This is a genomic window from Streptomyces parvulus, from assembly GCF_014648855.1.
Lineage (GTDB): Bacteria > Actinomycetota > Actinomycetes > Streptomycetales > Streptomycetaceae > Streptomyces > Streptomyces parvulus.
In genome coordinates this window covers 1-50,218 of record NZ_BMRX01000025.1, presented here as the reverse complement: position 1 = coordinate 50,218, position 50,218 = coordinate 1, and the positions used below count along the sequence as shown (strand labels likewise).

General features: G+C 72.8%; 40 protein-coding genes and 1 pseudogene. 21 read left to right on the top strand and 20 right to left on the bottom strand.

Annotation, left to right across the window (positions count from 1 at the left end):
• The first annotated feature begins 247 nt into the window (after positions 1 to 247).
• From IE108_RS33345 to IE108_RS33335, 3 genes are all read left to right on the top strand, one after another.
• The gene (locus tag IE108_RS33345) at positions 248 to 2,347 is read left to right on the top strand and encodes a PP2C family protein-serine/threonine phosphatase (RefSeq protein ID WP_355277199.1); all 2,100 of its coding nucleotides are present in this window, start codon (positions 248 to 250) and stop codon (positions 2,345 to 2,347) included.
• 92 nt (positions 2,348 to 2,439) lie between these two features.
• Positions 2,440 to 3,090 (top strand): CBS domain-containing protein, encoded by a 651-nt coding sequence (locus tag IE108_RS33340; protein WP_064726071.1) that lies wholly within the window; start codon positions 2,440 to 2,442, stop codon positions 3,088 to 3,090.
• A 193-nt stretch (positions 3,091 to 3,283) separates the two neighbouring features.
• A complete protein-coding gene (locus IE108_RS33335; protein WP_064726072.1) occupies positions 3,284 to 4,030 on the top strand; it encodes a TetR/AcrR family transcriptional regulator in 747 nt (248 codons plus the stop codon).
• A 14-nt stretch (positions 4,031 to 4,044) separates the two neighbouring features.
• Here the strand turns inward: IE108_RS33335 and IE108_RS33330 are convergent, their stop codons facing one another.
• Positions 4,045 to 4,992 (bottom strand): LysR family transcriptional regulator, encoded by a 948-nt coding sequence (locus IE108_RS33330; RefSeq protein WP_064726073.1) that lies wholly within the window; start codon positions 4,990 to 4,992, stop codon positions 4,045 to 4,047.
• Positions 4,993 to 5,076: 84 nt separating this feature from the next.
• Between IE108_RS33330 and IE108_RS33325 the strand changes: the two genes are divergently transcribed.
• Positions 5,077 to 6,390 carry an aspartate aminotransferase family protein gene (locus tag IE108_RS33325; protein ID WP_064726074.1) on the top strand — a complete coding sequence of 438 codons (1,314 nt, stop codon included), beginning with the start codon at positions 5,077 to 5,079 and terminating at the stop codon, positions 6,388 to 6,390.
• 66 nt (positions 6,391 to 6,456) lie between these two features.
• Here IE108_RS33325 and IE108_RS33320 read toward each other — a convergent pair whose 3' ends face one another.
• The 7 genes from IE108_RS33320 to IE108_RS33295 form a co-directional block, all read right to left on the bottom strand.
• On the bottom strand, positions 6,457 to 8,676 hold the full coding sequence (locus IE108_RS33320) for an MMPL family transporter (RefSeq protein ID WP_064726075.1): 2,220 nt from the start codon (positions 8,674 to 8,676) through the stop codon (positions 6,457 to 6,459).
• Positions 8,677 to 8,936: 260 nt separating this feature from the next.
• Positions 8,937 to 10,040 carry a winged helix DNA-binding domain-containing protein gene (locus IE108_RS33315; RefSeq protein WP_064726076.1) on the bottom strand — a complete coding sequence of 368 codons (1,104 nt, stop codon included), beginning with the start codon at positions 10,038 to 10,040 and terminating at the stop codon, positions 8,937 to 8,939.
• Positions 10,037 to 10,171, bottom strand: coding sequence for a hypothetical protein (locus IE108_RS35180; RefSeq protein WP_257784783.1), 135 nt, complete (start codon positions 10,169 to 10,171; stop codon positions 10,037 to 10,039). Before IE108_RS35180 ends, IE108_RS33315 begins: the two co-directional genes overlap by 4 nt.
• A 175-nt stretch (positions 10,172 to 10,346) precedes the next feature.
• Positions 10,347 to 11,558: a Cmx/CmrA family chloramphenicol efflux MFS transporter gene (locus IE108_RS33310; RefSeq protein WP_064726077.1), complete on the bottom strand. Its 1,212-nt coding sequence runs from the start codon at positions 11,556 to 11,558 to the stop codon at positions 10,347 to 10,349.
• A gap of 99 nt (positions 11,559 to 11,657) precedes the next feature.
• Positions 11,658 to 13,961, bottom strand: coding sequence for an FdhF/YdeP family oxidoreductase (locus IE108_RS33305; RefSeq protein ID WP_064726078.1), 2,304 nt, complete (start codon positions 13,959 to 13,961; stop codon positions 11,658 to 11,660).
• 46 nt (positions 13,962 to 14,007) lie between these two features.
• Positions 14,008 to 14,526, bottom strand: a complete 519-nt coding sequence (locus tag IE108_RS33300; protein WP_064726079.1) for an SRPBCC family protein — start codon at positions 14,524 to 14,526, stop codon at positions 14,008 to 14,010.
• Positions 14,523 to 17,039, bottom strand: coding sequence for an ATP-dependent Clp protease ATP-binding subunit (locus IE108_RS33295; RefSeq protein ID WP_064726080.1), 2,517 nt, complete (start codon positions 17,037 to 17,039; stop codon positions 14,523 to 14,525). Before IE108_RS33295 ends, IE108_RS33300 begins: the two co-directional genes overlap by 4 nt.
• Positions 17,040 to 17,158: 119 nt before the next feature.
• On the opposite strand from IE108_RS33295, the gene IE108_RS33290 reads away from it, so the two are divergent.
• Complete coding sequence (locus IE108_RS33290) at positions 17,159 to 17,653, top strand: DinB family protein (RefSeq protein WP_064726081.1); 495 nt, start codon at positions 17,159 to 17,161, stop codon at positions 17,651 to 17,653.
• A 48-nt stretch (positions 17,654 to 17,701) separates the two neighbouring features.
• Here IE108_RS33290 and IE108_RS33285 read toward each other — a convergent pair whose 3' ends face one another.
• The gene (locus IE108_RS33285) at positions 17,702 to 18,352 is read right to left on the bottom strand and encodes a CatB-related O-acetyltransferase (protein WP_064726082.1); all 651 of its coding nucleotides are present in this window, start codon (positions 18,350 to 18,352) and stop codon (positions 17,702 to 17,704) included.
• A gap of 182 nt (positions 18,353 to 18,534) precedes the next feature.
• Here IE108_RS33285 and IE108_RS33280 point away from each other — a divergent pair, with 182 nt between their 5' ends.
• The 3 genes from IE108_RS33280 to IE108_RS33270 all read left to right on the top strand — a co-directional run bounded on the left by IE108_RS33280 (position 18,535) and on the right by IE108_RS33270 (position 20,987).
• Positions 18,535 to 19,758, top strand: a complete 1,224-nt coding sequence (locus IE108_RS33280) for an MFS transporter (protein WP_064726083.1) — start codon at positions 18,535 to 18,537, stop codon at positions 19,756 to 19,758.
• A 79-nt stretch (positions 19,759 to 19,837) separates the two neighbouring features.
• The gene (locus IE108_RS33275) at positions 19,838 to 20,419 is read left to right on the top strand and encodes a sugar O-acetyltransferase (RefSeq protein ID WP_064726084.1); all 582 of its coding nucleotides are present in this window, start codon (positions 19,838 to 19,840) and stop codon (positions 20,417 to 20,419) included.
• 10 nt (positions 20,420 to 20,429) lie between these two features.
• Positions 20,430 to 20,987 (top strand): TetR/AcrR family transcriptional regulator, encoded by a 558-nt coding sequence (locus IE108_RS33270; RefSeq protein WP_064726085.1) that lies wholly within the window; start codon positions 20,430 to 20,432, stop codon positions 20,985 to 20,987.
• A 47-nt stretch (positions 20,988 to 21,034) separates the two neighbouring features.
• Here the strand turns inward: IE108_RS33270 and IE108_RS33265 are convergent, their stop codons facing one another.
• Together IE108_RS33265 and htpG are read right to left on the bottom strand one after the other, a co-directional pair.
• The gene (locus tag IE108_RS33265; protein WP_064726086.1) at positions 21,035 to 22,333 is read right to left on the bottom strand and encodes a YeeE/YedE family protein; all 1,299 of its coding nucleotides are present in this window, start codon (positions 22,331 to 22,333) and stop codon (positions 21,035 to 21,037) included.
• 267 nt (positions 22,334 to 22,600) lie between these two features.
• Positions 22,601 to 24,502, bottom strand: coding sequence for a molecular chaperone HtpG (htpG, locus tag IE108_RS33260; RefSeq protein WP_064726087.1), 1,902 nt, complete (start codon positions 24,500 to 24,502; stop codon positions 22,601 to 22,603).
• 279 nt (positions 24,503 to 24,781) lie between these two features.
• On the opposite strand from htpG, the gene IE108_RS33255 reads away from it, so the two are divergent.
• From IE108_RS33255 to IE108_RS33225, 7 genes are all read left to right on the top strand, one after another.
• Positions 24,782 to 25,654 carry an SGNH/GDSL hydrolase family protein gene (locus IE108_RS33255; RefSeq protein WP_064726088.1) on the top strand — a complete coding sequence of 291 codons (873 nt, stop codon included), beginning with the start codon at positions 24,782 to 24,784 and terminating at the stop codon, positions 25,652 to 25,654.
• A 30-nt stretch (positions 25,655 to 25,684) separates the two neighbouring features.
• Complete coding sequence (locus IE108_RS33250; protein ID WP_064726089.1) at positions 25,685 to 26,641, top strand: GlxA family transcriptional regulator; 957 nt, start codon at positions 25,685 to 25,687, stop codon at positions 26,639 to 26,641.
• A gap of 126 nt (positions 26,642 to 26,767) precedes the next feature.
• Complete coding sequence (gene gap, locus IE108_RS33245; protein ID WP_064726090.1) at positions 26,768 to 27,766, top strand: type I glyceraldehyde-3-phosphate dehydrogenase; 999 nt, start codon at positions 26,768 to 26,770, stop codon at positions 27,764 to 27,766.
• 49 nt (positions 27,767 to 27,815) lie between these two features.
• A complete protein-coding gene (locus IE108_RS33240) occupies positions 27,816 to 28,313 on the top strand; it encodes a peptidylprolyl isomerase (RefSeq protein WP_064726091.1) in 498 nt (165 codons plus the stop codon).
• A 141-nt stretch (positions 28,314 to 28,454) separates the two neighbouring features.
• Positions 28,455 to 29,933: a glutamate-cysteine ligase family protein gene (locus tag IE108_RS33235; RefSeq protein ID WP_064726092.1), complete on the top strand. Its 1,479-nt coding sequence runs from the start codon at positions 28,455 to 28,457 to the stop codon at positions 29,931 to 29,933.
• 24 nt (positions 29,934 to 29,957) lie between these two features.
• Positions 29,958 to 30,800 carry a class II glutamine amidotransferase gene (locus IE108_RS33230; RefSeq protein ID WP_064726093.1) on the top strand — a complete coding sequence of 281 codons (843 nt, stop codon included), beginning with the start codon at positions 29,958 to 29,960 and terminating at the stop codon, positions 30,798 to 30,800.
• Positions 30,801 to 31,091: 291 nt separating this feature from the next.
• Positions 31,092 to 32,030 carry a TauD/TfdA dioxygenase family protein gene (locus IE108_RS33225; protein WP_064726094.1) on the top strand — a complete coding sequence of 313 codons (939 nt, stop codon included), beginning with the start codon at positions 31,092 to 31,094 and terminating at the stop codon, positions 32,028 to 32,030.
• 51 nt (positions 32,031 to 32,081) lie between these two features.
• Here the strand turns inward: IE108_RS33225 and IE108_RS33220 are convergent, their stop codons facing one another.
• The 4 genes from IE108_RS33220 to IE108_RS33205 form a co-directional block, all read right to left on the bottom strand.
• The gene (locus tag IE108_RS33220; protein ID WP_064726095.1) at positions 32,082 to 33,908 is read right to left on the bottom strand and encodes a glycoside hydrolase family 2 protein; all 1,827 of its coding nucleotides are present in this window, start codon (positions 33,906 to 33,908) and stop codon (positions 32,082 to 32,084) included.
• A gap of 79 nt (positions 33,909 to 33,987) precedes the next feature.
• Entirely contained in the window at positions 33,988 to 34,887 is a 900-nt protein-coding gene (locus IE108_RS33215) for a carbohydrate ABC transporter permease (protein WP_064726096.1), read from the bottom strand.
• A gap of 2 nt (positions 34,888 to 34,889) precedes the next feature.
• The gene (locus tag IE108_RS33210) at positions 34,890 to 35,831 is read right to left on the bottom strand and encodes a carbohydrate ABC transporter permease (RefSeq protein ID WP_064726097.1); all 942 of its coding nucleotides are present in this window, start codon (positions 35,829 to 35,831) and stop codon (positions 34,890 to 34,892) included.
• Positions 35,832 to 35,853: 22 nt separating this feature from the next.
• Complete coding sequence (locus IE108_RS33205; protein ID WP_064726098.1) at positions 35,854 to 37,218, bottom strand: extracellular solute-binding protein; 1,365 nt, start codon at positions 37,216 to 37,218, stop codon at positions 35,854 to 35,856.
• A gap of 189 nt (positions 37,219 to 37,407) precedes the next feature.
• Here IE108_RS33205 and IE108_RS33200 point away from each other — a divergent pair, with 189 nt between their 5' ends.
• Positions 37,408 to 38,463 carry a LacI family DNA-binding transcriptional regulator gene (locus IE108_RS33200; RefSeq protein ID WP_064726099.1) on the top strand — a complete coding sequence of 352 codons (1,056 nt, stop codon included), beginning with the start codon at positions 37,408 to 37,410 and terminating at the stop codon, positions 38,461 to 38,463.
• A gap of 16 nt (positions 38,464 to 38,479) precedes the next feature.
• Here IE108_RS33200 and IE108_RS33195 read toward each other — a convergent pair whose 3' ends face one another.
• Positions 38,480 to 39,961 carry a family 43 glycosylhydrolase gene (locus tag IE108_RS33195; RefSeq protein WP_064726100.1) on the bottom strand — a complete coding sequence of 494 codons (1,482 nt, stop codon included), beginning with the start codon at positions 39,959 to 39,961 and terminating at the stop codon, positions 38,480 to 38,482.
• A 216-nt stretch (positions 39,962 to 40,177) separates the two neighbouring features.
• On the opposite strand from IE108_RS33195, the gene IE108_RS33190 reads away from it, so the two are divergent.
• The 3 genes from IE108_RS33190 to IE108_RS33180 all read left to right on the top strand — a co-directional run bounded on the left by IE108_RS33190 (position 40,178) and on the right by IE108_RS33180 (position 43,302).
• Entirely contained in the window at positions 40,178 to 41,665 is a 1,488-nt protein-coding gene (locus IE108_RS33190) for an NCS1 family nucleobase:cation symporter-1 (RefSeq protein WP_064726101.1), read from the top strand.
• A gap of 108 nt (positions 41,666 to 41,773) precedes the next feature.
• A complete protein-coding gene (locus tag IE108_RS33185) occupies positions 41,774 to 42,499 on the top strand; it encodes an aspartate/glutamate racemase family protein (RefSeq protein ID WP_064726102.1) in 726 nt (241 codons plus the stop codon).
• 128 nt (positions 42,500 to 42,627) lie between these two features.
• Positions 42,628 to 43,302: a GntR family transcriptional regulator gene (locus tag IE108_RS33180; RefSeq protein ID WP_064726103.1), complete on the top strand. Its 675-nt coding sequence runs from the start codon at positions 42,628 to 42,630 to the stop codon at positions 43,300 to 43,302.
• A 27-nt stretch (positions 43,303 to 43,329) separates the two neighbouring features.
• Here IE108_RS33180 and IE108_RS33175 read toward each other — a convergent pair whose 3' ends face one another.
• Positions 43,330 to 44,259, bottom strand: coding sequence for a GNAT family N-acetyltransferase (locus IE108_RS33175; protein WP_064726104.1), 930 nt, complete (start codon positions 44,257 to 44,259; stop codon positions 43,330 to 43,332).
• A gap of 176 nt (positions 44,260 to 44,435) precedes the next feature.
• Between IE108_RS33175 and IE108_RS33170 the strand changes: the two genes are divergently transcribed.
• Positions 44,436 to 44,870 carry a hypothetical protein gene (locus tag IE108_RS33170; RefSeq protein WP_064726105.1) on the top strand — a complete coding sequence of 145 codons (435 nt, stop codon included), beginning with the start codon at positions 44,436 to 44,438 and terminating at the stop codon, positions 44,868 to 44,870.
• 111 nt (positions 44,871 to 44,981) lie between these two features.
• Here IE108_RS33170 and IE108_RS33165 read toward each other — a convergent pair whose 3' ends face one another.
• Both IE108_RS33165 and IE108_RS33160 read right to left on the bottom strand, forming a co-directional pair.
• Entirely contained in the window at positions 44,982 to 46,802 is a 1,821-nt protein-coding gene (locus IE108_RS33165; RefSeq protein WP_079163393.1) for an RICIN domain-containing protein, read from the bottom strand.
• Between the two features lie 93 nt (positions 46,803 to 46,895).
• A complete protein-coding gene (locus IE108_RS33160; protein ID WP_064726106.1) occupies positions 46,896 to 48,695 on the bottom strand; it encodes a glycoside hydrolase family 35 protein in 1,800 nt (599 codons plus the stop codon).
• 202 nt (positions 48,696 to 48,897) lie between these two features.
• Here IE108_RS33160 and IE108_RS33155 point away from each other — a divergent pair, with 202 nt between their 5' ends.
• Complete coding sequence (locus IE108_RS33155) at positions 48,898 to 49,938, top strand: LacI family DNA-binding transcriptional regulator (protein ID WP_064726107.1); 1,041 nt, start codon at positions 48,898 to 48,900, stop codon at positions 49,936 to 49,938.
• Here the strand turns inward: IE108_RS33155 and IE108_RS33150 are convergent.
• Positions 49,928 to 50,218: pseudogene (locus IE108_RS33150) on the bottom strand (glycogen debranching N-terminal domain-containing protein); the annotation flags it as partial. The gene IE108_RS33155 and the pseudogene IE108_RS33150 overlap by 11 nt on opposite strands.

The window sequence follows — 50,218 nt, the reverse complement described above, 5'->3', positions numbered from 1 at the left end:
ACCATGACCAACCTCGGCGTCGACGGCATCATCACCGACTACCCCCAAACCCTCACCCAGCCCTGAGCGGCGCCGCGGCCCGGGAGGGGGCGCGGCAGGAGGGGTGGGTCGCGGTGATCAGGACCGCGAAGGCCGCCGGCCGGCTCCGGCCGACGAGGGAGGGCCGGGGGCATCGGCCGGCCCGCTCGCATGCCGTCACGGCGGTACGGGCGTAGTGTCCTCATATGGGTGAAGTGCGGTCCGGCCGATGCCGGGCGGTCCCGCGACGGGCCCGGGCGCGCCGGTGATGGACTCCGCGATGGCCGCCGTGGTGCGGGAGAGCGGCGCCTTCGGGGGACTGCTGTACGTACTGCCCCCGGGGGACGACGCGCTGTGGCAGGTCCTGGTGGCCGGGGTGCCGCAGGAGATGGCCGCGCCGTGGCGGCGCGTCGGGCTGACCGACCCGATGCCCGTCGCGGACGCCGTCCGCGAGCGGCGCCTGGTGTGGCGCGGCGGCCGCGAGGACATGGCCCGCCGGTACCCGCGCGTGGCGCTCGTCCTGCCGTACGACTTCGCGCTCGCCGCCGCCCCGCTCGTCTCGGACACCGCCGTCCGGGGCGGTCTGGTGCTGCTGTGGCCCGGGGACCATCCGGAGCGGCTCGGCGCGGCGGAGCGCGCGGTGATCGAGGAGGGCTGCCGACGGCTGGGCGGCATCGTGGAGGCGATGCTGGACCGCGACGGGCGGCTGCCGACCGCGGATCGCCCCCGGACACTCCCGCCGCCCAGGCCGCGCACCCCCTCCCCGTTCGAGGCGGCGGCGCTGTCGGCGTTCGTGGACCGCCTGCCGGGCGGCTCCTGCGCCCTGGACCTGAACGGCCGGATCACCTTCGTCACGGCGGGCGCGGCCGCACTGCTCGGCGCCGGCCGGACGGACCTGTTGGGCGCCCTGCCGTGGGAGGCGCTGCCCTGGATGGACGTACCGCACGTGGAGGACCGCTACCGGGCCGCGCTGGTCAGCCGGCGCCGGCAGGCCTTCACGGTGCTGCGGCCGCCGGACACCTGGCTGTCCTTCGAGCTGTACCCGGACGCCAGCGGGCTCAGCGTGCGCATCACGCCGGGCGCCCGGGGCGAGGAGGACCCCTCGCGTTCCGCACCGGCCTCCGGGCCCAGCCGCGCCACCGTGCTGTACCACCTGATGCACCTGGCCTCCACGCTGACCGAGGCGGTGGGCGTGCAGGACGTGGTCGAACAGACCGCCGACCAGCTGCTGCCCGCGCTGGGCGCCCAGGGCATGGTGGTGATGGCCCCGGAGGACGGCCGGCTGAGGATCGTCGGCCACCGTGGGTACCAGGCCGATCTGCTGGACCGGTACGACGCGAGCCCGCTCGACCCGGCCGTCCCCGGTGTCGACGTCATGTCCACGGGGGTCCCGGGGTTCTGGACGACCTTCGAGGAACTGCGCGCGGCGTACCCGGCCATCCCGCACGAGGACGGGATGGCCGCCTGGGCCGTGCTCCCGCTGATCGCGTCCGGCCGCCCCATCGGGTCGCTGCTCCTCGCCTACGCGCGGCCGCACGTCTTCCCGCCCGGCGAGCGGGCCGCGCTCACGTCGCTGGCGGGGCTCGTCGGGCAGGCGCTGGACCGCGCCCGTCTCTACGACGCCAAGCACCACCTCTCCCACCGGCTCCAGTCCGCGCTGCTGCCCCACACCCTGCCCCGCATCCCCAGGCTGAGCGTCGCCGCCCGCTACCTCCCGGCCGCCAGCGGTGTCAGCGTCGGCGGCGACTTCTACGACCTCATCCGCCTCGACGAGCACACGGCGGCGGCCGCCATCGGAGACGTGCAGGGGCACAACGTGGACGCCGCCGCGCTCATGGGGCAGGTCCGCACCGCCGTGCACGCCCACGCGACCGCCGGCGCGCCGCCCGACGACGTGCTGGCCCGCACCAACCGGCTGGTCAACGACCTGGACCCGGGCCTGTTCACCAGCTGTGCCTACGTCCACCTCGACCTCGCCACGCACCGCGCGTGCGTGGCGCTGGCCGGGCATCCGCCGCCGCTGGTGCGCCATGCCGACGGGCGGATGGAGGTCCTGCGGGTGCCACCGGGGCTGCTGCTGGGCATCGAGCCGGACGCCCGGTACGCGTCGCTGGAGTTCCGGCTCCCGCCGGGCAGCGTGCTGGCCCTGTACACGGACGGGCTCGTGGAGGCTCCCGGTGTGGATCTCGACGACGCGATCGCCGCCCTCGCCGGGCTGCTGGAGGCCGGCGACCCCGCCGACCTCGACGGGATGGCCGACACCCTGATCCGGCACGCTCCCGCCCCCGGCGACGACATCGCCCTGCTCCTGATCAGCCCCCTCGCGTGAAGGGGGGCACTCCGGGGGCGGGCGGCGCGTTCGCACGGGTAAGAAGGACGGACGCCGGTCGCACGGGCCGGCAGCGGAGGAGAAGACCGTTCATGAAACACCAGAAGGTGCGCGATCTGATGAGCGACGCCGTGATCCGCGTGCAGCACGGCACACCGTTCAAGGAGATCGCCCACCTGCTGCTGGAGTACGACATCACGGCCGTCCCGGTGGTCGACGACGAGAACCGCCCGGTGGGGGTGGTGTCCGAGGCGGACCTCCTCCAGAAGATGTGGGGCGCGGAACCCGACGGCTCCGCGGAGTACGAGGAATGGTCCCGGTCGGCGGGGCGCAAGGCGTCCGCCACCGACGCGGCGGGGCTCATGACCTCTCCCCCGCTGTGCGCCGGGGAGGACTGGAGCGTCGTCGACGCCGCGCGGGTGCTGGCGCGGCACGGCATCAAGCGGCTGCTGGTCGTGGACGCCGACGGGCGCCTGATCGGTGTGGTCAGCAGGAGCGACCTGCTGCGGGTCTTCCTGCGGGCGGACCGGGCCATCCGCACCGAGATCATCGAGGAGGCCCTGGTGAAGTCCCTCGGTCTGGCCCCATCGTCGGTCCAGGTGGACGTGACGCACGGGCACGTCGTGCTCAGCGGCCTGCTGCCGGGTCACGTCTCCGTCCCGGCGCTGGAGGAGCACTGCCGCAGTGTGGACGGTGTGGTGGCCGTGGAGTTCCGGCCGGCCGGGGAGCGGCCCGCAGGGTGAGGGCGGTGGCGGGGCGACGCGGGTCCGAGTGACAGGGCCTCGCGGAGCCCGGCGGTGGGGTGTCTCGCGCCCCGGCGGTGGGGTGGCGTGGGGCCGGGCGGTGGGGGGACGTGGACCCGGGCGGTGTGAGATCTGCCTGACAGTGTTCGGATTCCCGGTGCGGCGCCGGTCGCGGGCGCCGTAGGGTCCGCCCATGCCGGCCGAGAGACCCACGTCCACCCCGCCGTCCCTGCGCGAGCGGCGCCGGGCCGCGGCCGTCCGGGAGATCCTGGACGCCGCCGAGGAGCACATCGCCCTGAACGGGCCCGCCGCCCTGTCCCTGCGGGCGGTGGCCCGCAGCCTCGGTATGACGGTGCAGGCGCTCTACCACTACTTCCCGAACCGGGACGCCCTAGTGACGGCCCTCATCGCCAAGGCCTACGACGATCTGGCCGACGCGTTGCAGGTCACGGCCGACGCGGTGGCCGAGGACGCGGTGGACGGGCCGCCCTCGTCCGCCCGGCTGCTGGTGGTGGCCGGGGCGTACCGGGACTGGGGCATCACCCACCCCGAACGGTTCCAGCTGCTCTACGGGACGCCGCTGCGGTACTACGCGGCCCCCGTGGAGGGCCCGACGACCCGGGCGGTCCGCCGGATGGGCGCGATCTTCCAGCGGGAGCTGTTCGGCGGCTTCACCGCGGCCCAGCTCGCCGCCGCCGACGTCCCGCCGCTCTCCGCCTCGTTCCGTGAGCATCTGGCGCTGCTCCCCGCCAACGCCCAGGGAGACCTGCCGTCCGCCGCCGCGTCCCTCTTCTTCGGCGCCTGGGGCCATCTGCACGGCCTGGTGGTCCTGGAGGTGTTCGGCCACACCGGCTTCCTCGGCGAGCACCAGGCGGAGGTCTTCGCCTCCTCGGTGCGGATGATGGCCGAGGACATCCACCGGCGGATCCCCGCCGCCTGAGCGCGGGAGCGCCCTCACGGATGCGGACCGCCGCCGCGGCCCTCGCGTGCGGCGTCCGGCGCGGCGAGGGCGGGGATCTCCGGGTGGGCGCGGAGGGCGGCGATGACCGCGCCGACGGCGGCGCGTCTGGGGGTGCCGCGTCGCACCGCGACGACGACGTTGCGGTGCACCGCCGGGCTGAGGCGGCGGGTGAGGACGGCGTGTTCCGGTGTGACGGCCAGGGCGGGCAGCAGGGCGATCGAACCGGTCGTCTCGACGTGCCGCAGCAGCATCAGGTAGTTGCCGAAGCGGCAGGCCACCCGGGGTTCGAACCCGGACTCGCGGCACAGCCGCACGGTGAGGTCGGCCATGTACGTCTGGGGCCGGTCGCACGCCCAGGTCTCCTCTGTGCAGGCGGCGAGGTCCACCGCCGTGCGGGAGGCCAGCGGGTGCCCCTCGGGCAGCACCAGTACGACCGAGTCGCTGCCGAGCGAGACGATGTCGAGGTCCGCGCCCCAGGACAGGCCGGTGTAGTCGGTGGTGGTGACGATGACGTCCGCCTCGCCGGAGCGCAGGGCGGGCCCGCTCTCGTGCGGCTCCATCTCGGCGAGTTCGAGGCGCAGGTGGGGGTGGGTGGTGGCCAGGCGTCCGGCCGCGGGGACGGCGAGGCTGAAGATCGCGCTCTGGAACACCCCGAGGCGGACCGTGCCGATGGGCTCGTCGTTCAGGGCGCGCAGTTCCGCCTCGGCCTCGGCCATGCGGTCGAGGATCTCGCGGCCCCGGCGGGCCAGCAGCAGTCCGGCCGGTGTCAGCCGCACCCGCCGCCCGGTCCGCTCGATCAGCGCGCACCGCGTCTCCGTCTCCAGGACCGCCAGCTGCTGGGAGACGGTGGAGGCGCTCAGGTGCAGCGTCTCGGCGACGGCGCGGACGGTGCCGAGCGTGTCCAGCAGGCCGAGCAGGTGCAGCCGTCCGGAGTGGAGCATGGCGCGATTGTACGGCGATGACGTACAGCAGTGTCGACACTGTGCGATGGACGCGCGCAGGGCCGCGTCCCTACCGTCGGGCGCATGCCTTCCGAGACTCCCGGCACCGACCCGGGACGCCACCTCATCCGCTACTCCGGCCACGCACCGTTCTCGCCGGAGATCGTCGTCCGGGCCGCGGGCACCTCGGTCTTCACCGAGGACGGCCGTGAGCTGCTCGATTTCACCTCCGGGCAGATGAGCGCCATCCTCGGCCACTCGCACCCGGCGATCGTCTCGACCGTGCGCGAGCAGGTCGCCCACCTCGACCACCTGCACAGCGGCATGCTCAGCCCGCCGGTCGTCGAACTGGCCCGGCGGCTCGCGGGCACCCTGCCCGAACCGCTGGACAGGACGCTGCTCCTGACCACCGGCGCGGAGGCGAACGAGGCCGCGGTGCGGATGGCGAAGCTCGTCACCGGCCGGCACGAGATCGTCTCCTTCGCCCGGTCCTGGCACGGCATGACCCAGGCCGCCGCGAACGCCACCTACAGCGCCGGCCGCAAGGGCTACGGGCCGGCGGCGCCCGGCAACTTCGCGCTGCCGGTACCGGACCGCCACCGCCCGTCCGTCGTCGGCGCGGACGGCGAGCTGGACTGGCGCCGCCAGCTCGACCTGGGCTTCGAGATGATCGACGCCCAGTCGGTCGGCAGCCTCGCGGCGTGCCTGGTCGAGCCGATCCTGTCCTCGGGCGGCGTCGTCGAACTCCCGCCGGGCTATCTCGCCGCGCTGGCGCACAAATGCCGGGAGCGGGGCATGCTGCTGATCCTCGACGAGGCGCAGACCGGGCTGTGCCGTACCGGTGACTGGTACGCCTTCCAGCACGACGGCGTGGTGCCGGACATCCTGACGCTGTCCAAGACCCTCGGTGCGGGGCTGCCGCTGGCCGCCGTGGTGACCGGCGCGGAGATCGAGCGGCGGGCGCACGAGCGCGGGTTCCTGTTCTTCACCACCCACGTCAACGACCCGCTGCCGGCCGCGGTCGGCAACACCGTTCTCGACATCCTGGTCCGCGACCGGCTCGACGAACGCGCCCGGCGGCTCGGCGCGGCGCTGCGGGACGGCCTCGACGAGCTGGCCCGGCGGCATGAGGTCGTCGGCGACGTCCGCGGCCGGGGCCTGCTCCTCGGCATGGAGCTGGTCGGCGACGACGTCCTAGGCGACGGCGGCGCCGACCGGCTGGGCGCCGCCGTCACCCGGCGCTGCTACGAGCTGGGCCTGCACATGAACATCGTCCAGCTGCCCGGTATGGGCGGCATCTTCCGCATCGCCCCGCCGCTGACGGCGAGCGACGAGGAGATCGGGCGGGGCGTCGCCGTCCTCGACGAGGCGCTCGCCGACGCCGCGCGGGCCCTCTGACACGGCGGTACGGCCCCGCCGTCCCGGAGGTCCGGGGCAGCGGGGCCGTACGAGGGTCTCGGGGTCTCAGACCCCGGCCGGCTCGCGCTCGCGGGCGGGCTCGGCGGGCGGGGGGGTGTCGCCCAGCTCCTTGTGCAGCTTCTCGCCCTCGACGTCGACGTTCGGCAGGATGCGGTCCAGCCACTTGGGCAGCCACCAGGCCTTGGTGCCGAGCAGGGCGAGCACCGCGGGCACGATGGCCATGCGGACCACGAAGGCGTCGAACAGCACGGCGACGGCGAGCCCGAAGCCCATCATCTTGATCATGTCGTCGTTCTCCATGATGAAGCCGGAGAAGACGCTGATCATGATGATCGCCGCCGCCGCGACGACCCGGCCGCCGTGGGTGAAGCCGGTGGTGACGGAGTCGGCGGCGGACGATCCGTGGACGTACGCCTCCCGCATGCGGGTCACGAGGAAGACCTCGTAGTCCATGGCGAGGCCGAAGACCACGCCGATCATGAAGATGGGCATCATCGACATGATCGGGCCCGGCTGGTCCACGCCGAAGACGTCCGCGAGCCAGCCCCACTGGAAGACCGCGACCACCGCGCCGAGCGCCGCGGCCACCGACAGGAGGAAGCCCAGGGCGGCCTTGAGCGGGACGAGGACCGAACGGAAGACCAGCATGAGCAGCAGGAAGGCGAGTCCGACGACCAGCGCCAGGTACGGGATGAGCGCGTCGTCCAGGGTCTGGGAGAAGTCGATCGTCATCGCGGTCGCGCCGGTGACGAGCATGGTCGCGCCCGTGTCCGCCTCGATGTCGCCGGACAGCGAGCGGATGTCGTGGACCAGCGACTCGGTGGCGGCGTCGCTCGGGCCGGTCTTGGGCACCACGGTGAGGACGGCGGTGTCGCCCTGCTCGTTGAACCGGGCCGGGGTGACGGCGGCGGCTTCACCGAGGCCGGTGATCCGGTCCTGCACGCTGTCGGCGGCTGCCTGCGGGGTTTCGGCGTCCCGGGCGTCGACGGTGACCATCAGCGGGCCGTTGAATCCGGCGCCGAAGGAGTCGGACAGCATGTCGTAGGCCTTGCGCTGCGTGGTGTCCGGTGCCGAGCTGCCCTCGTCGGGCAGGCCCAGCTCCATCCCGGCGGCCGGTACGGCGATCACGCCGAGGCCGAGGACGGCGGTCAGCAGCACCGTCACCGGGCGCCGCAGGACGAACCGGGCCCAGCGGGTGCCGAGCTTGGGCTTCGCGGGCGCGGTCCGCTCGGTCGCGGCGGCCTTGCGGTCCTTGCGGCTGAGCGCCTTGCGGCCGGCGAAGCCGAGCAGCGCCGGGGTCAGGGTGAGCGCGATCAGTACGGCGATGCCGACGGTGCCGGCGGCGGCCAGGCCCATCTTGGTGAGGATCGGGATGTTGACGACCGCGAGGCCGGCCAGGGCCACGACGACGGTGAGGCCGGCGAAGACCACCGCGGAACCCGCGGTGCCGGTGGCGCGTCCCGCGGCGTCCTCGGGGGTGCGGCCCTCGGCGATCTCCGCGCGGTAGCGGGAGACGATGAACAGGGCGTAGTCGATGGCGACGGCGAGGCCGATCATCATCGCGAGGGTGGAGGTGGTGGCGGACAGCTCCAGCGCGCTGCCGAGCGCCCCGATGGCGGAGATGCCGATCCCGACCCCGATGATCGCCGAGAGCAGCGGCATGCCGGCGGCGACCAGTGAGCCGAAGGTCAGCAGGAGCACGACCGCTGCGACGCCGATGCCGATGAGTTCGGCGGTGCCGCCCATCTCCTGCTCGGCCATGACCGCGTCACCGCCGGTCTCGACGGTGTACCCGTCCTCGCGCGCCCCGTCGGTTGCCGCGGTCAGCGAGTCCCGGGCCTCGTCGGTCAGCTCCATGGAGTTGACCTCGTACGTCACCGAGGCGTAGGCGGTGGTGCCGTCCTTGCTGACGGCGTCGGCCTTGAAGGGATCGGCGACGGAGGCGACCTGGGGGCCGGCCCCGAGGGCGTCGACCAGCTCGCCGACCTGGGCCTTTCCGGCCGGGTCGGATATCTTCGCGCCGTCGGGGGCGCGGATCACGACCCGCGCGGTGGCGCCTTCGGCGCCGGCGGCCGGGAACTGCTCGTCGAGCAGGTCGAACGCCTTCTGCGACTCGGTGCCGGGCATGGAGAAGGAGTCCTCGGGCGGGGCGGGCGCGGTGGACGCGGCGACACCGGCGCCCACCAGTATGGCCACCCAGAGCAGGGCGACGAGGCCGCGGCGCCGGAACGCCCGTCGGCCGAGTCGATAGAGGAACGTAGCCACCTGAGACCAATCCGTCGGGTTGCGGGCAGGACGAAGACCCGGCACATGGGGGGAAGGCCGAGGCGCTGACCGGGGTACTCCTCCATGCTCGCCCGCGGATTTTCCGGATTGATCCGACCCTGGGTCTGGACCGGCGTACTGCGAGGGGTGTAGTGCACCCTCGTCCGCCTCTCCCTCCGGTGTAGATCGCCACGATGGGTGTACGCCGCATTCCGTTGCCACGGGCAGCCGATGCGAGGTCCGACCGGCCGAGCCCCTCGTCAGGGCGACGACGCCGCCCCGAACCTGACCCGGCCGACGGCGCCGTCGGAGAGGAAGGCCGACAGCGCCCGTCCCTCCTCGGCGACCTCCGCGCGGTCGGTCCGGGAGAGGCGGCGCAGCGGGGTGACGGCGACCGTGCAGTCCTCGACGGTCCAGGTCGCGGCGACCCGGCCGTCGACCAGGACGAAGCGCGCTCCGGTGACCGACAGGCCGCGGTGGGCGTCGTCGATGATCCGGGCGCGGTCCTGGTAGCCGAGGACGGCGTTGTCGAACGCGGGGAGGAAACGCACCGGAGCGGGGGTGCCGGGGTCGGGGCGCGGGGCCTCGGGGAGGTCCAGCAGTTCCCGGCCCCGCTCGTCCCGGAAGGCGACGAGTTCCCCGCGTACGGCGGTGACGGCGGCCGGGAGTCCGGCGAGGCCGCACCAGGCGCGCAGGTCCGCCGATGCGGCGGGGCCGAAGGCGGCGAGGTAGCGCCGTACCAGCTCCTGGCCGACCGGGTCGGTGCCCGGCGGGGCCGGCGGGTCGGCGTCGCGGCCGAGCCAGGTGGCGAAGGGGGCGTTGCGCACGCCGGCCCGGGTGCGCCACAGGCCCCGCGGGGGCAGCTGCACCATCGGGATCAGCGCCGCGACCAGCATCTCCCCCAGGGCCCGCGGTCCCGGTTCCGGCCAGCGGTCGGTGAGCGCCCGCGCCAGGTCGCCCATGGAGCGGGGCTCGCCGTCGGCCATCACGGCCCGGCCCGCCGCCGCCAGTTCGGCCAGGTCGACGCCCTCCAGTTCGCGGCGGTAGGTGCCGAGGACGCGGCCGCGCAGCATGGCGTCGTGGCGGGGCCGCCAGGCCAGGGCGTCCTCGGCGGTGACCAGGTGGACGGTGCGGCGCATGAGGTGGGTGCGCACCACCCGGCGCCCGGTCAGCAGGTCGGAGAGGTCAGGGGGCCGGAAGCCGCGCAGCCGCGACCAGAGCCCCACGAACGGTTCCTGCGGCTCCTGCGCCTGGAGACCGCCGAGGTGCGCGACGGCGTCGAGGACGGGGTGGTCCGCACGGTCGAGCAGCAGCTGCCTGGCGAGGGTCGCGCGGCCCAGGGTCCGGGCGTCGAGCACCTTCACGCCCGGTACCCCTTCGCGACGTCCGGGTACGTCATCACGGCCGCGTCGCCGTCGGACGCGGACGCGTGGAACGTGAGGGCCCCGCGGGGGTCGCCACCGGGAGTCGGGTGGGTCACTGCTCGGACGTTCACGATGGGCTCCTCGCCTGTCGTCTGCGCGGTCGGGGGTCCCATTTCGGCGGACCGCCAACGGGGCCCGTTCGGGCTCCTGGTTCCCACCCTGGACCCCATGGCGGTCAGATCCTGACCGCCACCGCCGGCTCCGAGCCTTCCGCGCCGGTCCGACTACTCCGGCGTCCGTGACGCTTCACGCCCGCTGGCGGCTCCGCTCCGCGCTCGCCGATCCGGCGGTGAGGGAGCCCGCCACGATGCGCGACCTGCTGTGCAGGCGCAGCGAGACGGCGACGAAGCCGATCGCCACGAGGGTCATGGCGGCGCCCGCCCAGGCGGTGGCGGCGTAGCCGAGGTCCGCGTCGATCACGGTGCCGCCGAGCCAGGGTCCGCCGGTGTTGCCGAGGTTGAACGCGGCGGTGGTGGTCGCGCCCGCGAGGGTGGGTGCGGCACCGGCGACGTTGAACATCCGCGCGTTGAGGGCGGGGGCCGTGTAGAAGGCGGAGACGCCGAGCAGCAGCGACAGGACGATCACGGCGGCCGGACTGGAGGCGAACAGGGCGAGCGCGGCCAGCAGGACGGTGGAGGCGGTGATGCCGGAGAGCAGGACGCCGAACAGGTGGGCGTCGGCGACCCGGCCGCCGATGGTGGTGCCGATCAGCGCGCCGACCCCGAACAGGGCCAGCACGGTGGGCACCCAGCCGTCGGCCAGCCCGGCGACGTCGGTGAGCAGCGGGGCCAGGTAGGAGAAGGCGCAGAAGACGCCGCCGGCGGCGAGCGCGGTGACGACGATGGACAGCCAGACCTGGCGGTCCCGGTAGATCGCCAGCTCGCCCTTGAGTCGGGGGCGGCGCTCGGGCACGGGGATGCGCGGGATGAGGGTCACGACGCCGACGAGGGCCACGGCGGAGGCGGCGCCGACCGCCCAGAACGCGGACCGCCAGCCCAGGTGCTCGCCGAGGAAGGCGCCCGCGGGGACGCCGAGGACGTTGGCGATGGACAGCCCGCCGATCATCACCGCCATCGCGCGGGCCCGGCTGGTGACCGGCACCATCGCGATGGCGACGGCGGCGCCCACGGCCCAGAAGCCGGCGCAGGCCAGCGCGCTCACCACCCGGGAGACGAACAGGACCTCGTACGACGTCGCGAGCGCGCCCGCGACCTGGCCCAGGCCGAACACCGAGATCAGCGCGACCAGCGTGGTCTTGCGGGGCAGCCGCAGGGTCGCGACCGCGAGCAGGGGCGCGCCGACCACCATGCCGATCGCGAACGCCGATATCAGCAGGCCCGCCCGCGGGATGGACACGTCCATGTCCTCGGCGATCGGCGGCAGCAGTCCGGAGAGCATGAACTCGCTGGTGCCGAGCGCGAAGACGGAGAGGCCGAGGATGTAGACGGCGAGCGGCATGCGGGCGGCCGCGGTCCGTGGGGAAGTTACGGGCATGACACCTGTCAACGGGCCCGTGCTTCCCGCCATTCCCGCCGCGGACGCCGTCTCACCATGCGGCTACGGGGCCGCGGGTGCCGTCTTCTCCAGCCTGACCAGGACCGCCTTGGAGGTGGGCTGGTTGCTGATGTCGGCCACGCTGTCCAGCGGGACGAGGACCTGGGTCTCCGGGTAGTAGGCGGCGGCGGAGCCGCGGGCGGTCGGGTACGGGACCACCTCGAACCCCTCGGCGCGGCGCTCGGCGTCGTCGTGCCAGACGCTCACCAGGTCGACCCGGTCCTTCTCGGCGAGGCCGAGGGCGGTCAGGTCCGCCGGGTTGACGAGCACCACCCGGCGGCTGCCGTGGATGCCCCGGTAGCGGTCGTTGGACGTGTAGGGGACGGTGTTCCACTGGTCGTGCGAGCGCAGGGTCTGCAGCAGCAGGTGGCCCTCGGGGACGTACGGCATATGGCCGGCGTTGGCGGTGAAGCGGGCCTTGCCTGTCTCGGTGCGGAACACGCCTTCGTTGACCGGGTTCGGCAGCCGGATGCCGCCGGGGCGGGCCACGCGCCGGTTGAAGTCGTGCAGGCCCGGCACGATCCGGGAGATCCGGTCGCGGACGGCGCCGTAGTCGGCCTCGAACTCGCCCCACGGCACGCCCGGGGGGCCATCGCCGAGGGTGCGGCGGGCGAGCCGGCACAGGATGGCGACCTCGCTGAGCAGCAGCGGGGAGGCGGGCTTCAGCCGTCCCCGGGAGGAGTGGACCTCGCTCATCGAGTTCTCCACGGTCACGAACTGCTCGCCGCCGGCCTGGTGGTCGCGTTCGGTGCGGCCGAGGGTCGGCAGGATGAGCGCGGTCTCCCCGCACACCGCGTGGGACCGGTTGAGCTTGGTGGAGATGTGGGCGGTCAGGCGGCAGCGCCGCACTGCCTCCTCGGTGACCGCGCTGTCCGGCGCGGCGCGGACGAAGTTGCCCGCGACGCCCAGGAAGACCTTGACGCGGCCCTCCCGCATCGCCCTGATGCAGTTCACCGAGTCGAGGCCGTGGGCGCGGGGCGGGTCGAAGCCGAACTCGTCGCGCAGGGCGTCCAGGAAGGAGTCGGGCATCTGCTCCCAGATGCCCATGGTGCGGTCGCCCTGGACGTTGCTGTGCCCGCGCACCGGGCAGGCGCCGGTGCCGGCCCGGCCGAGGTTGCCGCGCAGCAGCAGGAAGTTGACCATCTCCCGGATGGTGGGGACGCCGTGCTTGTGCTGGGTGACTCCCATCGCCCAGCAGACGACGACCCGTTCGCTGCGCAGCACGTCGTCGCGGACGGCCTCGATCTCGGCGCGGGTCAGCCCGGTCGCGGTGAGCACGTCGGCCCAGGAGACGCCGCGCGTGTGCTCGGCGAACTCCTCGAAGCCGCTGGTGCTTTCGCGGATGAAGTCGTGGTCGAGGACCTCGCCGGGACGGGCGTCCTCGGCCTCCAGGAGCAGCCGGTTCAGCGCCTGGAAGAGGGCCAGGTCGCCGCCGGGCCGGATGTGCAGGAAGCGGTCGGCGATCTGGACGCCGCGTCCGACGATCCCGCTCGCCTTCTGCGGGTTCTTGAACCGCATCAGCCCGGCCTCGGGCAGCGGGTTCACGGCGACGACGCGGGCACCGTTGCGCTTGGCCTCCTCCAGCGCGGACAGCTGCCGCGGGTGGTTCGTGCCGGGGTTCTGCCCCACCAGGAAGATCAGGTCGGCGTGGTGGAGGTCCTGGAGGCTAACGGTGCCCTTGCCGGTGCCGAGGGTCTCGTGCAGGGCGAAGCCGCTGGACTCGTGGCACATGTTGGAGCAGTCGGGCAGGTTGTTGGTGCCGAAGGCGCGGGCGAACAGCTGGAGGACGAACGCGGCTTCGTTGCTGACCCGGCCCGAGGTGTAGAAGACCGCCTCGTCGGGGGTGCCCAGCGACCTGAGTTCATCGGCCAGCAGGGCGAGCGCGTCGGACCAGCTGATCGGCTCGTAGTGGTCGGAGCCGGGCCGCTTGACCATGGGCTCGGTGAGCCGCCCCTGCTGGTTCAGCCACAGGTCGGAGCGGCCCGCCAGGTCAGACACCGGGTGCTCGCGGAAGAAGCCGGCGGTGATCCGCCGGGTCGTCGCCTCGTCGTTGATGTGCTTGGCGCCGTTCTCGCAGTACTCGTTGCGGTGCCGGTGACCGGGGGCGGGGTCCGCCCAGGCGCAGCCCGGGCAGTCGATCCCGCCCACCTGGTTCATCGTCAGCAGGTCCACCGCGGTCTCCCGCGGGCCGGCCTGCTCCAGTGAGTACTCCAGCGCGTGCACCACGGCGGGGACGCCGGCCGCCCATGTCTTCGGGGGCGTGATCCTCAGGTCGTCCCGGGGTTCTTCCCTGGGGGGCTTCTTCATCCGCGCATCGCCTCTCGTTGCCTGTCCGTCCGTTGCCGCACGACGCTCAGCCCACCGGCCAGCCGGCCACCCGGCTCCTGGGCGGTTCCGGTTCCTGCGGCCGGACCTGGCCGCCCCGGATGGTGCCGCGCCAGCCGCCGCCTGCCTCTCCGTGGCCTTCGATGAACCGGCCGAAGTTCGTCAGTTCCCGGCGCACCATCCGCCGCGCGAGGCCGGGGACGGCGGCGAGCAGGCCGACCGGCCCGCGCGGCTCGGCCCACACCCGCACCGTGATGGCCGTACGCCCCTCGCCGGCGGCCCGGAACCGCACCTCGCCCCGCTGCCGGGGCCCGCGCCCGAGACTCCGCCAGACGAGGTGCGAGTCCGGTACCTGTTCGACGATCTCGGTGGCGTACTCGCGGCGCAGCGGCCCGCGTCCGACGACCCACAGGACCAGGGCGGGCCTGACCTGCTCGACGCGGAGCACCGTGTCCGTGAACCGCGGGAAGCTCTTGAACTGGGTCCACTGGTCGTAGGCGGCCCGCACCGGTACCGCCACCTCGATCGTCTCCTCGACGGCGGTCATGCCTCGTCCGCCTTGCCGTTCGCGGCGTTCTCACCCTTGGTGACCGTGCAGTGCAGGGAGTCCTGGACGACGTCCGCGACGATGGTGTCGCCGGGGTCGGCCTCGCCGCCCAGCAGCAGGTCGGCGATGCGGTTGTCGAGTTCCGTCTGGATGGTGCGGCGCAGCGGGCGGGCGCCGAACTCCGGCTGGTGGCCGTGGGCGATCAGCAGCTTCTTGGCGGCGTCGGTCACCTTCAGCGTCATGCCCTGCGCGTGCACCCGCCGTTCGCTCTGGGCCAGCAGGTGGTCGACGATCCGGGAGAGGTCCTGCTCGGTGAGGCCGTGGAAGACGATGATGTCGTCGATGCGGTTGAGGAACTCCGGCAGGAACCTGGTCCGCAGCTCCTCCATCAGCTCGTCCTTGAGGTCGGAGACGTCACCCTTGTGGTCGAGGATGCGGTGGGCGCCGATGTTGGAGGTCATGATGACGACGCAGTGCCGGAAGTCGACGGTGCGGCCCTGGGCGTCGGTGAGGCGCCCGTCGTCGAGGATCTGGAGCAGCGTGTTGAAGACGTCGGGGTGGGCCTTCTCGACCTCGTCGAACAGGACGACGCTGTAGGGCTGCCTGCGGACCTTCTCGGTGAGCTGGCCCGCCTCCTCGTAGCCGACGTATCCCGGGGGCGCGCCGACGAGCCGGGCCACGGTGTGCTTCTCCTGGAACTCGCTCATGTCGAAGCGGACCATGCGGCTCTCCTCGCCGAAGAGCAGCTCGGCCAGGGTCTTGGCCAGCTCCGTCTTGCCGACGCCGGTCGGGCCGAGGAAGAGGAAGGAGCCCACGGGGCGGTTCGGGTCGCCCATGCCGGCCCGGTTGCGGCGCACGGCCCGGGAGACGGCGCCGACGGCCTCGTCCTGGCCGACGATCCGGGCGTGCATCTCCTCCTCCAGCTTGAGCAGCCGCTCCTTCTCGCCGGCCGTCAGCTGGGAGACGGGGATGCCGGTGCGCCGGGAGATGACGTCCGCGATGTCGTCGGCGGTGACCGAGACGACGCCCTCGCGCCGCTCCTCGATGCCCGCGAGTTCGCCCTCCGCGTCGGCGATCTCCCGCTTGAGGGTGCCCGCCCGGTCGTAGTCCTCGGCGGCGACGGCCTGCTCCTGCTCGCGGCGCAGTTCGGCGATGCGGTCCTCGCGGCCGACGACCTCGGTGGAGCGGGCCGCGCTGCGCAGCCGTACCCGGGCGCCCGCCTGGTCCATGACGTCGATGGCCTTGTCGGGCAGGAAGCGGTCGCTGACGTAGCGGTCGGAGAGTTCCGCGGCGGCCGCGAGGGCGCCGTCGGCGAAGCGGACCTGGTGATGGGCCTCGTAGGCGTCCCGCAGGCCCTCCAGGATCTGCACGGTCTCCTCGACGCTGGGCTCCGGCACCATCACGGGCTGGAAGCGGCGTTCGAGCGCCGCGTCCTTCTCGACGTACTTGCGGTACTCGTCGATGGTGGTGGCGCCGACCACGTGCAGCTCACCGCGTGCGAGGGCGGGCTTGAGCATGTTGCCGGCGTCCATCGAGCCCTCGCCGGTCGCGCCGGCCCCGACCACGGTGTGGAGTTCGTCGATGAACAGGATGATCTCGCCGCGAGCCTGCTGGACGTCCTCGATGACCTTCTTCAGGCGCTCCTCGAACTGTCCGCGGTACTGGGCGCCGGCCACCATGGCGGACAGGTCGAGCGCGACGACCCGCTTGTCCTTGAGGGTGTCGGGGACCTCCCCGGCGACGATGCGCTGGGCCAGGCCCTCGACGATGGCGGTCTTGCCGACCCCGGGCTCCCCGATCAGCACGGGGTTGTTCTTGGAGCGGCGGGAGAGGATCTCGACGGTCTCCTCGATCTCCTCGGCCCGTCCGACCACGGGGTCGAGCTTCCCGGCCTTCGCCTCGTCCGTCAGGTCCCGCCCGAACTCGTCCAGCGTCGTGGCGGGCGTCCGGGCGCCGTTCTCGCCGGGGGCGGCCTCGGCGCGGCTCGCCTGTTCGGTCAGCCCGGCGAGCCGGGTGACGTCCTGGCCCTCCGCGCCCAGCAGCCGGGCCGCGCCGCTGTCGCCGTCGTCGAGGAGCGCGCCGAGGATGTGCTCGGGGCCGATGTAGGAGACGCCGGCCGCCTGGGAGCGGGCGTAGGCGGTGGCGAGGGTGCGTTTGGCGGCCGGGGTGAGGCCGGGCTCGGCGGACGGCTCGCCCGCCTCGCTGGGGAGCACCCGGGCGATCTGGGCGGCGAGGGCGTCGGGGTCGGCGCCCGCCCGGGCGAGGAGGCCGCGGGCCGGCTCGACCTGCGTGGCCGCCCACAGCAGGTGCTCGGTGTCGAGATCGGACGTCCCGTCCTCCAGGGCCCGCCGCCCGGCCAGGTTGAGCAGTTCCCGGGCGGACTCGGTCAGCAGCCGGCCGATCGGCACGCGCTGGACCGCGGGCGGGGACGACGCGGGGGACATACCGAAGAAGCGGTTCAGCAGATCACTGAACGGGTCGGACGAGCCGAAACCGAACGACGACATCGACATGACAGCTCCCGGAGCGGTGGCGAGACTCCTCCACCGAAACCCGATGCGGGTGGCCGCGCAAGCGGAGGGGCGCGGCGAGAGGGTGGCCGACGGGCGGGTGCGGTCGCCATCATCGTCCGATGGACCACGACCAGCGCACACCTCCCTCGAAGGTGGCCGGCGACCGCGAGTCGCTCACCTCGTTCCTCGACCATCAGCCGGCCACGCTGGCCCAGAAGTGCCGGGGGCTGACCGGCGACCAGCTGCGGCGGAGGGCGGTCCCGACCTCGGACCTCACGCTTCTGGGCTTGGTGCGCCACGCGGCGTCGGTCGAGCGGAGCTGGTTCGGTTTCGCCCTGGGCGCCGAGGACTTCCGGGACCTCTGGCCGGGCGAGGCCGACGGCTTCCGCGTGGAGGGGGCCGACGCGGACCGGGCCTTCGGGGTCTGGCGCGAGGAGTGCGACCACTCCCGCGCGGTCGCGTCGTCGTTCGCGTCGCTGGACGACACGGTCGAGTGCGGCAGCGTCACGATCTCGCTGCGCTACGTCCTCACGCACATGATCGAGGAGTACGCCCGGCACAACGGCCACGCCGATCTGCTGCGCGAGGCGATCGACGGAACCGTCGGCGAGTAGGCCCGTGGACCGGGCCGCCGGTCTGCCGCACGGCGACCGGGTGCGCGGTCATGCGCGGCCCGCGCGCCGGGCGATCTCCTCCAGCGCGTCGACGGTGCCGGACATGATCGTCCGGACGTGCTCGGTGATGAGCGCGGCGGGCCAGTCCCACCAGGCCGCCGCGAGGAGCCTGGTCACGTCCTCCTCGCTGTACCGGGTGCGCAGGAGCCGGGCCGGGTTGCCGCCGACGATGCCGTAGTCGGGCACGTCCCGGGTGACCACGGAGCCGGCACCGATGATCGCGCCGTGTCCGATCCGCACGCCCGGCATGACCGTCGTGCCGTGGCCGAACCAGACGTCGTGGCCGACGACGGTGTCGCCGCGGCCCGGGAGCCCGGTCAGCAGGTCGAAGTGGTCGGCCCAGGAACCGCCCATGGTCGGGAAGGGGAAGGTCGAGGGGCCGTCCATCCGGTGGTTGGCGCCGTTCATGAGGAACCGGGTGCCGGTGCCCAGCGCGCAGAACCGGCCGATGACGAGTCTCTCCGGGCCGTAGTGGTAGAGCACGTTGCGGGTCTCGAAGGCCGTCGCGTCGTCGGGGTCGTCGTAGTACGAGTACTCCCCCACCTCGATGAGCGGTGACTTCACCAGCGGCTTGAGGAGCACCACCCGCGGCTGCTCGGGCATCGGGTGGAGCACCGTCGGGTCTGCGGGCACGGGCATCGCGGTGGGTTCCTGACTCTCGGACGGGCACGGACGGCACGGAGGGGCCTGAGGGGCACTGACGGGCCCTGACGGGCCCTGACGGTCCCATGATCGCCGCGACGCCCCCGCCGCGACACCGGTTTACTGGGCCGCCCGGACGGGAGTGTACGTTCGTACGCTTCGGCCTGTAGGCTCCGCGCATGACTGTCGACGTACTGCGCCGGGCGGCGCCGGCCGACCGGCGGGCCCGGGTGGCCGTCGCCGTGCTGTTCTTCACCAACGGGGCCCTGTTCGCCAACCTGCTGCCGCGCTATCCGCAGATCAAGGCGGATCTCGGGATCGGCAACGCCGCCTACGGGCTGGCCGTCGCGGCGTTCCCGGCGGGCGCGATCGCGGCCGGGCTCGCGGCCGGGATACTCGTCCGCCGGTTCGGGTCGGCGCGGGTGGCGGTCGGCGGCACGCTGCTGACCGGGGTGGGGATCCTGGCCGCCGGGCTGGCGGACTCGGTCGTGGTCTTCGGCGGGGCGCTCTTCCTCGCGGGGGCGATGGACGCGTTCACCGACGTCGCGCAGAACGCGCACGGTCTGCGGGTGCAGCGGCGCTACGGGCGTTCGATCATCAACTCCTTCCACGCCATCTGGTCCATCGGCGCGGTCACCGGAGGCTCCATGGCGGCCGCCGCGATCGCGCTCGGCGTCCCCCGCGGCGAGCATCTGCTCTTCTCCGCGGTGCTCTTCTCGGTGGCGGCGTGTGTGGCGCTGCGGTTCTGTCTGCCGGGCCCGGAGACCGAGCCGGCCGAGGGGGCGGACACCGGGAACGCGGACACCGGGGAGGGCGCGCCGCCGCGAGCGCCTGCGCCCGTCACCGGCACCCGGATCCGGTACGTGCTGGCGGCGCTCGTCCTCATCGCCACGGCCGGCACGCTCGTGGAGGACGCGGGCAGTTCGTGGGCCACCCTCTACCTCTCGGACTCGCTGCACGCCTCGGTGGCGCTGGCCGCCTCCGGCTATGTCGCCCTGGTCGGGGCGCAGTTCGTCGGGCGGCTCCTCGGGGACCGGCTCGTGGACCGGTTCGGCCAGCGCGCCGTGGCCCGGTCCGGCGCCCTGATCGCGGCCGTCGGCATGGGGCTCGCGCTGGCCGTGCCGACGGTGCCGGGGACGGTCCTCGGGTTCGCCGCGGCCGGGTTCGGGGTGGCGACCCTGGTGCCCGCGGCGATGCACGAGGCCGACGAACTGCCAGGCCTGGGGCCCGGTTCGGGGCTCACGATCGTCTCCTGGCTGATGCGCCTCGGCTTCCTGCTCTCCCCGCCGGTGGTGGGGCTGGTCGCCGACGCGACGAGCCTGCGGGCGGGGCTGCTGGTGGTGCCCCTCGCCGGCCTCCTGGTGCTGCTGCTCGCCGGAGTGCTCCAGCCGCGGCGCCGCTGAGCGGTCCGGGCCGCGCCCGCGCACCCCGCCGGGCGCGCGAGAGTGTACGTTCGTACGCTTCAGGGGTACGATCGTGCGCATGGCGACGGACCACTTCGCGGGCGACCCGCGCAGCAACCTCGAACGCATGCGGGCGGGCGACCTCTACATCGCCGACGACCCCGAGATCGAGCGCAGGCAGCGGCAGGCCGTGCGGCTGGCCGCCCGCTATCAGGCCGCGTACACGGAGGACCCCGCGACCGCGCGGCCCCTCCTCGCGGAACTGCTCGGATCGCTCGGCGAGGAGGCGCACGTACGGCCGCCGCTGTGGGTCGACTACGGGAGCAACATCACCATCGGTGCGCGCACCTTCGTCAACTACAACCTGACCGCGCTGGACGTCGCCGCGATCACCATCGGCGCGGACTGCCAGATCGGTCCCAACGTGCAGTTGCTGACGCCGACCCACCCGCTGGAGCCCGGTCCCCGCCGGGACAAGCTGGAGGCGGCGCGGCCCATCACCATCGGCGACAACGTGTGGCTGGGCGGGGGCGCCATCGTGCTGCCCGGCGTCACCATCGGGGACAACTCGGTCATCGGCGCGGGCGCGGTCGTCACCAAGGACGTCCCGGCGAACGTCGTGGCCGTCGGCAACCCCGCCCGCCCGGTGCGGAACGTGTAAGCCTGCTCCCATGGCAACCGGACACACGGACCCGCAGCGCCGCGAGCGCATCATCGCCGCCACCCTCGACCTGATCGCCGAAGAGGGCATCGCGCGGGTCTCGCACCGCAGGATCGCGACGCGCGCCGGTGTCCCCCTGGGCTCGATGACGTACCACTTCAGCGGCATCGAGGAGCTGCTGCGGGAGGCGTTCGGCCGGTTCACGGACCACATCGTCGCCGTCTTCGACGCGTACCTCGGCGCCGCCGCCGACCGCGACGAGGCCCGCGCGGCGGTGGCCGACCTGGTGCACGAGCTGTCGGAGGGCAGCCAGCGGGACCTGGTGCTCACCCAGGAGCTGTACACGCTGGCCGCGCGGGAGCCGGCCTACCGGGAGCTGACCCACGAGTGGATGCGGCGCAGCCGGGTGCACCTGGAGAAGCACTTCGACCCGGACACGGCCCGCCAGCTCGACGCGTTGATCGAGGGCCTCACACTGCACCGCGCCCTGGCCCGCGAGCCGCACGGCCGCGCCCTCACACTGGAGGCCGTCGCCCGCGTGACGACGACGGACCGGGGCTCCCACTAGCCGCCGTGCGGCACGGGCCTGACCCCCGTGCCGCACGGGCTCCCGTTTCAGCAGACGCCGTCGCCCGGCTTGGGGTTGCCCAGGCCGAACAGGGGCCGCAGCTTCAGGCCGACCCAGGTGCCGGCCAGCGCGAAGGCGCCCCACAGCCAGCCGCTGAGGCTGCCCGAGGCGATGCCCGCCAGATAGGCGCCGATGTTGCAGCCGCCGGCCAGCCGGGCGCCGACGCCCATCAGCACACCGCCGAGCACCGCCGCGACCGCCGTGCGCCACGGGATGCCCCGGTGCAGCGCCCAGGTGCCGCCGACCGCGGCGGCCACGGCCGCGCCGATCATGATGCCGATGTCGGTGAGGCTGGTCTTGTCGGCGAGGACCGGGCCCGCCAGCATCTCGGCGTTGCCGGGCTGCCGCCACCAGGTCCAGTTCTCCGGGTGGCCGCCGAGCGCGCCCACCAGTTCCGAGCCCCACAGGCTGAAGGCGCTGGTGACGCCCCAGGCCCCGCCGGAGACCAGCAGGACACCCGCGCCGAGCACCGCCAGGACGAGCGCGCCGGCGGCCAGCGGCCAGGAGCCCCGCACCGCGCGCAGGGCCGCACCGCGCGCCGAGGGCACGGTGCCGAGGGGCGGCGGGTTGCGGCGGGCCTGGACGCGCCGGGTGACCAGCACCACCAGCAGCAGGGCCCCGATGGTCACGGCCCAGGAGCCGAACCAGCCGATGTGGTCGGAGAGCACGACGGGCTCCCAGGCCGGCAGGTCCTTCCACAGGTCGAACTGCCAGGCGGCCAGCGTGGCGCCCGCGACGAAGCCGCCGAGGGTCAGCACGATCGACGTCTGTCCCGAGCCGACGGCGAAGAGGGTGCCCGAGGCGCAGGCGCCGCCGAGCTGCATGCCCACGGCGAAGAGCGCCGAGCCTGCGAACAGTCCGACGCCGATCGGTCCGGCGGACGGCGCCGGCTGGGAGCCGAAGAGTCCGGTCCCGGTGCCGATGAGCAGTGCGAACAGGGTGGCCGTGGTGCCGAGGAGCAGGGCGTGGGCGCGCAGTCCGGCGCCGTTGCCCACCGCGACCAGCTGGCGCCAGGCGGAGGTGAAGCCGAACCGGGAGTGGAAGAGGGCGACGCCCAGTGCGAGGCCCAGCAGGAGCAGCACGCCGGGCTTGGCGCCGTGCGCGGCCCACACGTAGGCCGTCAGCGCGGCGGCGAGCAGCCCGGACACCGCGAGGGGCGTCCGCCGCACCGGCGGGAGCGGTGGTGCCTCGGGCCGGGGCGAGGAGGTCGGCGAGGGGGCGAGGAGCGAGGTGGAGGCGCGCGGCGGCGCGGCCGGGGGCGACCCGGCGGGGGGTGCGGTGGTCACGGGATCTCCGGGGTGGTGCGCGGGGACGGCGGGCGGGCCGGTGGACCGGACGGCGCGGACTGGTCGTCCGGGCGGCCGGGGATCAGCGGCGACAGAGGCCGTCGTCGACGCACCACGCCGAGCACGCGAAGAGCGCGAGACACAGCAGCGGAGCCGGGGCAGACATGCGTGCGAATATACGGACCGGGGCACTCCGGATGCCAGGTCGTCTCGCCATGCGGATGGCGGGCGACGGGCACGCCGGGAGCGCCCCGGTCCGGGGGGCCGCTAGACGGTGCGCTCCAGGCGGTCCGCCATCAGCTGCACGAAGCGGGCGGGCTCCTTGGGCCGGCCGCCCTCGGCCAGCACCGCGAGGGTGTGCAGCAGCTCGGCGGTCTCGGTGAGTTCCGTGCGGTCCTGCCGGTCGGCGTAGGCGCGGTTGAGGGTCTTCACCAGCTGGTGCTCGGGGTTCAGCTCCAGGATGCGCTTGGCCTCGGGGACCTCCTGCCCCATGGCCCGGTACATGTTCTCCAGGGCGGGCGTCAGTTCACCCGAGTCGGAGACCACGCAGGCGGGCGACACCGTCAGCCGGGAGGAGAGGCGGACCTCCTTGACGTCGTCGCCGAGGTGCTCCGTCATCCAGCCGAGCAGTCCGGCGTACGCCTCGCCCTGCTTCTCCTTCTCGGCCTCGCTCTTGTCCTCCTCGGCGCCGGACAGGTCGATGTCGCCCTTGGCGACCGACCGCAGCGCCTTGCCGTCGTACTCCCCCACCGCGTCGACCCAGACCTCGTCGACGGGGTCGGTGAGGAGCAGGACCTCCAGGCCCTTGGCCCGGAACGCCTCCATGTGCGGGGAGTTCTCGATGGCCTGCCGGGACTCGCCGGTCATGAAGTAGACGTCGTCCTGGCCGTCCTTCATCCGCGCCACGTAGTCCTTCAGCGTGGTCGGCGCGTCGGCGTCGTGCGTGGACGCGAAGGAGCAGGCGGCGAGGATCGCCTCCCGGTTCTCCGAGTCGGTGATCAGCCCCTCCTTGAGCACCGCGCCGAACTCCCGCCAGAACGTGGCGTACTTGTCCGGCGCGGAGGTCGCGAGGTCCTTGACGGTGGAGAGGACCTTCTTGGTCAGCCGCCGCTGGATCATGCGGATGTGGCGGTCCTGCTGGAGGATCTCGCGCGAGACGTTGAGCGTGAGGTCCTGCGCGTCGACGACGCCCTTGACGAACCGGAGGTAGGACGGCAGGAGTTCCTCGCAGTCCTCCATGATGAAGACGCGCCGCACGTACAGCTGGACGCCGCGCTGGTAGCCGCGGGCGAACAGGTCGTGCGGTGCGTGCGCGGGGAGGAACAGGAGGGCCTGGTACTCGAAGGTGCCCTCGGCCTGGAGGCGGATCGTCTCCAGCGGGTCCCGCCAGTCGTGGCCGATGTGCTTGTACAGCTCGTGGTACTCCTCGTCGGACACCTCGTCGCGCGGGCGCGCCCAGAGGGCCTTCATGGAGTTGAGCGTCTCGGGCTCGCGGTCCCCGGCGTCCTCCCCGGTCCGCTCCGGCACCATGCGCACCGGCCAGGTGATGAAGTCCGAGTACCGCTTGACGATCTCCCGGATCTTCCACTCGGAGGTGTAGTCGTGGAGCTGGTCGTCGGAGTCGGCGGGCTTGAGGTGCAGGGTGACGGTGGTCCCCTGCGGGGCCTCGTCGAGCCGCTCCAGGGTGTACGTGCCCTCGCCGCGCGAGGTCCAGCGGGTGCCCTGGGTCTCGCCGGCGTGCCGGGTGACCAGGGTGACCTCGTCCGCGACCATGAAGGCCGAGTAGAAGCCGACACCGAACTGGCCGATCAGCCCGTCGGCGCCGGCGGCGTCCTTGGCCTCGCGCAGCTCCTGGAGGAACTTGGCGGTACCCGAGTTGGCGATCGTGCCGATCAGCCGGGTGACCTCCTCGTGGGACATGCCGATGCCGTTGTCCCGCACGGTCAGCGTGCGGGCGTCCTTGTCGGCCTCCAGCTCGATGTGCAGGTCGCTGACGTCGGCGTCGGGGGCGTCGTCGCGCAGTGCGGCGAGGCGCAGCTTGTCCAGTGCGTCGGAGGCGTTGGAGACGAGCTCGCGCAGGAAGACATCCTTGTTCGAGTAGACGGAGTGAATCATCAGCTGCAGGAGCTGACGCGCCTCTACCTGGAACTCAAACGTTTCGGTCGTCATGGCTGGTGAAAACCTCACAGGTCCGTCGTACCGCTGGCGGAAGCAACTCTAGAACAGCTCGGGGCTCCGGCCGGGCGCCGCTCGCGCGTTCCTCCAGTACGCCGCCACCGTCCCTGGATCTCCCCGCCGGTCCGGCACCGGTCGCCACGGCGGCGAGTTGTCCGTCCACTGCGAGAAGTCCCGTCAACAACGTTGACTTGGAGTCAGCGGCCCTGCACATTACTTAAAAGTAAAACCGACCAGTAACCAACGGCCGCCGCACTCCAGAAGAGAGAGCACATGCCGAAGCCTGCCCTGCGTCGTGTCATGGCCGCGACAGCTGCCGCCGCCGGTGTGCTGACCCTGGGCGTCACCGACGCCTCGGCGCACGCCACCACCACCCTCGACTACGTCGCCCTCGGCGACAGTTACAGCGCCGGCTCGGGAGTCCTGCCGGTCGACCCCACCAACCTGCTCTGCCTGCGCTCGACGGCGAACTACCCCCACGTCATCGCCGACGCGACCGGGGCCCGGCTCAAGGACGTCACCTGTGGGGCCGCCCAGACCTCCCACTTCACCGAGGCCCAGTACCCCGGTGTCGCCCCGCAGGTGAACGCGCTCGGCGCCGGCACGGACCTGGTCACCCTGACCATCGGCGGCAACGACAACAGCACGTTCATCAACGCCATCACGGCCTGCGGATCGGCGGGCGTCCTCAGCGGCGGCAAGGGCAGCCCCTGCAAGGACAAGAACGGCACGTCCTTCGACGACCAGATCGAGAACAACACCTACCCCGCGCTCAAGGCCGCGCTGCGCGAGGTCATGGCGGCGGCGCCCAACGCGCGCGTGGCCGCGCTGGGTTACCCCTGGATCACCCCGGCCGTCGCCGACCCGTCCTGCTTCCTGAAGCTCCCGATCGCCGCCGGTGACGTGCCCTACCTGCGCGGCATCCAGGCCCACCTCAACGACGTGGTCGAGCGCGCCGCCGAGGAGACCGGCGCGGTCTTCGTCGACTTCGCCGCGGTCTCCGAGGGCCACGACGCGTGCCAGGCCCCCGGCACCCGGTGGATCGAGCCGCTGCTGTTCGGCCACAGCCTCGTTCCCGTCCACCCCAACGCGCTCGGCGAGCGGCGCATGGCCGAGCACACGATGGACGCCCTCGGCCTGGGCTGATTCCGGCGGCGCCCCGCGTACGCTGGGCCCGTGCCGTCCCCCCGCCTGCGCCGCGTCGCCGTCCTCGTGCTCGAAGGCGCGAAGCCGCTCGACGTCGGCATCCCGGCGCAGGTGTTCACGACCCGGGCGAGCATGCCGTACGAGGTCCGGGTCTGCGGCGCGGCACCCGGCCTCGTGACCGGCGGCGACGGCCTGTCGTACCACGTGGCCCACGGCCTGTCCGCGCTGGCCTGGGCCGACGTGGTCTTCCTCCCCGGGTACCGGACCCCCGACCGCGACGACCCGCCGCGGGCCGTCGTCGAGGCGCTGAGCGGCGCCCACGAGCGGGGGGCGCGGCTGGCCGCCATCTCCACCGGCGCCTTCGCCCTGGCCGCCACCGGACTGCTGGACGGCCGGCGCGCCACCACGCACTGGCATTACACCCGGGCCCTGGCCCGCAGGCACCCGCGTGTGCGGGTTGACGAGAACGTGCTCTTCGTGGACGAGGGCAGCGTCCTCACCTCCGCGGGCGCCGCGTCCGGCATCGACCTGTGCCTGCACATCCTGCGCGGCGACCTCGGGGTGGCCGCGTCGAACCACGCGGCCCGCCGCCTCGTCGCGGCCCCCTACCGCAGCGGCGGCCAGGCGCAGTACGTGCCGCGCAGCGTGCCCGAGCCGCTGGGCGAGCGGTTCGCGGCCACCCGCGAATGGGCGCTCGGCCGCCTCGGCGAGCCGCTCACCCTGGAGGCCATGGCCCGGCACGCGGCGGTGTCGGCGCGCACTCTCTCCCGGCGCTTCGTCGAGGACACCGGCTACACGCCGATGCAGTGGGTGCTGCGGGCCCGCATCGACATGGCCCGTGAGCTGCTGGAACGCTCGGAGCGCGGGGTGGAGCAGATCGCCGTGGACGTCGGCCTCGGCACCGGCGCCAATCTGCGCCTGCACTTCCAGCACATCCTCGGCACCACCCCCAGCGAGTACCGGCGCACCTTCTCCCGGGGCGAGTGACCGCCCGCTCCCTCCCCCTTGGCGCGATCCTTTCGAACCGTGGCACTCACGCCGCTGCCGCCGGCCCGCCCGGCGCGCGAGCCTGGGGGGCGTAGGACCTGGACGCGCAACGAAGGGACAGCGCTCATGACGCGCATCGGCATCAACGGATTCGGCCGCATCGGACGGAACGTGCTGCGCGCACTGCTCGAACGCGACTCCAAGATCGAGGTGGTCGCCGTCAACGACCTCACCGAGCCGGCCGCCCTGGCACGGCTGCTCGCCTTCGACTCGACCTCCGGCCGCCTGGGTCGCCCGGTGAGCGTGGACGGGGACACCCTCGTCGTCGACGGCCGCCGGATCAGGGTGCTGGCGGAGCGCGAGCCCGAGCGGCTGCCGTGGGCCGAGCTGGACGTCGACATCGTCCTGGAGTCCACCGGCCGCTTCACCTCGGCCGCCGCCGCGCGCGGGCACCTCACCGCGGGCGCCCGCAAGGTCCTGGTCAGCGCGCCGTCGGACGGTGCCGACGTGACCCTCGCGTACGGCGTGAACACCGACGCGTACGACCCCGCCGCGCACACGGTGGTCTCGAACGCCTCCTGCACCACCAACGCCCTCGCGCCGCTGGCCGCGGTGCTCGACGAGCTGGCCGGCATCGAGCACGGCTTCATGACGACGGTGCACGCCTACACGCAGGAGCAGAACCTCCAGGACGGCCCGCACCGCGACCCGCGCCGCGCCCGCGCCGCCGGCGTCAACATCGTGCCGACCACCACGGGCGCCGCCAAGGCGATCGGCCTGGTCCTGCCGGGCCTGGACGGCAAGCTGTCGGGCGACTCGATCCGCGTCCCGGTCCCGGTGGGTTCGATCGTCGAGCTGAACACCACCGTCGCGCGCGACGTGACCCGCGAGGACGTGCTGGGCGCCTACCGCGCCGCGGCCGAGGGGCCGCTCGCGGGCGTGCTGGAGTACTCGGAGGACGCGCTGGTCTCCTCCGACATCACCGGCAACCCGGCCTCCTCGATCTTCGACTCGGCGCTGACCCGCGTCGACGGCCGGCACGTCAAGGTCGTCGCCTGGTACGACAACGAGTGGGGCTTCTCGAACCGCGTGATCGACACGCTGGAACTGCTCGCCACACGCTGAACCGGCAGCCGGTTCGGCATCACGGGGGCTCGCACGTCACAATGGTGCGATGAGCAATTCCAAGATTTACTTCGACATCGACATCGACGGCCAGGATGCGGGCCGCATCGTCTTCGAGCTCTTCGAGGACGTGACCCCCAAGACCGCCAAGAACTTCGTCGAGCTGGCCACCGGCGAGCACGGCTTCGGCTACGCGGGTTCCTCGTTCCACCGCGTGATCCCGCAGTTCATGCTGCAGGGCGGTGACTTCACCCGCGGCGACGGCACCGGCGGCAAGAGCATCTACGGCGAGAAGTTCGCGGACGAGAACTTCCAGCTGAAGCACACCGAGCCCTACCTGCTCTCCATGGCGAACGCGGGCCCGAACACCAACGGCTCGCAGTTCTTCGTGACCACCGTTCCCACCCCGTGGCTGGACGGCAAGCACGTCGTCTTCGGCAAGGTCGTGGAGGGCACCGACGTGGTCGACAAGATCGAGGGCTACGGGTCGTCCCCGACGGGCCGCACCTCCAAGAAGATCACGGTGCGGGCCTCGGGCCGCGTCTAGCACCGGTCGTCCGCGGCAGACCCGCGGCAACGGGGCCCATCGCGCACGGCGCGGTGGGCCCCGTCCCGTCTGGTGGGCCGGGCCGGGTGGTGCGACGCTGGTGTCGAGAGGTGTCCGACGACGGCAACCCCGGGAGGGCCGATGGGACGGGACGTCCCGGCGGTGGTCTTCACCCGCGAGGACCGCCGCCGGTACCGGATCAAGATGCAGGAGTGCCTGGAGGCCTTCGCGCAGATGCTGCGCGAGTCGCGGTTCGAGACGGAGCGGCCCCAGGTGGGCCTGGAGATCGAGCTGAACCTGGTCGACGACCGGGGCGAACCCGCGATGCGCAACAGCGACGCCCTCGAAGCGATCGCCGACCCCGCCTGGGCCACCGAGCTGGGCCGCTTCAACCTGGAGATCAACATCCCGCCCCGGCGCCTGACCGCGGGCGGCCCCGACGCCTGGGAGACCGAGATCCGGGCCGCCCTGAACCACGCCGAGGACCGCGCCCGGTCGGTCGGCGCCCACCTGATCATGGTCGGCATCCTGCCCACGCTCCGCCAGTCCGACGTCGGCGAGGCGGCTCTCTCGGAGAACCCGCGCTACCGGCTCCTCAACGACCAGGTGTTCGCCGCCCGGGGCGAGGACCTGCACATCGAGGTCGACGGCGTGGACCGGCTGCGCACCTACGCGGACACCATCACCCCCGAGGCCGCCTGCACCAGCACGCAGTTCCACCTCCAGGTGGCCCCCGAGGAGTTCGCCGACTACTGGAACGCCGCACAGGCGATCGCCGGCGTCCAGGTCGCCCTCGCCGCGAACTCGCCGTTCCTGCTCGGCAAGGAGCTGTGGCACGAGAGCCGCATCCCCCTGTTCGAGCAGGCCACCGACACCCGCCCGCAGGAGATCAAGGCACAGGGGGTACGGCCCCGGGTGTGGTTCGGGGAGCGGTGGATCAACAGCGTCTTCGACCTCTTCGAGGAGAACCTGCGCTACTTCCCGGCCCTGCTCCCGCTGTGCGACGAGCAGAACCCCGCCGAGACGCTCGACCGCGGCGACATCCCCGAGCTGGGCGAGCTGACCCTGCACAACGGCACCATCTACCGCTGGAACCGGCCCGTCTACGCGGTCGCCCACGACAAGCCGCACGTCCGGGTGGAGAACCGCGTGCTGCCCGCCGGGCCCACCGTGGCCGACACCCTCGCCAACGGGGCCTTCTACTACGGCCTGACCCGCGCCCTGGTCGAGGAGGAGCGGCCGGTCTGGTCCCGCATGTCCTTCTCGGTCGCCGAGGACAACCTGCACACCGCCGCGCGGCACGGCATCGAGGCCCACCTGTACTGGCCGGGCATGGGCGAGGTGACCGTGCCCGAGCTGGTGCTGCGCAGGCTGCTGCCGCTGGCGCACCGGGGCCTGGAGCTGTCCGGCATGGACTCGGCCTGGCGGGAGCCGCTGCTCGGCATCATCGAGCAGCGGTGCGTCACCGGCCGCAACGGCGCGGTGTGGCAGAAGGAGATGTTCCACCACATCGACGCCTCCGCCCGGCCCGGCCGCCACGAGGCGCTGCGGCGGATGACGCAGCAGTACATGGACTTCATGCATCTCAACGCCCCGGTCCACACCTGGCCGGTCGACTGACGACGCCAGAAAGGGCGGCGGACGATGTGCCGATGGCTGGCCTACTCGGGAACCCCCGTGCTGCTGGAGACCATCCTCTACCGGCCGGAGCACTCGCTGATCGACCAGAGCCTGCACTCCCGGATGGGGGTGGAGACGACGAACGGGGACGGGTTCGGGGTCGGCTGGTTCGGGCCGGAGATGGAGACGCCCGCGATCGTCCGGGAGATCGGTCCCGCGTGGAGCAACCGCAATCTGCGGGAGATCGCCGGACACGTCCGCTCGCCGCTGTTCTTCGCGCACATCCGGGCGTCCACCGGCAGCGCGGTGCAGCAGACCAACTGCCATCCGTTCCGCCACGGGCGCTGGATGTGGATGCACAACGGTGCCATCGCCGACTTCCACAAGCTCCACCGCGACCTCGCGCTGGCCGTCGACCCGCGCCTCTACCCGGACATGGAGGGCTCCACCGACTCGGAGCTGATGTTCTTCCTGGCCCTCACCTTCGGCCTGGAGGAGGACCCGCCGGGAGCCGTGGCGCGGATGGCGGGGCTGGTGGAGGAGGTCGGCCGCGAGCACGGGGTGGAGTACCCGATGCAGATGACCGTCGCCGTGACCGACGGGCGGATCCTGTGGGCGTTCCGCTACTCCACGCAGGCCCGGACCCGGTCGCTGTACTACAGCTCGCGCGTGGAGAGCGTGCGCGCGCTCCATCCCGACCTGCCGTACCTGCGGGAGGCGTCCGACGAGACCCGCCTGATCGTCTCGGAGCCCCTGGGCGACCTGCCCGGCGTCTGGAACGAGGTGCCCGAGGGCACCTACGGCGTCGTCCGGCCCGAGGGCGACGACATGCTGCCGTTCGTGCCCCGGCCCGTCCGGCACCGTTGACACCGGCCGGAGAAGATCACACAATCGGGGCCATGACCACATACCGGTTCGGCACCACGGCGGAGTGTCCCCGCGTGCCCGAGCGAACCGGTTGTGAGCGCTCCGGCCTGTAACGGCCCGCACCGGACCGAAGGCTCCACGCGACGCGTCGGGGCTCCATCGGTGTCTCTTTCGGCACACGCCCATCGTGCCTTGCTCCGCAGCTCCCGCGTTTCCTCCGGCCACCGGACGAGGACGTCGTACCGCCATGGCCGGGCACCACCCACACCACCGCACCAGGGGAGGACTCCCATGACCGTCACGGCCGCAGGTCCGAGCACCGTCCTGCGCGAAGCACGCATCCCGGGCGACGGGCTCTACGAGGGCCCGCGCGTCCTGCGCCGGCTGCCCGAGGGCCTTCAGGAGCGGCCCTACGAGCAGTTCGAGGTCGTGCCGCAGGCGCTGACCATCGGCGCCGAGATCCGGGGCGTCGACCTTTCCCGGCCGCTCGGCGCCGCCCTGCGCGAGGAGTTGAACCGCGCCCTGCTGGAGTGGAAGGTGCTCTTCTTCCGCGCCCAGCACCTCACCTCCGCCCAGCAGCGCGGCTTCGCGGGGCACTGGGGCGAGCTGGAGACCAACCCCCTGCTCACCGCCGGTTCCAGTGCGGACGTCGTCCGGTTCGACAAGGGCGCCGGGGGTGCGCCGACGTACGAGAACGTGTGGCACACCGACGTCACCTTCCGGGAGCGGCCGGCGCTCGGCGCCGTGCTCCAGCTGCGCGAGGTCCCGCCGTTCGGCGGGGACACCATGTGGGCGGACATGGCGGCCGCCTACGACAACCTGCCGCCGGAGGTGAAGGAGCGCGTCGACGGTGCCCGCGCCGTGCACGACTTCATCCCCGGCTTCGCCCGGTTCTACGGACCCGAGCGGCTGGCCCCGCACCAGGACCTCTTCCCGCCCGTGGAACACCCGGTGGTGCGCACCCACCCGGAGACGGGGCGGCGGATGCTGTTCGTCAACACGTCGTTCACCACCCGCATCTGCGGCATGGACCGGGACGAGAGCGACCGGCTGCTGCGGTCCCTCTTCCAGCAGGCGCACGTGCCCGAGTACCAGGTGCGCTTCCGCTGGCAGGCCGGCGACGTGGCCTTCTGGGACAACCGGGCCACCCAGCACTACGCGGTGGGCGACTACGGGTCACGGCGGCGGGTCGCCGAGCGGGTGGCCATCGCGGGCGACCGGCCCTTCTGACCGTCTCGTGCGGGCCGTAGGCGGTGTCCGCCTACGGCCCCTCGCGTGGCGCTACGCCTCGCCGTCCCGCTGCTCGATCGCGGCCGGGCGGAGCTGCGCGGCCCGCACGCGGGCGACGTCGAGCTTCTCCCCGCGGTCGAAGCGGTAGATGCCGTTCTGCTCCTGGAAAACGTCGGTCAGCTGCGTGTAGCAGTAGCCGAACATGTCGCGGTCCTCCAGCAGCACCCCGGTCAGGCCGGCGAACCGCTCGTGGAACTCGTCCTCGTTGCGGACGCGTTCCCCGTAGCCCCAGGAGACCGTGCGGTCCTCGCCGGAGAGTTCGGCGGCGGCCTCGGGGTCCCACCAGATGCCGCCGAACTCGCTGACGAAGTACGGCTGGCCGCGGTAGGGCTGGGAGTAGGGCGCGCCGTTCTCGTAGGCGTTGACGAAGGGCGCGCCCTTGGCGAGGCCGGACATCAGCTCCCGGAAGGCGGCCGGGTCCTGCTCGTAGTTGTGGGAGTCGTAGACGTCGGTCTCGGCGACGCGGTGGGCGTAGCCGGAGGCGTCGACGACCGGCCGGGTGGTGTCCATGACCTTGGTGGCCAGGAACATCGCGCGGGTGACGTCGTCGAGCTGCGTCATCCGGTCGTGCAGCTTCTGGTAGGTCTCGTTGAGCGGGCACCAGCCGATGATCGAGGGGTGCGAGTAGTCGCGTTCGAGTGCCTCCAGCCACTGGGCGACGTAGGAGGCGTCGGGCTTCTGGTTGTCGCCGGAGGAGCCGCCGGTCTCGCAGCCCCAGTCGCCGAACTCGCCCCACACCAGGTAGCCGAGGCGGTCGGCGTGGTAGAGGAAGCGCTCCTCGAACACCTTCTGGTGCAGGCGGGCACCGTTGAAGCCGGCGGCCATGCCCAGCTCGATGTCCCTGACCAGTGCCTCGTCTGTCGGGGCGGTCATCAGCCCGTCCGGGTACCAGCCCTGGTCGAGGACGAGCCGCTGGAAGAGGGGGCGTCCGTTGACGAGGACGGCCTTGCCGCGCAGTCCGACGGCGCGCAGTCCGCCGTAGCTCTCGGCGCTGTCGACCACCTCGCCGGCGGCGTCGAGGAGTTCGAGGCGCAGGTCGTAGAGGTGCGGGTCCCCGGGCCCCCACTCGCGGCGCCGGCCGTCCGGGACCGGCAGGTGCAGACGGGGGGCGAGGTCCAGGTCGGCGCGTGCTTCGGCGCGGCTCACCTCGCCGGCGCCGTCGCTGAGCACGGCGCGGACCCGGTGGCCGGGCCGGTTGCCGGAGAGGGGCAGTTCGAGGTGGAAGGCGGAGCCGGCCAGGTCGGGGGTGATCCGGGGGCGGCGCAGGTGGACGTCCGGCACGGGCTCCAGCCAGACGGTCTGCCAGATGCCGGTCACCCGGGTGTAGTTGCAGTCGTGGTTGGCGTACTTGACGGCCTGCTTGCCGCGGGCCTGGGGGCCGGACTTGGGGTCGCGGGCCCGGACGGTGATGACGACCTCCTCCCCCGCGCCGGCGATGTCGCCGAGGTCGGCGGTGAAGGGGGTGAAGCCGCCGCGGTGCCGGACGACCTCCTTGCCGTCGGCCCACACGGTGGTGTCGTGGTCGACCGCGCCGAAGTGCAGCAGCACCCGGCGTCCGGCCCAGGCCGCGGGGAGGGTGACGGCCCTCCGGTACCAGACGGCCTCCAGGAAGTCGGTGTCGCCGATGCCGGAGAGTTCGGACTCGGGCGGGAAGGGGACGAGGATCTCGTCGCGCAGTTCGCGGTCGAGGAGCCCGCGGTCGAGCCCGCTGTCCCCCCGGTCGGTCTCGAACTGCCAGGCGCCGTTCAGGTTGAGCCAGTCGCGGCGCGCGAACTGCGGTCGCGGGTACTCCGGGCGCGGTACGGAGTGAGGGGACACACATGCTCCAGTCGATCGGTGGGCCGGCGCGTGCGCGCCGGTCCGGGTGTACGGCTGCGAGGGGATGGGGTGCGAGGGGTCAGGAACCGCCGAGGCCGGTGGTGGCCACGGAGTTGACGATGCGGCGCTGGAAGAGCAGGAAGACGACGATCAGCGGCAGCGCCGCCAGCAGGGCCGACGCCATCGACTGCGCGTACTGGATGCCGTAGGCGTCCTTCACGGTGGCCAGGCCCACCGGGAGGGTCATCAGGTCGGGGTCGTTGGTGACGATGAAGGGCCACATGAAGTTGTTCCAGGCCCCGATGAAGACGAAGATCGCGACGGCCGCCACGATCGGCCGGGACAGCGGCAGCACGATCGACCGGAACACCCGGAACTCGGAGGCGCCGTCGATCCGGGCGGCCTCCTCCAGCTCCTTGGGGATGCCGTCGAAGAACCGCTTGAGGATGAAGACCATCATCGGGGCGACGACCTGCGGCAGGATGACCGCCGCGTAGGTGTCGACCATGTGGAAGAGCAACATCTGGTCGAAGAGCGGCACCACCAGCAGCTGCGGCGGGATCATGATGGCGGCGACGGTGACGGCGAGCAGCGCCCGCCGGCCCCGGAAGGTGCCGCGCGAGAAGCCGTACGCCGCGAGGGTGGAGACCACCACGGTGAGCAGGGTGACCAGGCCGGCGATGAGGAAGCTGTTGAAGGCCCAGACGGAGACGTTCCCGCGTTCCAGGATCTCCGTGTAGGAGTCCAGGGTGAGGGCGCCCTTGAACGGGGACAGTCCGGTGGTGGCGACGTCCTCCTCGCTCTGCACGGAGGTGGCGATCGCCCACAGGAAGGGCACCAGCCAGACCACCGCGAGGACGACGAGGGCCGTTCCGGCCAGGATCCGGGGCAGCCGGCCGTGGCCGAGCAGCAGGGGGGAGCCGGCCGCCTCACGGGGTGGACGCCGCCGTGCGCGGACGGGGGTGGCGTTTGCGGACACGGTCAGTCCTCCCGGCGGAAGAGACGGAACTGCACGAGCGAGACGACGATGATCAGGGCGAAGAAGAGGTACGAGACGGCGGAGGCGTAGCCGAGGCGGTAGCCGGTGAAGCCGACGTCGTAGACGTACTCCAGGACGGGGCGGGTGGAGCCGTTGGGACCGCCCTTGGTGAGGATGTAGATCTGGTCGAACACCTTGAGCGAGGCCAGGACCTGGAGCATGGCGACCAGTCCGGTCGTCCGGCGCAGCTGCGGCAGGGTGATGGACCACAGGCGCCGCCAGGCGCCGGCGCCGTCCAGCGCCGCCGCCTCGTCGAAGGTGGTGGGCAGGGACTGGAGCGCCGCGAGGTAGAGCAGGAAGTTGAATCCCACCGTCCACCAGACGGTGAGGGCGGCGATGGACCACATGGCGACGGACTCGTCCGACAGCCAGCCGACCGGTTCCATGCCGAGGGTGTCGAGGAACTGGTTTCCCAGGCCCAGTTCGGGCTGGTAGAGCCAGGTCCAGATGAGGGTCACCACGGTGACGGGCAGCAGGTAGGGGGCGAAGAACGCCAGGCGCCAGGCCCACTGCCCGGCGAGCCCGCTGTGCACGAGCAGGGCCATGGCCAGGGCGACCAGGACCAGCGGGACGCTGGAGATGGCGGTGAAGAAGACGGTGTTGCCGAGGCTGCTCCAGACGTCCGGGTCGCCGAAGGCCTCGGTGTAGTTGTCGAGGCCGACGAAGCTCGTGTCGCGCAGCGCGAGCGAGCTGTCGGTGAAGCTCATCCAGAGGCCCTGCACGATCGGCCAGACCATGAAGAGGGCGAAGACGAGCAGGAACGGCAGGACGAAGACGAACCCGTTGCCGGATCGTATGCGGCGCAGGACGGCGCGGCGGCCGTCCGCGGGCGCGGTGGGCGGCTCGGTCCGCCGCTGGGAGCCGGGCGGTGCGGTGGTGGTCACGTCGGTCACTCCTTCTGCTGGGTCAGGCCACCGGGTTGGGCTGCCGCAGCAGCGCGTCCGCCTCGCGGACCATCTGCCGCACCGCCTTCTCGGGGGAGGTGTTGCCCAGCAGCGCCGACTGGAGCGGCTGGCACATCCGGTTCTGGAAGTTCGAACCGGCGCCGACGAACCAGTTGGGCGGGTCGAGCACCGCCACCTTCGCGGCGTCGGCGTAGGAGGACTGCGGTTCGAGCTTCGCGTACCCCGGCTCGGAGAGGACCGGCTGGTAGGCGGGGATGTGCCCGGCGCTCGCCCAGGTCAGGCTCTGCTTGAGGACCGCCGCGACGTACCGGTGGGCCTCGCGGCGCCGCTCCGGATCGGGGTCGTCCTGGTGCGGGAGGACGAAGCTGTGACTGTCGGTGTAGACGGCCGGCTTCTCGAAGACCTGCGGGAAGGGCGCGGCGCCGAGGTCGATGCCGGACTCCTTGAGCGTCGGCAGCTCCCACTCGCCGAGCATGGCCATGCCGCCGCGGCCGCCGGTGAAGGCGGCGAGCGCGCCGTTGTAGTCCAGGTTGTTCGGGTTGGTCTTCCCGTCGAAGAGCTGGGTCATGAGGGTCACGACGCGCACGGCGGCGTCGACGTCGATCCGCGCGGGCCCGCCGTCCGGCAGGGTGAACTCGGCGCCGGTCTGGGCGTAGAGGCCGGCGAACAGGCGCCAGTTCTGCGCGGTGTCGGTGACGTGGCCGAAGATGATGCCGGACGTGCCGGTGGCCTTCGCGAGGGCCCGGCCCGCCTCCAGCAGCGCCTCGGGCGATCCCAGGGGGGCGAGGGCACCCGAGGAGTCCAGGAGTCCCGCCTTCTCCGCCGCCTTCCTGTCGTAGAAGACGATGAAGGGGTGGACGTCCAGGGGGATCGCGTAGACGGTGCCCTCGTGCCGGGTCCGCGACCAGACCGCGGGGGTGAAGTCCTTTTCGGTGACGCCGAACTCGGCGAGCAGGTCGAGGTCGAAGGGGTCCACCAGACCGCCGGGCGCGTAGCCCGCCAGCCGGGAGAGGTGCATGGCGGCGACGTCGGAGGCCCGGCCGCCGGCGGCGGACATCGCCAGCTTGGTGTAGTACGACGGGCCCCAGTCCAGGATGGTGCGGTCCACGTCGAAGCCGTCGTCGCCCCGGGAGACGGCGTCGATCATCTCGTCCATGAGCATGCCGTCGCCGCCCTGGAAGAGGTCCCAGACGCTCAGTGCGGAGGCTCCGGAGGCGGAGGCCGGTGAGGCGCAGCCGGACAACGGGCCGGCGGCGAGCAGGGCCCCCGTTCCGGCCATGGCGTGCCGCAACAGCCTTCGGCGGCTGAGGCGGTGGGGCGGGTCGGACACGGCCGGCACCCCCTGGAGGGGCGAACGAGAACTCATCGCGGACCTTTCGACGGCCGGAGCTCATGCGGTGGCTAGTTTTTACATCGATGTACATTGGCTGTAAAGAGCTGAGACACCGGCGCGGTGCCCGCGACCGTGAGATCGGCGTCCCGGCGGGACGGGGCGGAGTCCCCCCGGCCGCCGGGACATAGACTCATGCACCGCGCGAGAGGCAGGGAGGTCTCGGTGGCACGGCCAAGGATCAAGGACGTCGCACGTCACGCGGGCGTTTCGGAGAAGACGGTGTCCAACGTCATCAACGACTACGCCCACGTCTCCGACCGGACTCGGCGGGTCGTGCGGGACTCCATCGAGCAGCTCGGATACCGGGTGAACCTGGCCGGCCGCCACTTGCGCAAGGGCCGAACCGGCATCATCGCGCTCGTCGTCCCGGAACTGGACATACCGTACTTCGCCGAACTGGCCCGGCACGTGATCCGCGAGGCCGAGGAGCGGTCGCTGACCGTCCTGATCCACCAGTCCGGGGCGGACCGCGCCCACGAGCTGGCGGCGCTGGCCGGGTTCGGCTCCACCTTCGTGGACGGGATCATCCTCAGCCCGCTCGCGCTGACCGCCGACGACCTGCGCGACCGCTCCGGGTTCCCGCCCACCGTGCTCCTCGGCGAGCTGCTGGAGGAGGGCGCCGACCACGTGGCCATCGACAACGAGGGCGCCGCGCGCGAGGCCACCCGGCATCTGATCGGTCTGGGCCGCCGCACCATCCTGGCCGTCGGCGGGGTCGACGCCCCCGGCCTCGGCACGGCGGAGGCGCGCACCCGGGGCTACCGAGCCGCCCTGGAGGAGGCGGGCCTGCCCTACGACCCGTCGCTGGTCGTCCCGGTCGACTCCTTCCGGATGCCCGCGGGCGCGCGTGCGGTGGCGCGGCTGCTGCGCGAGGGCGCGCGGCCCGACGCGCTGCTCTGCCTCAACGACCAGCTGGCGCTGGGCGCGTTGCGCGCGCTGCACGAGCACGGCGCCGAGGTGCCCGGCGACGTCGCCGTGGTCGGCTTCGACGATGTCGAGGGCGGGCGGTTCAGCGTGCCGACGCTGAGCACGGTGGCCCCCGACAAGGCCGCGGTGGCGAAGGTCGCCGTGGAGCTGCTGCAGCGCCGCATCGAGGACGCGACGGGACCGGACGACGTGGGGGCGGGCACCGGGTCCGGCGCGCAGTCGCCCGAGGACCGCATCGTGGCCCACCGGCTCGTCCTGAGGGAGAGCACGGAGGGCCACGGGCGGCGCTGACGACGAGCCGGGCGGGTCAGTTCGTGTAGACCTCGGCGCGGTCGACGCTCACGAACGACGCCCCGGACTGCGCGTTGTGCTCCCCGGTGACCCGGACGCGCAGCGTGTGCGCTCCGTTCGCCAGCCGCGGGCTGGTGTACTGCACCGCCTCACCGACGCGGATCGCGTTGTGGAAGTCCACCCGTTGCTCGGGGCCGCCGTCGATGCTGACGGCCGCGTAGCCGTTGCCGGTGTCCTTGACCGAGAGCAGGGCGATGCGGGTGCCGGTGAAGGAGAAGGTGGCCGTGGCGCCGGCCCGGTCGCTCCAGTGGTCGTCGCTCCAGAAGCACTGCGTGGCGCAGCCCGAGCCGGAGTTCCAGGCGCCGGTGTAGGTGACGCTCCCCGCGCCGCTGGAGCGGCCGTCGTCGTTGATCCAGTAGTTGCCCGAGCCGGGGTCGCCGGAGGGCAGGTCCTGGGTGGCGCCCATGGCGAGCGGGCGGCCGAAGTCGGGGGTGCCGTCGGCCCGCCAGGTGAACTTCTGGGCCCGGGTGGTGCGGTTGCTGTAGGTGTTCACCGACGTGGTCTTGGCGTGGTAGACGATCCAGTCCTCCGTCCCGTCCGGCGACTGGAAGAAGGCGTGGTGGCCGGGTCCGAACACGCCCCGGTCGTCGGCGCGGGAGAAGACGGCGCCCTGGTGCTGCCGCCAGTTGCCGGGCACCAGCGGGTCGGCGGTGAGCGGCATCGACATCATCCAGACCTGGTAGTCCGGCTTGCCCGTGTCGCAGGCCGAGTACGTCATCCAGACCCGCCCGTTGCGGTACAGGAACTCCGGCCCCTCGCGCACCTCCGGGCAGCCGCCCGCGGCGTTGATCGCGACGGCGTCACCGGAGACCGTGTACGGGTTGGACATCGGCGCGATGTTCAGCCCGTTGTGCTGGTACTGGTTGAGGCCGCTGTAGGCCAGGTAGAGGCGCCCGCCGAGCTGGAGGACGCCGGCGTCGATGGCGAAGTCGTTCGCGTGGTTCGGCGGGGCGAGCTTGGCCTTGAAGTGGTACGGGCCGGTCGGATCGTCGCGCTCGGACTCCAGGACGTAGAGGCGGTGGTGCTCGTCGACGCCGTCGTCCGCCGTGTAGTAGAGGTACCAGCGGTCGCCGAAGCGGTAGAACTCCGGGGCCCAGATGTTGCGGTTGCGCGAGGGGTCGGTGTCCGTCCAGACGGTGACCGGGTCCGCGGCGGCCAGCGTGCCCAGGGAGGGCGAGCGCCACATCTTGATGCTGCCGCCCTGGGTGGTGGTGAGGTAGTAGTTGCCCTTCCAGTTCGTCATGAACGGGTCGGGGCCGCTGTTGAGCGGGTTGCGGAAGGTGCCGGCCGCGGCTGCCGCGGCACGGGATTCGGGTGCGGACGGCGCGGCGGAGGCCTGCGCGGTGAGTCCGGGGAGGAGGCCGGCGAGCAGCCCGAGGAGGGCGGCGAGGAGCAGGCCGGCGTGCGTGCGGGAACGGTGTGAGGGGCTGGGGGGCACGGTGGGGTCCCTTTCCGCAGCTTTACATCGATGTAATGGCGGGGCGCCAGGCTAGGGAGGCTCCGACCCCCTGTCAACGGGGCCAGAAATGGTATTCCATTTGCCGTAGACCTCTTGACGGTGCGGTTTGGCGAAAACTACGTTCTGTTCATCGGAAAGCCGCTTCCACTTTGTGGAACTCTCCAACTCCCCGCATCCTGATCCCAGGAGTCCCGTATGACTGCCCTGGAAGACCGCCGCTCGTCCGCGGAGACCAGCGACACCGCCACCAGCTCCGGCCTCTACACGTACGACCTGGCCCCGACGAAGCGCGAAGGACGCCGCTGGGGCGCCTACAACGTCTTCACCCTCTGGGCCAACGACGTGCACAGCCTGGGCAATTACGCCTTCGCCATCGGACTGTTCGCCCTCGGGCTCAACGTGTGGGGCATCCTCGTCGCCTTCGCGCTCGCCTCGGTCCTGCTCTTCCTCCTGCTCACGCTGTCCGGGTTCATGGGCCACAAGACCGGCGTTCCGTTCCCGGTCATGAGCCGGATCGCGTTCGGCATCAAGGGGGCGAAGATTCCCGCGGCCGTCCGCGGTGCCGTGGCGATCGCCTGGTTTGGTATCCAGACCTATCTGGCCTCCGCCGTGCTGAGCGCCCTGCTGGTGGCGATGTTCCCGGGCCTGGCCGACCTGGACACCAACTCCCTGCTGGGGCAGTCCACTCTGGGCTGGATCACCTTCCTGGTCCTGTGGGCCCTCCAGGTGCTCATCGTCAGCTACGGCATGCAGATGATCCGCCGCTACATGGCCTTCGCCGCGCCCACCACCCTGATCACCATGTGCGCCCTCGCGGTGTGGATGTTCGTCCGCGCGGACGGCTCGATCTCCGTGTCCGTCGACGATCCGCTCACCGGCGGCACGATGTGGCTCCAGGTGCTGCAGGCCGCCGCCCTGTGGGTGGTGATCTACGGGACGTTCGTGCTGAACTTCTGCGACTTCACCCGGTCCGCGCGCAGCCGCGGCTCGATCGTCCGCGGCAACGTGATCGGCATCCCGGTCAACATGCTCTTCTTCGCCGTGATCGTGGCGGTGCTCAGCGGCGCCCAGTTCAGCCTCGACGGGCACGTCATCACCAGTCCGACGGACATCGTGCGGACCATCCCCAACATGTTCCTGCTGGCCGTCGCCTCGCTCTGCCTGATCGCCCTCACGGTGGCGGTGAACCTGCTCGCCAACTTCGTCGCGCCCATCTACGCCCTGGTCAACCTCTTCCCGCACCGGCTCGACTTCCGCCGCGCGGGTCTGGTCAGCGCGGTGCTGGGCCTGGTGATCACGCCCTGGAACCTCTACAACAGCCCGGTCGTCGTCAACTACTTCCTCGGTGGCCTCGGCGCGCTGCTGGGCCCGCTGTTCGGCGTGATCATGGCCGACTACTGGCTGCTGCGGAAGTCCCGGGTGAACGTGCCGGCCCTCTACACCGAGGACGCGGACGCCGAGTACCACTACCGCCGGGGCTACAACCCGCGTGCCGTCGCCGCGTTCGTCCCCAGCGCGGCCCTGGCCGTGGTCGTCGCCCTGGTCCCCTTCTTCCACGCCGCGGCCGGGTTCTCCTGGTTCATCGGGGCGATCGTGGCGGCGGTCCTGTACGCGCTCATCGCCGACCGCGCCTCACCGATCCGCGACGTCGACGGCGAGGCCATCGCCGTCGCGGCGGAGTAGCTCCGCCGGTGCGGGGACCGGCCCGGCCGGTCCCCTCGGGAGCGACCGCTCCGCCACCGCCCCCTCCCCCGCCCTCGCGGTACCGTCCGTCCGAGCAGAAGGCCCCCCATGCGCATCCTCGTGGTCAACGTCAACACCACGCAGTCCATCACCGACGCGATCGGCAAGCAGGCCGCGTCGGCCGCCTCCGAGGGCACCGAGATCGTCCCCCTGACCCCCGCCTTCGGCGCGGAGTCCGTCGAGGGCAACTACGAGAGCTACCTCGCGGCGGTCGCCGTCATGGAGACCGTCCGGGCGCACCGGGAGCCGTTCGACGCGGTGATCCAGGCGGGCTACGGGGAGCACGGGCGCGAAGGGCTCCAGGAGATACTCGACGTGCCGGTCGTCGACATCACCGAGGCCGCGGCGAGCACCGCGCAGTTCCTGGGCCGCCGCTACTCGGTCGTCACCACGCTCGACCGGACGGTCCCGCTGATCGAGGAGCGGCTGGAGGTGGCGGGCCTGAGCGCCCGGTGCGCCTCGGTGCGCGCGAGCGGGCTGCCGGTGCTGGAACTGGAGCGGGACGAGCAGGCCGCCGTGGACGCCATCACCGAGCAGGCCGCCCGCGCCGTCGAGGAGGACCGGGCGGAGGTGATCTGCCTGGGCTGCGGAGGCATGGCCGGCCTCGCCGAGCGCGTGGTGGAACGGACCGGCGTCCCCGTGGTCGACGGCGTCACCGCCGCGGTGACGATCGCCGAGTCGCTGGTCCGGCTCGGCCTGTCCACGTCCAAGGTGCGCACCTACGCGCCCCCGCGGGCCAAGCGGATCGTCAACTGGCCGCCGATGGCGGGCTGAGCGGCGACCCCGGTCCTCCCGCGCCCCGGGCCCAGGCCGCCTCCGGGGTATTCTGACGGGCCGCCCGACCGCCGCCCCGCACGGCACGGTCGACGTGGCTCGGAACGGGAAGACGACGAAGGACGGCGATGGCTGCGTCAGAGGGCTTCATGCCCGAGTCCGAGCGGGTCACGCGACATCTGCGCGACGAGATCGTGGACGGTGTGCGGCGGCCGGGGAGCCGCCTGGTCGAACGCGAGCTGGCCGAGGCGCTCGGTGTGAGCCGCCTGCCCGTCCGGGAGGCCCTGCGGACGCTGGTCTCCGAGGGGCTGGTGACGCCCAGGCCGCGGACCTGGGCGGTGGTGCGGGAGTTCACCACGAGCGACATCGCCGACCTCGACGAGGTCCGCTCGGGCCTGGAGACCCTGGCCTTCCGGCTCGCCGCCGTACGGCACACCCGCGAAGGTCTCGAACGTCTCCGGGCGACGGTGGACGCCGAACTCGACGCGGCCCGCGCCGACGACGCGGTGGCGGCCCGGCGGGCCGCCGCCGACTTCCACCAGACGGTCATCTCGCTGGCCGCAAACGAGCTGCTCAACGAACTCGAACGGGTGCTGCGCAGCCGCCTGCGCTGGCTCATGGGCCAGCACGACGACCTGATGGCCGTCGCGCTGGAGCACGAGGCGCTGTACCGGGCCATCGCGGAGCGGGACGTGGAGCGCGTGCAGGAGCTGGTCCTGCACCACCAGTCGACCAGCCGCAGCGCGGCTCTGAGCCACCACGCCCGGGAGCAGGCGCGGCGCGACGCGGAAGCACGCCCCTGACGCGCGCCCCGGCGCCGTGACGGCCGGTCAGCCGAGTACGGCCTCCCAGGTGTCGACCGCGAAGTGGACGGTCATGCCGTGGCGGCCGTACAGCCGAGGGGCGCCGGTGGCGTTGGCCGTGTCGACCCCGAGGCCCACCGTGTCCCGGCCGCGCGCGGCGAACCGCGCGAAGGCGTGCCGCAGGAGGAAGCCGCCGAGTCCCCTCCCCCGCGCCTCGTCCAGGACGCCGAGGGCGCGGATCCAGCCCATGGCCTCGCGGTCGTCCCGGGCCAGCAGGAAGCCGGCGTCGCCGAGGTCGTCGGTGGCGGCGATCCACACCAGGGACCAGTCCAGCCCGTCGGCGTCGATGTCGCTCAGCCAGAGCCGGTACGGGCGCGGCTGGAAGTCGAAGTGCCCTGCGAACGACCGCTGGTACAGCTCGTGCACCCGAACCCGGTCAGTCTCGCTCGCACAGGCCCGCACCCGCACGCCGGCCGGCGGCGTCGGCGGCAGGTCGGCCGCCGGGTCGAGCGCCCGGCGCAGGACGTGGTGGGACCGGACCGTCTTCCAGCCCCGTTCCGCGAGCAGCGCGGTGTCGGTGGTGGGCCGGGCGTTGAGGTGGAGGTGGACGACGGCCCGGTCGGCTCCGTTGGCCCGTGCCTTGGCGAGGGCGCGGTCCTCCATGGCGGCCAGCACGCGCAGGCCGGTGGCCTGGTGGTCGGGCAGCACGTAGTGATCGATGTCCACGCGCTCGCCGCCGGACTCGTCCCATAGCAGTCCGTAGGCCACCAGCCGGCCGTCGTCGAAGGCGAGCCACGAGTCCCGTGTCAGATCCGTCTCGGGATGCCGGAGGTCGGCCTCGACGCTGTGCTGGTCGGTCTCGGGGCGGCCGATCTCGATCCGGTCGATCTCGTTGAGGAGGCGGGTGATGGCGGGGGCGTCGGCGAACGTGGCCGGTCGCGGGTCGGCGGTGGACATGGGAGCAGAATCGGGTGCGGGGGCGAGTGTCCGCAACGGGATTTCCGCCGCCGCGCGAAGAAGTGGGCCCGCCCGCGGGAGGCGGCCGCCAACCCCTCAGGGGACGTAGGTCGGCGAAGTGGGGGCAGAAGGGTGTCCCGAGGCCCTTCTCCGTCACCCACCCACGGGAGTCCCCAGTGACACCGAGCCTGCGCACCGCACGCGGGTGCCGTGCCGCCGCCGTTCTCCTGCTCGCCGCCGCCTGGTACGCGGGCAGCCACCATCCCTGGCTCGCGGTGCCCGGTCTCTACGCCGCCGGGGTCATGGCCTGGTGTGCCGCGCGGGAGGGCGCCGAGCACCGGCGCCGTACCGCCCTGGCGCGCCGCGCCGAACTCCTCGCCCGTCCGGACGCGGGGCGGCCGCTCGCCCTCGATCCGTGCTGTGCGTTCTGGCGGCACTCGGACGGTGCCGTGCACGGCCCGGACTGCACCCGGCCCGCCGCCGCCCGCGTCTGGCTGGGCGCCGGCTGCTGCGAGGTGTGGTGGACCTCGCTGGGCGCGGCCCACGACGCGGCCTGCCCGGACGGTGCCGACGCGCCGGAGCGGAACCGGAGCCACCGGACCCCGCGGTAGTTTGCCGACGGCGTGCCCGGCGGGACGTCAACCTGCCGTGAAAGCCGGACAGACGTCGAGGGCCGGGCCGGGACACCACGCGTGTCCCGGCCCGGCCTTCGCACATCGAGGTCAGTCGGCCCGCCCCGTCGGCGTGAGGGTCAGCGTCTGCTCGCCGGGACTCCGCCGGTCGCCGACGCGGTCGCCCGTGCGGTCGGTCCAGGAGCGGACCGGTGTGGTCTCGGCGCGCCTGGCGGGGTCGCCGGAGAGACCGATCACCAGGCCGCTGTAGCGGTTGACCAGCCGGTACGTGCCGTTGGCGGAACCGTCGGCAGACGTACCGGGGACGACGAACCACTGCCGGCCGACGGAGGGTCCGCCGCTGCCGGGACGGGCGACGGTCGGCTTCGTGCCCCAGGCCCGGCCGGCCGTGGTGGTGGAGTCCACGCCGAGCAGCCTGCCGGTCGCGGCGTTGGCGATCCGGTACGAGCCGTCGCCACCCGCGGTGAAGACCCACTCCGCCAGTCCGGACGGCTTCCCGCCGCGCACCGAGGTGGTGGCGGAGCCGTGCGCCGAGGCCTGGGCGAGGGCCCGGCCGTCCGCCCCGGTGATCCGGTAGGCCTTGTGCTCGTCGACCGGCGCGGCAGGGTCGGAGGTGTCGAGGGTGAGGTTCACGTACTCGCCCGACTTGCCGTCCGAGCAGCCGAAGGAGCAGTACGAGCGGAACGACCTGCCGACGATGCCGGAGCCGGTCCTGTTCACACCGTCGAGGAACCACCGGTACCAGGAGGCGTTGGTGTGGTCGCCGGTGTCGCCGAGCGGGAACCACTTCTGGGTGGCGAGGTCGTCGGTGGCGTAGAACTGCTGCGGGGCGTCGCCGCTCTGGTCGACGGCCTGCGGCTCGCCCACGTACAGGCCGAGGTGGGCGTTGTAGGTGATGTCCATGACGAACAGGGGCGAGGTCGGGGGCATCTCGCCCGCGGCGACCTGCTCGTCGGTCTTCCCGGGGGTGGCGGGGTCGTACTCGTCCGCCACGGGTGTGTAGCCGGTGTCGTCCTGGTCGCCCACCGGAACCATGTTGCTCTCGCGGCCGCCCACGCCGGGTTCTGACCAGGCGCCGTCGTACCACTTCTGCCAGGAGCCGGGCGCCATCTTGGCGGACATCGGCGCGCGGGCCACGTGGGCGTGGAAGGCCTTCCAGCTGCCGCCCTTGTCCACGATCCGGGAGCCGTAGAAGACGTAGAAGTAGCCGGAGGCGGTGTCCGCGAAGAGGCGGGGGTCGCCGTCGCCGTAGTGGTAGGTCTGCTGCGGGAACGCGTCGGTGTCCCCGCGTTCGGTGCTGTACGGCGAGGTGATGACGTGGTCCTCGACGGTCCAGGTCCGGCCCTGGTCGCGGGAGACCGCGTAGTCGATGCCGTCGTAGTGGAGGCCGTCGGCGAAGGGCTGCGGGGTGAACTCGTTGTGCACCAGGCCGTACCAGTCGCCGGTGTCCGGGTCCACCCAGACGCCGGCCAGGTCGCAGTAGTTCTTCTGGGCGTAGTGCGAGCCGGCGGGCGGGAAGGTCGACTCCTTGCCGGTCGGGCTGTTGTTGCACCGCCAGGTGGTGTCGTCGTTGCGGTCCCTGGGCTCGTCGGGGTCGGCGGCGTCGCTGATCGCGTCGGAGCGTTCGGCGCTGTCGAAGTCGGTGCCGGTGTAGAAGGTCCAGGCGCGGTCGTCGTCGGCGCCGTAGAGCGCGTGGGCCTGCTGGTAGTAGAAGGTGCCGTCCTTGTCGATGTAGGGGGCGGCGGGGGTGTCGTCGGGCCGGGTCCAGGAGCCCTTGCCGCCGACGGTGACGGTGTAGGTGGTGCCGGGGTCCGAGGCGGCGGCGGGCGGGGCGCCCAGGGAGGCGCCGCCGGCCAGGGCGAGGGCGGTGGCGACGGCCGCGAGGGCGAGTCTGCTCCGGGGAGCGGTCAACCGTGACACGGGTACTCCTCAACTCGTCGTGCTACCAGTGGGGGTTGGTGTGCCGAGTGCGGTGTGCGGGCCGGGCTGCGGGGTGGGCCGCGGTCAGCCGAACGTCTCGACGTACTCCTCAGTGGGCCCGAGGTCGGGGCGGTCCACGAGGGCGACGTGGTCGCCGAGGCGTTCCAGTTCCAGGACGGTGAGCGTGTTGGGCCCCGGGCGCAGCAGTGGGCGGGGCAGGTACAGCGTGGTCTGGGGGCCCGCCTCCCAGTACCGGCCGAGCAGCGTGTCGCCGGCCCAGACGAATCCCTTGGCGAATCCGGGCAGGGCGAGGAAGGTGTCGGCGGGTTCGGGGACGTCCAGGACGGCGGTCGCGAACCCGGCCGTGCCGCCGGGCCCGGCGGCGGACGCGGCGCGGGCGAGGTCGTGCGGCGACCACTCGTCCAGCGGGAGCGGGTGCATGGTCCAGCCGTGCACCAGCCGGCGCTCCACCCGCACGCCGCCGAGGATGCCCTTGCCCTGGCCGAGGAGCGGCCCGTAGTTGATCCGCCCCTGGTTCTCCACGAGCAGTTCCAGACGGACGCGGTCGCCGGTACCGGTGAGGGGGAAGGCGGCGGTCTCGCGGTCGAGTACGGCGACGGGCACGCCGTCGGCGAACACCTGGGCCCGGTCGTGCAGGCCGGTCACGGTCACCTCGTGCACTCCGGCCGGCAGCAGCGGATGCGCGGTGTAGAGCACGAGGCCGGCGGACTGGCCGAGTTCGTCGAAGCCGAGCGGCACGGGTGCCCGTACGGGCTCGGACACGGCCCGCAGTGCGTCGAGGAGGGCGGCCCGCCGGGCGACCGGCAGCGTCCGGGGCGGCAGCAGGGGCGGGTCGGCGGGCAGCCGCCGTTCGCGCGCGGGGGCGCCGGGCACGGTGGCCAGCTTCGCCCGCAGGGCGTGGAACTTGGGGGTGAGCGCCCCGTGTTCGGCCACCGGGGCGTCCGAGTCGTAGCTGGTGACGGTCGGTTGCAGCCGCTCCCCGTCGTGGTTGGCGCCGGCCCACAGGCCGAAGTTGGTGCCGCCGTGCGCCATGTAGAGGCTGACCGAGCCGCCCGCGTCGAGGATCTCCCCGACGTCCTGTGCGGCGCTGTCCGAGGAGCGCACGTGGTGTTTCTCGCCCCAGTGGTCGAACCAGCCGTTCCAGAACTCGGCGCAGAAGAACGGTTCGCCGGGCCGGCGGGCGCGCAGGAGCGCCGCCGCCACGTCGGGCCGGGAGCCGAAGGTCGCGGCGGCGAACTCGCCGGGCAGGCTGCCCCCGTCGAGCATCAGCGGGGTCGCGCCGTCGGCCGTGTAGAGCAGTTCGGTGATGCCGCGGCCGGTCAGCGCGTCCCGTACCCGGCGGACGTAGTCCTGGTCGTCGCCGTAACTGCCGTACTCGTTCTCGATCTGGACGGCCACGACCGGTCCGCCGCGCGCCGCCTGGAGTTCCGCGAGGCGCGGGACGAGCACGTCGAACCAGCGGCCGACGGCGTCCAGGAAGGGCCCGTGGCTGGTGCGCGGCCGCATGCCGGGGGTGCCGGTGAGCCAGGCCGGGAGGCCGCCGTTGTCCCACTCGGCGCAGATGTAGGGGCCGGGCCGCACGATGACGTCCAGGCCGGTCCCCTGGGCCAGCCGGGCGAAGCGGGGCAGGTCGCGCGGGCCGTCGAAGCGGGCCTCGCCGGGGCGGCGTTCGTGGAAGTTCCACGGGACGTAGGTGTCCACGGTGTTGAGCCCGAGGGCCGCAAGCCGCTCCAGGCGGTCCGCCCACTGCTCCGGGTGGACGCGGAAGTAGTGCAGCGAGCCGGCCAGGACGCGGTGCGGGCGTCCGGCGCGCAGGAACGTGCCGTCGGCGCGGGTGAGCGTGGGTGGGTGGGAGGAGGTCACTCGACGGCTCCGGTGGTCGTGCCGGTCCCGCTCCGGTTGTTATCGATGCCGGGGCGGATGCGGGTGCTGTCCGCGTTGACTATGGCAGAGAATGTTATCGATGCCAACGGGTTGGACACGGGCGGCCAGGAGACCGCGGAAACCTCAGGTGGAGGCCGATGTCAGCGATATCATCCGTCGGAGGCACCCGGGGAAGGACGGCATGACGAAGCAGCAGGGCGACGCGGCGCGACGGCCGCCGGGGATGACGGACGTGGCCCGCGCCGCGGGGGTGTCCGCGCAGACGGTGTCGCGCGTGCTCTCCGGGCATCCGCACGTGCGGGAGCAGACGCGTGCCGACGTCATGGCCGCGGTGGCCCGGCTCGGCTACCGCCGCAACAACGCGGCCCGGACGCTGTCCTCCGGGCGCAGCCGCGCGATCGGCGTGGTGACGCTGCGCACGACCTTCTACTCGCGGGCCGCGGTGACCTCGGGCATCGAGAGCGCCGCGCAGGCCGCCGGGTACACGGTGAGCACCGCGACGACGTCCTCGCTGGACACGTCGGCCATCGAGGACGCCCTGTCCCGGCTGACCGACCAGGGGGTGGAGGGCATCATCCTGTCGGTGCCGCTCATCCACACGAGCCCGCGCCTGGAACAGCTCACCCGTGCCACGCCGACGCTCACCATCGACGGCTCCCGCACCGGGGCCACCGAGGTCGTCGCCGTCGACCAGTCCCTGGCGGCCCGGCTCGCCACCCGGCACCTGCTGGACCTGGGTCACGAGACCGTCTGGCACCTGGCGGGCCCGGAGCAGTGGCTGGAGGCCGCCAGCAGGCGGGACGGCTGGCGGGCGACCCTGGAGGCGGCCGGGCGTGCGGTGCCGCCGCCCCTGGAGGGCGACTGGTCGCCCGCCTCGGGCTACCGGGGCGGCCTGGTCCTCGGCCGGATCCCCGACGCGACGGCGGTGTTCGTGGCGAGCGACGAGATGGCGTTCGGCGTGGTCCGGGCGCTGCGCGAGTCGGGGCGGCGGGTGCCGGAGGACGTCTCCGTGGTCGGCGTGGACGACATCGAGCTGGCCGAGTACTGCGCACCGCCCCTGACCACGGTCGCCCAGCCCTTCGCGCAGATGGGCGAGCTGGCCGTCGCCCATCTGCTGCGCTACATCGCCGCCCCCGAGACGGTGCCCGAACCGGCGTCGGTGGAACCGCGCCTGGTGGTCCGGGCGAGCACGGCGGCGCCGGCCGCGGCCGTCACTGGCTGAGCGGGCCCTCCCCCAGCGCCGTCCGCAGGGCGAGCGGGGTGGCCGCCGCCCAGGCCTGCGGGGAGCAGGAGTGGGGGTACGGCACCGGTGCGGGGGTCGCCGAGCGGTGGTAGCCGGCCAGGACCTCGGGCAGCCGGTGACCGTGGTGGGAGGCCGCGGCGATCAGGCCGCCGGCGACGGTGCGCACCTCGTCCAGGAGCCCGTGGCGGGCCAGGCCGAGCGCGATCACCGCGTTGTCGTGCGGCCACGCGCTGCCCCGGTGGTAGGAGAGCGGGTGGTA

What these genes read in the sequence shown, in the direction of transcription:
- IE108_RS33345 (WP_355277199.1), top strand. Translation starts at nt 248, where the DNA reads ATGCCGGGCGGTCCCGCGACGGGCCCGGGCGCGCCGGTGATGGACTCC.
- IE108_RS33340 (WP_064726071.1), top strand. Translation starts at nt 2,440, where the DNA reads ATGAAACACCAGAAGGTGCGCGATCTGATGAGCGACGCCGTGATCCGC.
- IE108_RS33335 (WP_064726072.1), top strand. Translation starts at nt 3,284, where the DNA reads ATGCCGGCCGAGAGACCCACGTCCACCCCGCCGTCCCTGCGCGAGCGG.
- IE108_RS33330 (WP_064726073.1), bottom strand. Translation starts at nt 4,992, where the DNA reads ATGCTCCACTCCGGACGGCTGCACCTGCTCGGCCTGCTGGACACGCTC.
- IE108_RS33325 (WP_064726074.1), top strand. Translation starts at nt 5,077, where the DNA reads ATGCCTTCCGAGACTCCCGGCACCGACCCGGGACGCCACCTCATCCGC.
- IE108_RS33310 (WP_064726077.1), bottom strand. Translation starts at nt 11,558, where the DNA reads ATGCCGCTCGCCGTCTACATCCTCGGCCTCTCCGTCTTCGCGCTCGGC.
- IE108_RS33305 (WP_064726078.1), bottom strand. Translation starts at nt 13,961, where the DNA reads ATGAAGAAGCCCCCCAGGGAAGAACCCCGGGACGACCTGAGGATCACG.
- IE108_RS33300 (WP_064726079.1), bottom strand. Translation starts at nt 14,526, where the DNA reads ATGACCGCCGTCGAGGAGACGATCGAGGTGGCGGTACCGGTGCGGGCC.
- IE108_RS33295 (WP_064726080.1), bottom strand. Translation starts at nt 17,039, where the DNA reads ATGTCGATGTCGTCGTTCGGTTTCGGCTCGTCCGACCCGTTCAGTGAT.
- IE108_RS33290 (WP_064726081.1), top strand. Translation starts at nt 17,159, where the DNA reads ATGGACCACGACCAGCGCACACCTCCCTCGAAGGTGGCCGGCGACCGC.
- IE108_RS33285 (WP_064726082.1), bottom strand. Translation starts at nt 18,352, where the DNA reads ATGCCCGTGCCCGCAGACCCGACGGTGCTCCACCCGATGCCCGAGCAG.
- IE108_RS33280 (WP_064726083.1), top strand. Translation starts at nt 18,535, where the DNA reads ATGACTGTCGACGTACTGCGCCGGGCGGCGCCGGCCGACCGGCGGGCC.
- IE108_RS33275 (WP_064726084.1), top strand. Translation starts at nt 19,838, where the DNA reads ATGGCGACGGACCACTTCGCGGGCGACCCGCGCAGCAACCTCGAACGC.
- IE108_RS33270 (WP_064726085.1), top strand. Translation starts at nt 20,430, where the DNA reads ATGGCAACCGGACACACGGACCCGCAGCGCCGCGAGCGCATCATCGCC.
- htpG (WP_064726087.1), bottom strand. Translation starts at nt 24,502, where the DNA reads ATGACGACCGAAACGTTTGAGTTCCAGGTAGAGGCGCGTCAGCTCCTG.
- IE108_RS33255 (WP_064726088.1), top strand. Translation starts at nt 24,782, where the DNA reads ATGCCGAAGCCTGCCCTGCGTCGTGTCATGGCCGCGACAGCTGCCGCC.
- gap (WP_064726090.1), top strand. Translation starts at nt 26,768, where the DNA reads ATGACGCGCATCGGCATCAACGGATTCGGCCGCATCGGACGGAACGTG.
- IE108_RS33240 (WP_064726091.1), top strand. Translation starts at nt 27,816, where the DNA reads ATGAGCAATTCCAAGATTTACTTCGACATCGACATCGACGGCCAGGAT.
- IE108_RS33235 (WP_064726092.1), top strand. Translation starts at nt 28,455, where the DNA reads ATGGGACGGGACGTCCCGGCGGTGGTCTTCACCCGCGAGGACCGCCGC.
- IE108_RS33230 (WP_064726093.1), top strand. Translation starts at nt 29,958, where the DNA reads ATGTGCCGATGGCTGGCCTACTCGGGAACCCCCGTGCTGCTGGAGACC.
- IE108_RS33225 (WP_064726094.1), top strand. Translation starts at nt 31,092, where the DNA reads ATGACCGTCACGGCCGCAGGTCCGAGCACCGTCCTGCGCGAAGCACGC.
- IE108_RS33205 (WP_064726098.1), bottom strand. Translation starts at nt 37,218, where the DNA reads ATGAGTTCTCGTTCGCCCCTCCAGGGGGTGCCGGCCGTGTCCGACCCG.
- IE108_RS33190 (WP_064726101.1), top strand. Translation starts at nt 40,178, where the DNA reads ATGACTGCCCTGGAAGACCGCCGCTCGTCCGCGGAGACCAGCGACACC.
- IE108_RS33185 (WP_064726102.1), top strand. Translation starts at nt 41,774, where the DNA reads ATGCGCATCCTCGTGGTCAACGTCAACACCACGCAGTCCATCACCGAC.
- IE108_RS33180 (WP_064726103.1), top strand. Translation starts at nt 42,628, where the DNA reads ATGGCTGCGTCAGAGGGCTTCATGCCCGAGTCCGAGCGGGTCACGCGA.
- IE108_RS33175 (WP_064726104.1), bottom strand. Translation starts at nt 44,259, where the DNA reads ATGTCCACCGCCGACCCGCGACCGGCCACGTTCGCCGACGCCCCCGCC.
- IE108_RS33155 (WP_064726107.1), top strand. Translation starts at nt 48,898, where the DNA reads ATGACGAAGCAGCAGGGCGACGCGGCGCGACGGCCGCCGGGGATGACG.